Source organism: Halomicrobium sp. HArcht3-1, from assembly GCF_058933345.1.
Map to the genome: position 1 here is coordinate 1 of NZ_JBZYDM010000026.1, position 56,237 is coordinate 56,237.

Below are 56,237 nucleotides of genomic sequence, written 5' to 3' on the forward strand. Positions count from 1 at the left end.
ACGTGACGAAGGTCAAGTACCCCGGCAGTAAGGACGCCATGTCCCACGCCGTCGACATGGCCGGCAAATCGAAGGTCGTCATGAGCGGCGGTTCGAAACGCTCCGACGAGGCGTTCCTGGAGAACGTTCGCGCAGCCATGGACGCTGGCGGGTCCGGGCTTGCAGTCGGCCGGAACGTCTTCCAGCGAGACCACCCCGAGCGACTCCTCGACGCGCTCGAAAAAGTCATCTACGAGGGACAATCAGTGGATTCAGCACTCCAATGAGCAAATCGACCGACTTCACACCGGGCGCGACCGATTCGACGACCGAGGCCATCGTCGACACCATCGCCGACACCGCGACGGACGTTCGCGAGGCCATCGCGACCGAACGAGAGTTCGCCGAGGAGGAAAACCCAAGCGGCGAGAGCCAGCTCGCCGCCGACGTGGAAGCGGACATGCTGCTCGAAGAGCGCTTGCTCGCCATCGACGGCGTCGCCAGCTACGCCAGCGAGGAGCGCGAGTCGGTGTCAGTCGACGACGGCGAGGGACACCGTCACGTCGCCATCGACCCGCTCGACGGGTCGTCGAACCTCGAACCCAACAGCGGTATGGGAACGATCTTCGGTATCTACGACACCAAACCGCCGACGATCGGTCGTAACCTCGTCGCAGCGGGCTTCCTGATCTACGGGCCGACCACGTCGATGGTCGTCGCACGCAACGACCGCGTCCGCGAATACGTCATTCACGACGGAGACGCTCGCACGGTCGACGACGACGTGTCGATCCCACGTGACCCGACGGTCTATGGCTTCGGCGGTGGCCGAGAGAACTGGCAGGAGCCGTTCGTGGAGTACGCGGCCGAACTCCGCAAGAAGCTCAAACTTCGCTACGGCGGTGCGATGATCGCCGACGTGAGTCAGGTGCTCACCTACGGCGGTCTCTTCTCGTATCCGGCACTGGAGTACCGGCCGACCGGCAAACTCCGACTCCAGTTCGAGGGCCAGCCGATGGGCTACATCGTCGAAGCAGCGGGCGGGCGCTCGTCCGATGGGACACAGTCGCTGCTCGACCGCGACATCGAGGGCCTTCACGACCGGACGCCGCTACACCTCGGGAACACGTCGCTCGTCGAGCGACTCGAAGAACGGTACGAACGCGCGGAATAACGCAGTTCGATTTTTTCAGTAGCCCAGATAGATCGCGAGAGCCTTCAGGACGCCGTAGCCGACGACGACGAGACCGACCACGGCACCGATAGCCGTGCCGACGAGACCACCGGGCCACAGCGCGAGTGGATTCGGAAGCCCGCCACCGCCTTGCTGGGTGGTCGCCACGGGCGTCTGAGCAGTGGCTTCTGGCTCCGCCGTCGTCGACTGGGGTGTGGCTGTTGCGGTGCTCGACGGAGGGGACTGCGGGGTCGTGGCCGTCGCGGTGTTCACCGACGAGTCGACGACGGTGACTGTCCCGGCGCGTTCTCCGTCGACGGCGAGGCGCGTACTCTCGTTGACCGGCACGCCGAACTGGACGGTCCGGTTCTCGCCGGGCGCGACCGTCACCGAGCGAGTCGCGACGGTGGTGTTGTTGGCCGTGAGTTCGATCGACCGAGCGCCGACCTGCCCGCCCCGGTTCGTGACAGTCGCGGTGACGACGGCGTACCCGCCGGCCGGGACGCCGTCGGTTGTGAGCGTCGCGTCGGTGACGGCGAGTGACGCCGGTTCCGATGTCTCGGTACCCTCCGACTCCGCGTCCGTGCCCGCTGTGGTGGTGTCGTCGGTGGTCTCGTTCGTTCCGTTCGTCCCGTTTGTCGCGATGGTCTCGTCGCTCGACGTGTCGTGCTGGCCGCTAGCACCGATGGCGAACGACGAGAGGCCCGACGCGTTCGCAACGAAGTGGACGCGATCACGGTCGGCATCGTCGAACCGGACGCGGGTTGGTCGTTCCGTCCACGTCTCGTTGTGCCGATACAGTGCGATCTCGTCTGCCGAGAGACCGACCGACTGGAGGCGGTACCGCTCGATGGCGAACACGACGGTCACGTTCGTCGCTGACTCGTTGGGCGGATGATCGACCGAAAAGGAGGCGATGCTTGCGCGACCGGTCGCCGCGGAAAACGCTCTGGCCGTCCTGTCGAGCGCGACGCTCAGACGGAGTGGCTGGCCGGCCGGTGGGGTCGCCGTCAGCGATTCGATCGTCACGCCGTCGTTCGAGACGAGGTGCCCGCTGTCGTCGGCGATGCGGACGCGCTGGGTCGAACGGTTGGCGGCGACCGTCGCGTTCGTCCGGTTCGCCGCGACCGGCGTGATGTCGACGCCGTCCGTACTCGCCCCCGCGGCGACAGTGACGTTGTGAGTGACGGTGACGGTTCGGCCACGACCGTCCGTGACGGTCGCGGACAGCGTCGTATTGCCCACCTGAGTGAGCGAGTGCGTGATCGACCGGCCGGAACGCGTCGTGTTCGGACCGGTCGACCACTCGACCGACGCGACCCCGACGTTGTCGGCGGCACCCGAGTCGAACGTGTGGGTGTCGCCCGTCGTCACGAAGCGCGGGCCGTCGATGTCGGCCGTCGGTGGCGTCCGGTCGACGAGATAGTCGCGCCGAGCGTTGTAGCGAATCGTGTTGTCGCCGTGGTCGACCAACTGCATCAGGAGCACCAGCGTTTCGCCCTCGTTGTCGAACTCGTGGACGCGCGTGTATCGATAGCTGCCGTCGTTCTGTCGGGTCTCACTGAAATTGTCGATGTCGAGATTCGCCGAGTTGGCCTTGCCGATCGCGAGCGTGAGTTGCGAAAGCGGTTCGTCCGTCTCGGCGGCGATACGTGCGTGTGTGCCGTTGATCCGCTCGACATCGAAGGCGACCAGTCGTGGGTTCTGTCCGTCCATCCCCGTCGCCGTGACACTGCCCGACGAAACCGTGTTGCCGGCCGTGTCGCTGACCGAATCGACGAGCGAGACCGTGATGTTCTCCGTGTTGACTCGACTGGCAAGCGAGAGGCGCACGGTCGCGTCCGTCCCGCTCTCGTTGACCGTCGCGTTGCGGAGCAGACCCGTACTGAGTTCGAAATCGGAGAGCGAGAGCGTCGACTCGTCGACGTCCTCGTTGTCGGCCACCGTGACGATGATCGTCGTCGCGTTGCCGCGTTCGGCCCCTGCGAGCGTCGGTGGATCGGTGTCGCCCTCCGACTGGGCGAGCGCGGGCATCACCGGGACGGCGAGGACGAGGGCGGTAACGAGGACGAGCGTACAGACGAGTGTGGCGGCCGACCGCACCCGAAGGCGTCGCTGCTGGCCGGCGTTCGAACGCGACGGCGACGACGCTCGGGTCACTGACTCGACCGTAGCCCGTCGGGAGACATCAAGGCCGCCCCTCGATTACAATCCCTGATAACAACGTGGCGAGGGGATCGGCAGTCGCCACCGGTGCCGGCGGCAGTATTGTTATACTCCGGTGTGAGTGGTGTGGTATGAAGGTGCGCATCGCCGCCGGTGCAACACGCGAAGAGGCGTCGGCTATCGCCGCAGCGATCGCCGAACACGTCGGTGAGGGCGTGCGGATCTACGTGGGTGACGACGAGGACGCCCGCGTGGTCCATCGGGTCGACGACGAGACCGACACGCCGGACGAGAAACGAGCGCCGGACGAAGAGAGACATGGTCCGACTGACCGTGAACGGCGGCTTCGCGAGGAGATTGCAGACATCAAGGAGGGCGGCCCGAAAAAGTACCGCGACCGCCTCGCCGAGCAAGGAAAACTGTTCGTCCGTGACCGTCTCGACCTCTGGTTTGGCGACGTGACCTTCGAGGACGGGAAGTTCGCCAACTTCGATAGCTGGCGTCGTGAGGCGCGAAACACCTCGGAACAGTCGAACGGGTCCGGCCCGCAAGACGCGGACTCGCCCACGGACGACGGGGCTAACCCGGACCAGCGCTTGCCCGCCGACGGCCTGCTCACGGGCGGAGCCGAGTTCGAAGGCCGTTCGGTCCACTTCATGGCGAACGACTTCACGGTCAAGGCCGGGTCGATGGCCGAGAAGGGCGTCGAGAAGTTCCTGCGGATGCAACAGCGTGCGCTCAAGACCGGCAAGCCGGTGCTCTACCTGATGGACTCCTCGGGTGGCCGGATCGACCAGCAGCGCGGTTTCTTCGCCAACCGCGAGGGGATCGGGAAGTACTACTACAACCACTCGATGCTGTCGGGACGAGTACCACAGATCTGCGTGCTCTACGGTCCCTGTATCGCCGGCGCGGCGTACACGCCCGTCTTCGCCGACTTCACGGTGATGGTCGAGGGGATGAGCGCGATGGCGATTGCCAGTCCACGGATGGTCGAGATGGTCACCGGCGAAGAGATCGATCTGGCCGAACTGGGTGGCCCGGAGATCCACGCTCGCCACTCCGGCAGCGCGGACCTCGTGGCCGAAGACGAGGAGCACGCTCGCAAACTCGTCGCGAAACTGATCGGCTACCTGCCCGACAGCGCCGACGCGGAGCCACCTCGGACCGACGGCCGCGACCCGGCGAAGCCACCGGACGGCATCGACGGCGTCATCCCACAGGAACCGAACCGGGGCTACGACGTGCGTGCGATCATCGAGCGAATCGTCGACGCTGACTCGCTGCTCGAACTCCGGCCGAGATACGGCAGCGAGATGGTCACCGGCTTCGCCCGGATCGACGGCCGGCCGGTCGGCATCGTCGCCAACGACCCCAGCCAGCGGGCCGGTGCGATCTTCCCCGACGCCGCCCGGAAGGCCGCGGAGTTCGTCTGGACCTGCGACGCCTACGACATCCCGCTGCTGTATCTCTGTGACACGCCGGGCTTTATGGCCGGCTCACAGGTCGAGAAAGAAGGCATTCTCGAAGCGGGGAAGAAACTCATCTACGCCACCTCATCGGCGACCGTGCCAAAGCAGTGTGTGATCTTGCGAAAAGCCTACGGCGCGGGCATCTACGCGATGTCCGGGCCGGCCTACGACCCGGAGGCGACGCTGGCACTGCCGTCGGGCGAGATCGCGATCATGGGGCCGGAGGCGGCGATCAACGCCGTCTACGCTAACCGACTCGACGACATCGAGGACCCTGAGGAGCGGGCGGCGCGCGAGGCAGAACTGCGCGAACAGTTCCGCGAGGACATCGACGTGCATCGGATGGCGAGCGAGGTCGTCATCGACGAAATCGTACCGCCGAGCGACCTGCGGACGGAACTGGCTGCTCGCTTCGCGTTCTACGAGGACGTAGAGAAAGACCTGCCGTCGAAGAAACACGGAACCGTCCTGTAGTCGTCGACCGACCAGCGTGTCGCGATCCCCGGACAGGACAGACGCGACGGCCCGGGACACACCCATGGGCGCTGACAGGTGCCGGGATCGATAGATGGATTTTTCAAGCCACCCGCGCCAATAGAAAAACGAGCCACAGCGTACCGGGGTGGGGGCCTTGGTCTCTGCTGTGGTGACTTTCGAGCGTACGAAGTGATATCTCCACACGACTGCCGTCGTGTGGTTCACAGGGGATGTGGGGGGTGTTTCGACAGCCGCGTCCTCGGTGTGGAGCGACAGTCGACAGTCTCACACGCCCAGACAGACACGGGGACACTCCGCCAAACGTCGACCGAGAACACCGAAGCTTTTGAACCAGTAGCGAGAGTATCCATTTAGATACCACGTGGTCCCGTGGGTGGGTGCGTGGTCGGGAGGCTCGATGATCGACCGAGAGACACACGTCGCGCCACGGGCGCGATCATGGATGGAGCACCGCTACGCGGAGCTGGCGACAGTCGAACTGGAGCTGTGGCTCGTCGTCCTCGCGACACTGACCCTCGACGTGATCCTGACGTACATCGGATTGCGGTCGGGGCTCGCCGAGGGGAACCCCATCATGGGGTATGCCTTCGAGCACGTTGGGTTCGCCATGCTGGGACTGGTGAAAGTCGTCGTCCTCGGAACCGCTGGACTCGCGCGTGAATTCCGGCCGGAGTACGGACCGATCATTCCGCTGGGGCTGGCGATTCCGTGGCTCTTTGCGTCGGTCGTCAACTACACGCTGCTCTTCTAGTCCGAATCGGCCGGCCCGCCACCGTCGTCGGGGCGCTTCTCGGCCAGCACTGTCCGCTCGAACGAACAGACGAGTGTTTCATCATCACGAAACACCTCGACGGCCATGGTGACGACGCCGCGCTCGCCGTCGCTGGTCTCGCGTTTGTCCGTGACGGTCGTCTCCGCGCGGAGCGTGTCACCGTGGAACACCGGTGCTGGATGCTCGACATCGTCGTAGCCGAGGTTCGCGACGATGGTCCCATCAGTGGTCTCGGGGATCGTCAGGCCGACCGCCAGCGATAGCGTGTACAGCCCGTTGACGATACGCTCACCGAAATCTGTCTCGGCAGCGAACGCCCCGTCGAGGTGGAGTGGCTGCTGATTCATCGTCATATCACAGAAGCGCTGATTGTCACTCTCGGAGACGGTCCGTCGGCGAGGGTGTGCGATAGTCTCGCCGACAACGAAGTCCTCGTAATACTTCCCTGCCATACGTGGCTTCTTCACACACCACCTACTTGGGGACTGGTGGTCCTCGAAATTAATGCATATTTCCTATTGGTGAATGCAAGGAGTAGCTATTTGTCGTCGTGGGTACCACAATGTGTCAACCAAATGAATGCGGAGGGGGATCGTCTCCGGGCATCGGTCGTCGAGTCGCTGCTAGACTCGGGAACGGCTCAGTCCGTCTTCGAAACCGGACTCGACGCGGTCGACGAGCGATTCGACGCCGATCGTTGTGCCGTCGCGCTCGCCGACGCAGACGGATTCGAACAGGTGGCACAGGTGGGGTCGCGTCGGTTCGATCCCCAGCGCTTCCCCGCCCACCAGCCGACTGATATCTGTTCGCTCGCCTACGAGAACGGGGAGAGTGTCTGTATCGACGACCGCACGGACTCGCAGTCGACCACCACAGTAGCCGAAGACGTTTCGACCGACCAGGAGTCAATCCGATCGCTCATCTGTGCCCCGATCGACGACCGAGGGATTCTGTTGGTCGAATCGACGGCAGTGGATGCCTTCACCGAGGCAGACCGCGAGTGGATCGAGCGACTCGGCCAGTACATTGGGGCAGCGCTGGCCGGGCTAGAGACGGCGACTAATCGACGCTATCGGGCCGATACCGACGACGGATCGGCCGAGGAGCGCCCGAGTGAGGAGGGCGCAGTCGCCGACGAATCGGGTGACGACGGACGCCTGTCCGAGCGAACCGACGGACCGCTTGCGTTCGTCCTCGAAGCGACGGGCACGACGCTGCTGGAAGTAGACCGCTCGTCGAGAACGATCTGGCTGTACGGACCGATCGACCAACCACTCGAATACGAGGTCGGAAAGCCGTACGACCTGGACACGGTCGTCGAGAGCTACGTCCACCGGGATGACCGCGAGGCGGTCACGCAATCGCTCTGTGAAATCACGGAGGGAGAAGGTCGTGCGAGCGAAATCGAGTATCGCATCACACCGGAGTCCGTGCAGGAACATCGCTGGATCAAGTCACAGGTGGCACTCACACCCGACGGCGAGCGTGTCGTCGGTTTCTCGACCGACATCACGGCCCGAAAACAGCGGGAAGAGCGCATCAAGGCGCTTCATCGGTACATGACGCGACTGATGCGAAGCGACTCACAGAGTGAGGTCGCATCCGTCGCCGTCGAGGCAGCGAGCGATGCCGTCGGCACGCCACTCAGCGGCGTCCACTTACACGACGGCGACGAGACGCTCGAAGCGACAGCGCTGAACGACCGGGCTGCCGACATCTTCGGTTCCGATCTCACCTACCGACGCCACAGCGACGATCCGGTCGATTCGTTCGTCTGGGAGACGTTCGAGCAGGAACGCCCCCTCGTCATCGAGGATACCTCGACGTTCGACCGACTCGAAGGGGCGGCGACAGTCGAGAGTGCGATCGTCTACCCGCTTGCGGACTACGGCGTGTTCATCACGAGTGCGCTCGGCCCACATGCGTTCGACGAGACGGACGTGGCGCTCGGAGACGTGCTCGCATCGAGCGTCGTCGCAGCCCTCGACCGAGTCGAGAAAGAACGACAGCTCAGAGCGAAGCGCGACGAACTCGAACACACGAACGAACAGCTCGAACAGTTCGTAAATATCGTCAGCCACGACCTCCAGAACCCGATGAACGTCGCGCTCGGGCGTGTCGAGTACGTTCGGGAACGCCTCGACGGCGGGTCGACCCACCTCGAAACAGCCGAGACCGCACTCGAACGCATGGAGGCGATCATCGACGAGACGCTCGTACTGGCGCGACAGGGCAACAGCGTCGACGCGACCACGCCGGTCGACATCGGCGCGACGGCTCGCCGATCCTGGCAGACCGTCGTGACCGACGCGGCGACGCTCGTCCTCGACGTGGACGCTGGAACGACGATCGATGCCGACCGAGAGCGTCTCGCACACGTGTTCGAGAACCTTTTTCGAAACGCGGTCGAACACAACGAGACGGACGTGACGGTCCGGGTCGGATCGCTCGACGACGGTAACGGGATCTACGTCGAGGACGACGGCGTGGGAATCCCACCCAGTGAGCGCGAACACGTCGTGGAAACCGGATACACGACCGACGAGGGCGGAACCGGGTTCGGACTCTCTCTGGTGGCGGAGATCGTGCAGGCCCACGGCTGGTCGCTCACCGTCACGGGCGGGACGGACGGGGGAGCGCGATTCGAGATTTCCGGGATCGCGTGACGGCGAGCGCGCCGTCGTAAGGGCTTTGATACCGAGTGTGCAAGGTCACACCGATGGACGGGCAACGTCGTCGAGCGGTCACCGATTCGTTCCGGCTCGCTGCCAACGGCGAGCGGTGGTTTCTCCTCGATCTCGTACTCGCAGTCGTCGGCTTCGTTGGGTGGGTCGGTGCGACCGGTGCACTGGCCGCACTGGGGGCACAGGAAATCGGTCTGACCCTCGCGGTCGAACCGGGGTCCAGCAGAACGATGGCGCTGCTGGCCGCCGCAGTCGTCGGATGGATCGTCGTTCCGGCAGTCGTTGGGACGTGGCGACTGCGCGACCGCGTGACCAACGTTTCGGGGAACGTCGAGAGCGCCTACCGCTTCGACGCGCCCGCCACGCTACTCGTGCCGCCCGCGGTACTGGTACTGCTCGCAGTTGTGGCGACGCTCGTCGCACCGTTACAGTGGCCCGCGCTCGCAGTTGCGTTTATCGCCGGCGCGTACCTCCTCGTCCGCACGACGGCCTACAGCTACCGTGTCTTCTCGTTTTCCTATCCCGGCATCGTCCACTTCGGATCGTTCCTGACCTTCCTGCTGTACGCAACGGCTGGCGTCGTCCAGTTGGCGGCCGTCGTCGATCAGCGAACGATGGTCGTCGACGCCATCGATCTCCTCGGTGTCCCTGTCGACGTGTACGGAACGGTCGGGACGGGACCGCTCGAAGTCCCGATCCTGTTGACCGCCGCTGGGGCCACACCGGTGGTCGTCGCGGTCTCGTACCTGCTCGTACAGTCACTGGTCGCAGTCTACGTCCGCCGAGCAGAGCCGACTGTCGACCGTGGTTCGTTGCGTGCGGGACAGCGAAACCCGTTCCAGCCCGCCGTCGCGAACGGGACCGGCGGACACGCGTCACGGTCCCGTTCCGGTCCGACGACGACCGGTCCGTCGAGCGAAGCGGACCACAGCGTCCCGGCGCACATACAGACGACACGTGCGTACGACCCCGACGGGACTGTCGAGGACCCGACAGGCGACAGCACCGACGGGGTCGGCCACGGCGACGAGCGCTGTCGGACGTGTGGCGTGGCGTTCACGCCCGACACAGCGGTTCGGTTCTGTCCGAACTGCGGGCAGCGCCTCGACGACGGATAGCCCGCGTCGTCGACACGACGGGAGAGAGAGAACTACCGATCCCTCGTGAGCGCCATGTGTGGCACGGTTCCACAAGGCGGAAAAATAATTTCTGGAATGCCAAAGACAGTACAACAGATTGCGAAAGTATTATCAGCGCCACGACCCTGATTTCGGTTGACCTAAGGACATACTATGGCAGTACTCGAAATCAACAACCTCCACGCAAAAGTGGCGGAAGACGGCGGTGAACGGATCCTTCGCGGCGTCGACCTCGAAGTCGAGTCGGGCGAGATCCACGCGCTGATGGGACCGAACGGATCGGGCAAGTCGACGACAGCCAAGATCATCGCCGGCCACCCCGCGTACGAGGTGACCGACGGTGAAGTGCTGATCCACCTCGAAGACGACGAGTTCGGCGACGATGTCGAGATCCCCGAGGACAAGCGCACGTGGGACCTCCTCGATCTCGAACCCAACGAGCGCGCCGCACTCGGTATCTTCCTCGCGTTCCAGTACCCCGCCGAGATCGAGGGTGTCACGATGGTGAACTTCCTGCGGACAGCGCTCAACGCCAAACTCGAAGAGCGCGAAGAACTCTTCGAGGACGAAGACGAGGAAGAAGCCGACGCCGAAGGCGGCGACACCAACGAGGACGCCGCTGGCTACGACACGTCACCGATGGAAGGCCCCGCCGACGAAGGCGAGGTCGGCGTCGCCGAGTTCCAGCAGCTCCTCAAAGAGAAGATGGAACAGCTCGATATGGACGAGAAGTTCGCCAACCGCTATCTCAACGCCGGCTTCTCCGGCGGGGAGAAGAAGCAAAACGAGGTCCTCCAGGCCGCGATCCTCGAACCGTCGGTCGCCGTCCTCGACGAGATCGACTCAGGGCTGGACATCGACCGCCTGCAGGACGTTTCCGAGGGTATCAACGCGCTGCGCGACGAGCAGGGCACCGGCATCCTCCAGATCACCCACTACCAGCGCATCCTCGACTACGTCGAACCCGATCACGTCCACGTGATGATCGACGGCGAGATCGCCAAATCCGGCGGCGCAGAGCTGGCAGAAGAGCTCGAAGACAAGGGCTACGACTGGGTTCGCGAGGAAGTCTACGAGGCCGCATGATACGGAAGTTGTAGACGTGTTCCCGGTCGATCGCACGATGTCGTGCGATCGATCCGGTACGGAACTACAACTTTCCGTATACGCCACAACCCACATAACCAGCAATCCCCAAGCCAAACACAACAAATCATGAGTTCAGATCAAGACCACCTCAAAGAAACCGACACTGAAGCCCGGTTCGAGTTCAAGAAGGAGGAAAAGTCCGCCTTCGAGACCGAGAAAGGTCTCACCGAGGAGACAGTCCGTCTCATCTCGGAAGACAAAGACGAACCGGAGTGGATGCTCGAGCGACGCCTTCGCGCGCTCGAACAGTTCCAGCAGATGCCGATGCCGACCGACTGGCCCGGCCAGCCAGACCTCTCGGAGGTCGACATCGACGAGATCGTTCCCTACATCCGACCCGACATCGAGACTCGCGGCGGCGCGGAGAACTGGGAAGACCTCCCCGAAGAGATTCAGGACACCTTCGACAAGCTCGGCATCCCGGAGGCCGAGAAGAACGCGCTCTCGGGCGTCGGTGCCCAGTACGAGTCCGAGATCGTCTACCAGAACATGCAAGAGCAGTGGGAGGAGAAGGGCGTCATCTTCTGTGACATGGACAAGGCCGTCCAGGAACACGAAGAGATCGTCAAAGAGCACTTCATGACCAAGTGCGTCCCGCCGAGCGACAACAAGTTCGCCGCGCTCCACGGGGCCATCTGGTCGGGCGGTTCCTTCGTCTACATCCCGGAGGACACCAGCGTCAACATGCCCGTGCAGGCGTACTTCCGGATGAACTCCGAAGGGATGGGGCAGTTCGAGCACACGCTCATCATCGCCGAGGACAACGCAGAAGTCCACTACATCGAAGGCTGTTCCGCACCGAAGTACTCTGCCTTTAACCTCCACAGCGGGGGCGTCGAGGTCTTCGTCGGCGAGAACGCCCACGTCCAGTACTCGACAGTCCAGAACTGGTCGAAAAACACCTACAACCTCAACACCAAGCGCGCCATCGTCGAGGAGGAAGGCACGATGGAGTGGGTGTCCGGTTCCATGGGATCGAAGGCGACGATGCTGTACCCCGCCACGATCCTCAAGGGCCCCGGCGCGACGGACAACCACATCACCATCGCCATGGCTGGCGAAGGCCAGAACATCGACACCGGCGCGAAGGTCTACCACAACGCGCCCGACACGAAATCGACCATCGAGTCGAAGTCGATCTCCAAAGACGGCGGCCGCACGAACTACCGTGGCCTCGTCCACATCTCCGACGGCGCCGAGGACTCCAGTACGTCCGTCGAGTGTGACGCGCTGATGTTCGACAACGAGTCGACCTCGGACACGATGCCGTACATGGAGATTCAGGAGAACAAGGTCGACGTGGCCCACGAAGCCACCGTCGGCAAGATCGGCGACGAGGACGTGTTCTATCTCCAGAGCCGCGGCCTGGACGACGACGACGCAAAGCAGATGATCGTCGCTGGCTTCATCGAACCGCTCACGGAAGAACTACCCATCGAGTACGCGGTCGAAATGAACCGGCTCATCGAACTCGAAATGGAGGGGAGCCTCGGGTAACCCCCGGATCTATCATGAGTACGCAGGTACACGCCAACCTTACGGAGGAGCAGGTAACGCAGATATCCGAGGAACTCGGGGAGCCAGAGTGGCTGCTCGAAACCCGTCTCGACGCGCTCTCGGCGCTGGGCGACCTCGACATGCCCGATGTCATCCGGACACCGGGTCGCGACTGGACGAACCTCGACGCGCTCGACTACGAGACGCTGGTCGACCCCCTCGACTGGGAGCAAGAGAAAGACCGCGTCGACGCCGACGGTGTCGACGTGCTCGCCTGGAGCGACGCGCTCGACGAACACGGTGACCTGATCGAGGAGCAGTTCGGTTCCGTCGTCGACCCCCAGCGCAACTATCTCACGGCGCTGTCGACGGCACTGTTCTCGGCCGGAACGGTCATCTACGTCCCCGAGGGCGTCGACGCCGAGGACGTGAAGATCCGAACGACGATGAACAGCCGTTCGCTGTTCAACTACACGCTCGTCGTCGCCGAGGAGTCGTCGTCCGTGACGATCCTGGAACGCCAGACGACCGGTGACAACGTCGAGGGCGACCAGTACTACTCCGGCGTCGTCGAAGTCGTCGGCGGCGAGAACAGCCACGTGCAGTACGGCGCGCTCCAGAACCTCGCGGAAGACACCTACAACTTCCAGGTCAAGCGCGGCCACGCTGCCGAGTACGGCACGGTCAACTGGATCGAAGGGAACATTGGCTCGCGTCTGACGAAGACCGACGTCGAGACGCGCCTGATCGGAGATTCCTCCGAGTCGAAGATCGTCGGCGCGTTCTTCGGCCACGAGGACCAGCACTTCGACATCGCGTCTCGGGTCTGGCACGAAGCCGAACACACGACGGCCGACCTCGTCACCCGCGGCGTCCTCGACGACGCCGCCCGCTCGGTGTACGAGGGCGTCCAGGACGTGGGTCGCGAAGCGTGGGACACCAGTTCCTACCAGCGCGAGAACACGCTGATGCTTTCGGACGAGAGCGAGGCCGACGCGTCGCCGAAGCTGATCATCAACAACCACGACACCGAAGCCTCCCACTCCGCAACGGTCGGGCAGGTCGACGCAGAGGACCTGTTCTACATGACCTCTCGCGGCGTGGACCCCGAGCGCGCGAAGAACATGCTCGTCGAAGGCTTCTTCGTCCCGGTCTTCGAGGAGATCGAAGTCGACGAACTCCGCGAGGACCTCGACGACCTCGTCGTCGAGCGACTCCAAGGCTAAGCAACGCCGGGCGACCGCTTTCTGTGTGTCCGTGTTTCGCTTTCGCGTGCGCATCCAAACAGCCGTAACAGTCCGTGAGCGCCCCGTCGCCCGTTGTGGATCGAGTTCGTAGAACAATAGGCTCGCGGCGAGTGGACGATCACAATGGTTAGTCCCACAACTCTATTGCCCGTATCATGAAACTGAGCTGTGCTTGATTGAAGCAAAAGTAGCTGTTTCATCAACGAACACCAGATCTGCCGTAACGATTTTACATGTGAAATGTGTGTGCATGGTTGGCATCACCGTCCGCATGGGATGGTCGAGAACGGACGTTCTCGGCTCCGAGATCGGGGGATGTCTGAGTCAACGATGAAACGGCGCAACTACCTCAAGTCGATCACCGCTGCAGCCGGCATCGCCGGCGTGCCCGGACTCGCATCGGCAGCAGATTGTAGCAGTGTCTCGGCGTGGGACGAGACGACACTGTACGAAGCAGGCGATCGAGTCCACCACCCCGACACTGATGGTATCGAAGCGCTCTGGGAAGCCGAACTGGACTCCCGAAACGCCGAACCGTCCCGTTCGAGTTCCTACTGGAACTACATCGGGGATTGTGGCAGTGGCGACAACGCCGGGCCGACGGCGTCGGTGTCGGTCTCGTCGACGACAGTGACGACGGGCGAGACCGTCGACGTCGACGGCTCGGGATCGTCGGATTCGGACGGGTCGATCAGCAGCTACGACTGGGACTTCGGCGACGGAGCAACCGCCACAGGCTCGACCGCCAGTCACAGCTATAGCTCGACCGGCGACTACACCGTGTCGCTGACTGTCACCGACGACGACGGTGCAACAGACTCCGCTTCCGTGACGATCACCGTCGAGTCGGACACGACCAACAGCGCACCGACGGCCGAGTTTACCACCGACATCAGCACGCCCGATCCGGGCGAATCGGTCACCTTCGACGCGAGCGATTCGAGTGACCCGGACGGGTCGATCTCGTCGTATAGCTGGGACTTCGGCGACGACACGACCGGCAGCGGCCAAAGTGTGAGTCACAGCTACTCCTCGTCGGGCGACTACACGGTGTCGCTGACGGTCACCGACGACGACCGCGCGACTGACAGTGCGTCGACGACCGTCTCGGTCTCCAGCGGGAATGCGGCACCCGACGCATCCTTTACCGTCTCGCCGTCCTCGCCGACGACCGGTGACTCGGTGACGTTCGACGCCGCCGATTCCTCGGACTCGGACGGGTCGATCAGTTCCTACGAGTGGGACTTTGGCGACGGATCGACGGCGACCGGTCAGTCTGTTACCCACAGTTACGACAGCACCGGTGATTACACGATCACCCTCACAGTCACCGACGACGATGGTGCGACCGACTCGAACGGGACGACCGTTTCCGTCTCGTCTGACTCCGGCGGTTCGGGCGGCGAGACCGAGTTCGCACCGTACAACTACGTGTTCACGCGACCCGAGAAGACGATGGTCGAACACGCAGAGCAGGCCGGCAACGAAGCCTTCACCGCGGCGTTCGTCCTCTCCGATGGGGACGGGAACGCGGCGTGGGGTGGCGAACCAGATCAGCAGATCGGCGATGCCGGTCTCGCGTCCGAGTTCCAGGCCTATCAGGATCAAGGCGGGACGATCATCATCTCGTTTGGCGGTGCAGTCGGAACGATGATCGCACAGGACACGACCGACATCGAGAAGATCAAAGCCGAGTACCAGTCCGTCATCGACACCTACGGCGTCACGCATCTGGACTTCGACATCGAATCCGTCGACGAAGCCGCCGTCGACCGTCGCAATCAGGCGCTTGCAGAGCTTCAGTCCGAGAATCCCGACGTGAAAGTGTCGTACACACTGCGCTGTCGGACGACCGGTCTGACCAGTCACGGCAAGTACGTCGTCGAGAGTGCCCGCGACAACGGCGTCGACCTCCAGTACGTCAACGTCATGACGATGAACTACGGCTGGGTCCGCCCGAGCGCGAGCACGGTCAAGGACTCCGCCAACGGCACTCACGAGGATCTCATGTCGATCTTCTCGGATCTCTCCTCGGAGGAAGCGTGGAGCATGGTCGGGATCACGCCGATGCTCGGCGAGAACAACGTCGGCGGCGAACACCGCCCCGCCGACGCCAGCAAAGTCGTCGATTTCGTCCAGAACAAGGGCGTCGGACTCGTCTCGTTCTGGTCGATCGATCGAGACAACGGTGGCTGTGCGGATGGGACCGTCTCTGGCACCTGTAGTGGAATCGAACAGGACAGCTACGAGTTCTCGAATATCTACAACGAAGTGCAGTAGGGATCGATCGGTCGACGCGTCGGCTGGGACGCGGTCGGCCGTTTCGCACTGACTCTCATCCGTTTCCGACGACCCGGTCACGGCCGTGACGGCCCACCACACGATCGCGACTGTCGATCAACGCCTCCGTGGTTCGGGAGTCGCACGTAACGAAACGGGCGACGAACCGAGTCGTACACGGTTGTGGATGGCAAATCCAGTCGACGACTGTGGGTCCGGCCCCAGTCGACCACGGCCCGCGTTCCCGCTACGGAAACAATCCCGATCCGGTGACCGGGGTATCATCATTGCCACGATGCCAGAGAGTGCCGAAAACAGATGTTTGAGGGCGAGAGACCGAGTATCACGCCACCAAATGTCATGAGGTGTGATGATACACGACAGGGGGTGGATGTAAAACCATTTCAAATTATAAAATGCTACAATAGTTCAGGACCGATCCATCGATATGTTTCTTATTAGTGTTTCCTAATTTTCGTTAATTTTTAGTACCTATAGGATCGAAATGTTGGCAGCGGTTGGGTGGATGAGCGTTGGGACGACACGAACCCGCGAGCCGATATCCATGGGTTCGGGATGTGTGATCCGACAGGGGCAAGCCAGCGTTCGACACCACCGCGACAAGAACAATGCAACGTCGTAATTACCTCAAGTCGCTTTCGGCGCTGGCCGGTCTGGCCGGCGTCTCGATTGGCACAGCACAGGAAGACTATCCGGAATACGATTCAAGCGCGACCTACACCGGTGGCGACCGAGTCGTCTACGAAGGATCGATCTGGGAAGCCCAGTGGTGGACGAAAGGAAAGGCACCGAGCGAAGGCGCAGCAGTCTGGGAGAAAATCGGACCTGCCGACGGAGGCGATGGCGGCTCCGACGGCGGCGACGACGGCGGCAGCAGCGACATCCCCGCGTGGGACTCCAGTGTCGCCTACAGCGGCGGAGACAAGGTCACCTACGACGGCTACGTCTGGGAAGCCGAATGGTGGACCAAGGGCACCGAACCCGCACAGAGCGAGAACGTCTGGACGCAGGTCCGCGCCGTCGACGACGGCAGCGACGACGGCGGTGACGACGGTGGCGACGACGGCGGAACGACCGAACTGGCCGCGAACCTCAGCGTCAGTTCGCAGTTCCCCGACGCCGACGCCTCGGTCGAGTTCGACGCTTCGGATTCGACCTCCCCGAGTTCGATCGAGAGCTACGAGTGGGACTTCGGTGACGGCTCCAGTGCAACGGGCGAGACGGTCACGCACTCGTTCGCACGCGGTCAGTACGACGTAACGCTGACCATCACGGACGCCGACGGCAACACGGCGACCGACTCGATCCAGATCACGGCTGGTCGACCACAGCTCGACGAGCAGCGCGTCGTCGCCTACTGGCGCCAGTGGGCACAGTACGACCGTGGGTACACCCCGGACATGATTCCCTACGACAACGTGACCCACGTTCAGTACGCCTTCCTCCGCCCGGAGAAGGATGGGTCGCTCGAATTCCTGCACGCAAACGGCGGACAGGACCTCTACGGCTCGCGCTTCATGCACAACGGCGACGCCGGAACCTTCTACGACGGCGAAATCGAGGACTGGCGCTCGGTCGGTGACAAGGCATTCAGCGCACAGGCCAAGCAGCGCGACGACACGAAGTTCGTCGCCTCCGTCGGTGGCTGGGGCGACTCCGAGTACTTCTCGCCGGTCGCACAGGACCCCGACAAGCGTGAGAAGTTCGCGCAGGACTGTGTCGAACTCGTCGAGAGCTACAACCTCGACGGCATCGACATCGACTGGGAGTACCCCGGCGGCGGTGGCTGTACGTCGGAATCGCCCGTCTGTGACATCGACAACATCTCCCAGGAGGGCGACCAGCAGAAGTTCACCCTCCTGATGCAGGAGATCCGCGACGCACTCGACAAGGCTGCCGAGGAAGACCCCGACCGCGACGAGCCGTACGAGCTGACGGCAGCGGTCGTCGCCGACGCAGAGAAGGCGAAGGGTCTCGAACACGAGAAGCTCTCGGAGTTCGTCGACTTCGTCAGCGTGATGACGTTCGACTTCCGCGGCATCTGGAGCGGTCACACCGCTCACCACTCGCCGCTGAAGCAGAACCCCGACAACCCAGAACCCAAAGCCGACACCTGGAACGCCTCCAGCGCACTCGCCTGGTGGGAAGATCAGGGCTGGGACCCCGAACAGCTCAACATGGCCGTGCCGTTCTACGGCCGTAGCTGGAGCGACGTGCAGGCACCCGACGGATCGGGTAACGGCACCGACGACGGTCTCTTCCAGCCCTTCAAGGGCGAGGACGAGGACGCCAGCGGTGACGGTTCCTACCCGAGCTTCGGTGACGGTGGGACCAATCTCGGCGGCATCTGGGAGTACTTCGACCTCGGCGGCGACGGCCGCCAGGGGAGCAACTCCCTCAACCTCGACAGCAGCGACTGGGAGACCTACTTCGACGAGAAGGCAGTCGCCTCCTGGAGCTACAACAAGAGCAAAGGGCTGATGATCAGTCACCCGACCGAGCAGTCCATCGAAGCGAAGATGAACTGGCTCTCACAGAGCAACTACGGCGGGACGATGCTGTGGTCGATCGGTGGCGACACCAAAGACGGCAAGCTCATCTCGACGCTCTGGAACGCGCTCAACGGATAACGCCAGCGGGTTCCGTTGGGATTTGCGGCGGCGACACGAGACGACGGGGGTAACGGACGTGTCGCCGCGGCAAACCCGCGAACGACTGAGAGCGGACGACAATGAATCGACGACGCCTCTGCCGGGGGAGAGTGACAGTAACCGAACAGGACCGTATACAGCTGTGTACGGCGACGGTTGCGACCGGCGATGCGATCACGGACGACATATAACGTATGAGAGAAACACGGCGCGACATGTTGCGGAAGGCATCGGCACTCTCAGCACTAGCGGTTGCTGGGGCAGGAACAGCGGCAGCTGCGGACTGCAGTAGCGTCAACGAATGGAGTTCGGGCACGGCCTACACCGGCGGCGATCAGGTCACCTTCGACGGCTCACTGTGGACCGCCGAGTGGTGGACCAAGGGCACCGAACCGTCCGAAAGTGCGAGCGTCTGGACGAAGGAAGGGTCCTGTGGCGGCTCCGGTGGCGACTCCGGAAGCGGCGTCGACTGTAGTTCGGTCTCGGCGTGGGATTCGAGCGTCGCCTACACCGGCGGCGATCAGGTCACCTTCGACGGCTCTCTGTGGACCGCCGAGTGGTGGACCAAGGGCACCGAACCGGCCGAGAGTGAGAACGTCTGGACGCTCGAAGGAGCGTGTGGCGACGGTGGCGGCGGCGACGACGGCGGCGACGATGGCGGCGACGAGAATCAGTCGCCCGACGCTTCGTTCACTGTTTCGCCGTCCTCCCCGGAACCCGGCGAGGAAGTCACGCTCGATGCCAGCGGTTCGTCGGACCCCGACGGTGACTCGCTGTCCTACGAGTGGGACATCGAGACCGTCGGCACCGTCGAGGGTGCGGTAAACACGCTCACGCTCGACGGCGGCGACTACGAAGTCACGCTGACCGTCACTGACGCGGACGGCGCATCCAGTTCGGTCACCGAGACGCTGACCGTCGCCGAGGCCCCGGACGGTCCCAGCGACGAGTTCAAAGTCATCGGTTACTACCCCGGCTGGAAGGCCACGCCGGAGTACGACTACTATCCCGAGGACATTCCCTTCGACAAGGTCACCCACGTGCAGTACGCGTTCCTCGGTGTCGACGCCGAGAACAGCGTCCCGACGATCATGAGCGATCAGGACCGAAAGAACCTGGAACGCTTCAAGGAACTCAAGGACGGAGCCGCATCCGACACCAAGATCACCCTCTCGATCGGTGGCTGGGCGGACTCGACGGGCTTCTCCGAGATCGCCATGAACGAAGGCAGCAGGCAGTCCTTCGCCGACCGATGTGTCGAGATCCTCCGGAAGTACAACCTCGACGGCATCGACATCGACTGGGAACACCCCGGCAGTTCACAGGGCAAGTGCCAGTGCGGGAGCAACAAGGACTACGAGAACCACGTCACGCTGTTGCAGGCACTGCGTGACACGCTCGATGCGGCCGGTCAGGAAGACGGCAAGCACTACGAGCTGTCGGTCGCCAACGGTGGTTCCGACTGGAACGCCGGTGGCCTGCGTCACGGTGAGATCGGCGAAATCTGTGACTTCGCATCCATCATGGCCTACGACTTCACCGGCTCGTGGATGGACGTCGTCGGTCAGAACGCGCCGCTGTACGGTGACGCACACCCGACCGAGAACAGCCAGTACGGCGAGACCTACAACGCCCAGTACTTCGTCGAGTACTCCGTCGACAAGCTCTACGCCGGCGATCACGGCGAGACGGGCTACTGGCCCGGCCAGTGGGAGTACCCACCCGCAGAGCCTGCTGAGTACGACGAACTCGTCCTCGGGCTGCCGTTCTACGGCCGTGGCTTCAACGGCACTGAGATGTACGGCAGTTACAGCGGTCTCCCGAAGGGGACGTGGCACGACCAGCTCGAAGACGGTGCGGACCCGACGGGTGCGTTCGACTTCGGTGACCTCGAAGAGAACTTCGAGGGTGCCGACGGCTGGACGAAAAAGCGCCACGATCCCGGCGCTGTGCCGTACATCGTCAACGAAGACGAAGAGACGATCATCAGCTACGACGACGAACAGGCCATCGAAGAGAAGGTCAAGTTCGCCAAAGAGCGTGGCATGCAGGGTGTCATGTTCTGGGAACTCTCCCAGGACTGGAACCAGACGCTGCTCGACGCGATCAACCGCACGGCCTAAACCGGCTCGCTGACGCTCTCACTTTTTTCGGACCGGCGTCTTCCAAGCGCTCTACAGATAACACTGACAGAGACGCGGAACGGCTTAGGTAAGGCATCGACACTCGGGGCGAACAACAAGCCTCGGCCTGCGCTCGTCGTGGGCGCTGGACAGGTCCTGCGCTGCAGAACAGGCCAGTACCGTCTCCAGTTTCGAACCGAACGACACCATTCCCTGTCGCCCTCCCGATCGCACAGCGGGTGAACGGGGGATTCGATCAGCGACGTGTTTTTTCGGCCGTTCGTCCGGGAGCCAGCACTCGCTAGGGAACCGCTTAAGTCGCCACCTCCCCCAGAAACGACTATGATCGAACTGACGCACGACCGAGGGGGGCGGTGTCCGTGAGCCTCCAGCGACCGGTCGGCTCCGACCACCAGCTCGCACGGCTCCTCCAGATCGGGGTCGTTCTCGAAGAGGTCGTCGAGGCCCGAGCCGACAAACACGCCAGCGTGTCAGAAGACCTCGACACAGCGGTCGTCGAGCTACTCGAAGACGCCGCTGTCGAGTCAGCCCAGCACCGGAAAGAACTCGAAGCACTCATCGACAAACTCGACGCCGAGACGGTGCCGTTCGACGAGATCAAGGCGCTCGTCGAGGCACAGTACGAGGCCGACGAAGCGTTCGATGGCGTCCTCTACGACCAACTGTGCAACGAAGAGACCGCGTACAAGTTCTACGACGACTTGCTTGGCGCGATCGAGGCCTCAGACATCGAGTTCGGTATCGACCGAGAGGAACTGGTCTCGACGCTCGAACGGATTCGCGAGGAGGAGGCAGCAGGTGCCGAGGAAGTGACCGAACTGATGGAGGAACGAGAATGAACGGAGTCCGAACGGAGGGATGCACGTGAACACCGCGAACCAATATCTCAAAGCAATTTACCTCGTCCAGCAACAGGAAGACGGCCCCGCTTCGACCGGCGACGTCGCCGACATGCTCGAAGTCAGCCCCGCTAGCGCAAACGAGATGATCGGGAAGCTCGACGATCAGGGCCTGCTCGACCACGAGAAGTACAAGGGTGTCGACCTCACCGACGAGGGTATCCACCGCGCCCGGGAAGCACTGCAGAACTACTGTATCATCGAACGCTTCCTGCTGGAAGTGCTGGAAGTCGAGGAGTTTCGCGCCGAAGCCAAGCAGCTCGAAGGCGTCATCGACGAGACTGTCGCGGAACGACTCGACACCATCATCGACCGCGCACCCCAGTGCCCGGACTGTTTCGACGCCGAAGACGACGTCTGTGGGCTAGTCGAACTCGAAGTCGAAGCCTCGGACTGAGACGGTCGTTCCCGGCTGTTGGGCACCCCAGCACGTACGGATGGGAACGACTGACGACGACGGAGACAAAGGCAATTCTATTAAACACCCGCCAGCAATATCGAACTGCAGTCCCGTGGTGTAGTGGCCAATCATATGGGCCTTTGGAACGGCGCACTCCGCTGGGTTCGCCGTGAAGTCAGCCCATGACGGCGGTTCGAATCCGCCCGGGACTATTCTGCGCGAACGTCGTGAGCGCGAATAGTCACAACGAGGGTTCGAAACAGGGAACGGAGTATCGCGAAGTGACCGCGGTTCGAATCCGCCCGGGACTACTTTTGCCGCGAGCAATCCCGCGAGCGGCAAATACGTTCAGCGGATTCGAAGCAGAAGACGAGCGGATTCGAGTCTTCGCGGTTCGAATCCGCCCGGGACTATTCTGCTGTGAACAAACTCGTGACGAGCGAACTGGCGTCGTTCGGGCATCGAGCGAAGTGGTTCTCCCAGTGACTGAAAACGTTCGGCCCGGTTTTTATAAAGCGGGTTCGAATATTCAGGCATGATTACGCGAGCGTCCATCTTCGGTGGTTTCGTCGCATCGGTCGTCGTTGCCCACTCGTCTGTGGAGACGATCGTGACCGATACGATCCTCGGGGTCACGATCGCGATTGCGCTGTTCGTCCTCTATTATGCGCTGGTGTTACGCAGGGCAGGAGAACACCGATGAGAGGTCGGCGGTAGCGTCCGAGGGGTTAGAGGTACGCGCTGTCCCATCGAGTCGGTTTACGAGCGTTCCCGCAGTGGTCGCACTCGATGCGGCCCATCGCATCCATCGCGTTGGCGAGGGTCCCGCAGTTCGCACAGTAGTACCCGAAGCGGTCGTCGCTAGACTCGTCGGCATAGACGAGGTGGAATGCATCGGCCGACCCGCGTTCGGTCGCGTCGTGGTCGATAAAGACGCGCCTGCCGTCTGCCTCGACCGGTTCGCGACCGCTCGGATGAGCCTCGACGTAACGGTTTTCGACGTAGTTCCGGCCGGCGATCTCGACGGATTCTTCACCGGCTTTCTGGTAGCCAAGCGCCTGATAGAACGCGTTCCCGTCGGCGTTGTCCGCGAGGACGCGGCCGTGGACCCGGTCCGCACCGAGATCATCGAGGGCATCACGCGTCGCTTCGAACAACGACGAACCGATCTCGCGGCCGCGATAGGCTGGATCGACGTGTAACCACAGGAGCGTGCCGATTCCCTCGCCGGCGAGCGTGCTTTCGGAGAATCCGACGACCTGCCCGCCCTCGTCGGCGACCAACAGCACGTGGGCCTCGTCGTCGAGGGTCTCAGCAAGCCGGTCTTCGCCGTACCACTCTTCGATCGCACTCGTGATGGCCTGTGGTCCCAGCGAGTACGAGGCCTGTAGCGATCGTCTGGCAACGTCACGGATCGCGGGCTTGTCGGCTGATTCGGCCGATCGAAGATCCATACGGATTAGTTTGGGTCCATTTGACATAAATGTCCGCTCGTCGGCGTCACACGAGCGAACAGCGAGGAACGCCCAGAAACGGCCTTGAATCGTCAAAGGGCCATAATACAGACCCAAGTGTTATATTCAATGCGAAAAAACGCTTATTAGTGTCCATACATTCATCTTGAAATGGCGGAGGTGCCCAGATAACAAACATTCGCGACAATCGGAACACGATTCAACAGAGAAGCCGTTACTTCACCTCACAGAAGTTTCAAATCTGACATGAGATTCTGCGTCGGTACCCTTCCCACGGGACGACGGTCTCGACCGCACACAACCACCGCTCAACCATGACCGGTCGAAACCGTCGACCCCGAACCGACCTTTACTGGGGCGACGCACCCTGCACGTGACGAGAGTCTCGACTGTCGACCGTTGTGACCGGCAGAAGACGCTCGTCACGGTCGCTGTCGGGCCGTTTCGGCGCGGGGGACGAAGAATGATCATCGGTCGGGAAAGCGTTGGGGGTGTCGTAACGCTAAAGAACCGAACGGACCTTTTTGTACGTAAGATGAACAACGAATCGCGACGATGGAGGTGCTGCTGTGGGCGTCGAAATCCGTGAGTCGCCAGTCTCGGACGCGGAGTTCGATGCGATGCGGGAGTTCGTCCACGATTATCTCGCTGCGAGTGTCGAAAACGAGGACGAAGGCGGACGAATGCGGTGGTATCCCTGGCACTCGGCCGAGTATCGCTTCAATCACATCCTGAACGTCGTCGATCTGTCGACCGAGATCGCACGACAGGAGGGCGCGAACATCGACGTGACGCGCGTGGCAGCCCTGTTTCACGACATCGCGAAACTGGAGGCCGAACAGGACGTGCACGCGGAAGTCGGTGCTCAGATCGCACGTGAGTACCTCCTGAGTCACGGCGACTACCCCGAATCGTTCGTCGAACAGGTGTGTACTGCGGTCCGGGATCACTCCTATCAGGACGACCTGACGGATCTGCCACTGGAGACGCAGTGTCTCATCGAGGCCGACGTACTCGACAAGGTCGGTGCCAACGGGACCGCACTGATGCTGTTGCGCATGGGCTACGAATCGCGGTCACACATGGACGCCGCAGAGATGGTCGGGCGCGTTATCGAGCGCGGCGAGGACGCCCGCGACCGCATCGAGAGCGAGACGGCGGAGGCGCTGATCCATCGACGGCTCAAGCGTGCTCGCTGGTTCCAGGAGTGGCTCGAAATGGAGATCGCCGAGATGAACGGTGAGACTGCCATCGACGACGTCGCGACCGGTGTCGGTGGCGACGACTAGAGTCGCCCGACCGCGTCGATCACGAAGAGCACGCCGAAGCAGCCAAGCACGAGCGCAGAGAGCCACGCCACGATCGGTGCGAAGGCATCGATACGCCGTCGTGCAGTGACCAGTGTCGCCGGAAAGCCGGTGATCCAGAGTACAATCCCGCCGAACAGGCCACCGATCAACGTCGGATCCCCCGTTCTGACGACGACAGTCCCAGCCAGTCGCGGACCCACCAGTGGAAGCGGCCCCAGCACGTCCAGTCGTCCGGGTTCGAGTAGCCCGACCCCAACCGTGAGCCAGAAGACGATCTGGTAGGGGTTGGTCAGTGCCAGCAAGAACGCCTTCTGAAATCCGTTCCCGGTCTCGTCGGTCTGTGCAGACTCCGAGACGAACGACTGGGCATCGCGGACGGCACCGACTGCGAAGTACAGCATCAACACGCCGCCGACGACAAGTAACGCGGTCTTGACGGCGGGTTCTCGCTGGACGAGTGCGACGAGACCGACGAGTGCCAGCACGAAGAAACACGCGTCTGCGATCATCGCACCGAGACCGGCCCGAAAGCCCGCGAACCACCCGCGGGCGACACTCTCCTCGGCGATGATCGCGTTCATCGGTCCCGGTGGTGCTGCGAGCGCGAGTCCAAACAGCATGCCACCGACGAACGTCGTGACCACTCCCATAGTCGAGCGTCGTCACCGCGTGCCTTAATCGAACGGAACTCGCGGCGCTGGGCGACTGAGAAAACAGAGAGAAACGTGGCCGAATTAGAGCTTGCCGGCCTTCTGGAGCTTCATCAGGTCCTCGGTGTCGAGGGTCTCGCCTTCCTTGAACTTCTGGTAGATCTCCTCGGCCTCTTCCTTGGCGGCTTCCTGCTTTTCCTCGCGCTTGGAGCGTTCCTGGGCTTCCTCTTTCTTGTCCAGTTCGCGCAGGCGCTTCTGGACACGCACGAAGTCCTCGTGGTGCTGGTCGGCGGCTTCCTGGGCCTCGACGAACTTCTCGTGCATCTCGTCGGCCTCGTCACGGATGTCGTCGGCCTCGCGATAGGCCTCGATCATCTCGTTGTGGTGCTTCTGGGCCTCGTCGGCGAGTTCGGTCACCTTCTGGTGGTGCTGGCTAGCCTCCGATCGGACTTCCTCGGCCTCCTCTTTGAGACCGTCGAGGTCCTCAGTCTGGTCGAGCTTCTCTTTCTTACTGGAGAGCTTGTCGCGCTTCTCTTCGATTTTCTCGATGAGTTCGCGCTCGTCTTCGCTGGAGAGGACCTCGGTCTGCTGTTTGAATTCGAGATCTTCGATCTCGGATTCGAGTTCCTCGATCGACTTGCCCTCGTCGAGCTCCATCTCGTTTTTGAGGTTGTCGACCTTGTCGAACAGCTCGTTTGCCTCGGCGTTGAGCTCGTTGCGCTGCTCTTTGTGTTCCTGGACCTGCTCGTTGAGCTCGTCGCGCTTCTCGCGGTGCTCCTGTGCCTCGTCGACCTTCTCACGCGTCTTCGCGTTGAGGTCGTCGCGATCAGAGGCGCGCTCGGAGGCCATCTGGTTGAGCTCGTTTCGCCGATCTCGAAGCTGTCCAGCGAGCTTGATAAGCTCGCCTTTGGACTTGTTTTCGAGATCTTCGTCTGTGACTTCTACGTTCTTCGATTGTTCGATAGAATCTGCCATTGTTAGTAATCCTCGATGCCATGTCCGCCACGACGCTGGGCAGTCGACTCCCTCACGATGATGGGCTGCCACCGATAACAAAGGTTCCCTGTCATGCTGGGCGTAATGCGATACTGCCTGAACGTCGAAGACGTTCTGGTGACTACACATTTGGGGGGATGTGGTTTAAATATTGTGGTACACCAAGTACCGTGCTTGGCACTCACAAGGCCTCCTTCCCCCGTTGGGAGACAGTAACACGGATTCGAAGTAACTTAAATGGAGTAGTGGTTCTGGGCGACCGAGCCGTCGATAGCCACGGCGAGTGTCACGTCGGTGCCGCTGGTCAGCGACACCGTCGAGACGGTCTGTCGGTCGAACGGGTCGATCTCGATCTGGGTCTGTTCGCGTTCGCCCCCAATGTCCCATTCGACAGTCGCGGTCCCGCCAGTCGGTCGGTCGTGGATCAAGACGACTTCGCTGTCTCCGGGCGTCGGGTCGCCCAGTACGACCTGTGTCGGCTCGAAGGCACCACTGAGACGGTCGAAGGCGGCTTTCGGTGTCCCGTCGTTCGCGAGAATCCCCATGCCGGCATCGCCCACGTCACGGAGCGCGTATAGCGCGAGGACGTTCGACCCGCGTCGACGCAATCGCTCCGTGACGGACCCGACCACGTCCGCCTGTCGGGCCTGTGACTCGTCGACCCCGCCGTCGACACGTGCGGCGTGGCGAGTCTCGTCGAAGTCCGCCAGTTCGGTCGGCGAAGTCGTCGCGAGGGCACCCGCGCCAAACTCCGCGATCACCTCACCCAGACCGTATCTGTCACAGACCCAGTCCGTGTCGTCTGACTCACCAAAGCGCCAGCCGGGATACAGCGTTGCTGCGTCGGGATCGATACCGGCCGGTCCGACGACGGGGAACGTGGGGACCTCCGAGACGGTCTCGGCGACGGTCTCGGCTGGGCCGTGATCGTAGCTGGCGCGCCAGGCCCGCCAGCGGAAGCGAAGGCGGTCGAGAACGCCCGATCCCAGTCCGTCAGCGTAGTCCGGGATCGGGTCGTCGTGGACGGTGGCAGCGGCGAGGCTCGGATGGTTCCGCCGGGATCGAATCAGCCGGGCCAGCAGGTCGCCCCCTCGGTCGGGATCGAACTCGCCCGGACCGGTCAGCGGGAGGTCCTGCCAGACGAGTACCCCGAGTTCGTCGCAGGCGTCGTACACCGCGGGTGAGAGAGCGTGGGCGTGTGCCCGCACGAGGTTCGCGTTGGCGTCGATCGCTCGCTGGACATCTTCGGGTGACCCGTCGAGCAGATTGACGCCCCGTGCAGCGACCCGCTGGCCGTTGATCACGAGCCCGTCCTCGCCGTACTCGATCGACCGCAGGCCAGTTTCGGTCGTCCGTTCGGCATCGCCGATCTTCGCCCGAACGGCGTAACGTGGCTGGCCCCCAACGTCGTGGGGCCACCACAGCGACGGGTCCCGCACGTCGATCTCGTGGGTGATCGTCGCCGTGCCGGCGTCGGTGTCGACCCGCGCCCGGTTCATCATCCCGCCGCCGCGAACGTCGCCGGTCGGCCGCAGGGACAGTGTCAGGCGGTCGTCGAGTGGTTCGTCGGTGACGACGGTCGCCTCGATGGCGACGGCTGCCGACTCGCCGTCGACACGTGGGGCGACGTTCAGCTCCGCGACGTATGGATCGGGATGAGTTTCGAGACGAGCGTCCCACCAGATACCCGGCACGCTGGCCTCGGCTGGCACCCGGTCGGTATCGTGGAGACCGCCAAAGCGATCGGCTGGCTTGCGACACTCGACGACGAGGTCGTTGTCCTCGGCCACCGACAGCGGCACTCGAAGCGGTTCGAAGTAGGCGTCGTGGTCGGCGACCTGTTCACCGTTCAACCATACGCGCGCCCGTGAGTACACGCCATCGAGAACGAGGACCGCGTGGTCGTCGTCACCGTCACGCGGGTCGGTGAACGAGGTTCGGTACGCGACCGCGTCCGCACCGGCGAAGTCGGCGGGTCGGCCCGGAACGTCGATCGACTGCCACGACGCTGCTGTCGGCGGCTCCTCCCCCGGTTCGACCGCCGCAGCGCTCCACTCCAGCGACATGCTACATCCGGCGTCCCCCGTCGGCATATCCTTTACCCTCGTCTCCGGACCACTTTCACTTTCACTCCGGGGTTTGCGGGGCTTAAGGTGGGTGGCAGACGACCGATCGAGTATGATCGAAGAACTCACCACGGGCACCCGAACGTGCGAGGCAACGGGCTGTGACCGATCACTACCGAGCGAGCCAGCCATCGTCTTCGAGACTGCCGCCGGACGACAGTTGGCGTACGAGTGTGTCTGTGGAGCGGTAACAGTGACCGTCGCTCGCCCCGAGTCGACTCGCTGAAGTGGACTGCCGAGTAGTGGCCGCTATGGACGAAGTCGTACGCGCACGCGGACACGAGCACGTCAGCGCCGAGCACGCGAGTACGCTGGAAGTGACGAGCGACGATTTCCTCACGCCGGCGGGAGACTGCATTCTCGCCATCGAGGCCGACCGGGTGCCGTCGGACTTCGACGACGCGTTCGTCGAGGCGTGCCGGGACGGCGACGCGACGATCACGCTGACGATCGAAGCCGGCGGATACACCCAGACGGTCGCCGGCAGCGGCCATCCCGATCTGACCTTCGAGGGCGACCGGAGTCACGTCTGTCGGACCAGCGAGTACGTCGACGACCGGACCGTGATGGTCGAGGCAGACGGGGCGGCGACCGACGTGAACCGCGACCTCGTGGCGGCACTGGCCGAGGGAGCAGCTGCGACGTTCACGTTCACCGTCGACGCCTGACGAGTGACGCCGGGTGCTTTTGTCGATCGATAGCCAAGGAACGGTCATGAGCGACGACCCGGAGCCAGCCGAGAACATCAGCGGCGGGGCCAGCGGTGGAGGGACGCCGGCGACGTTCGACCCGGCGACGGCGTCGACGCGGGCCGAAGCCGTGATCGATCGTCTCGGCGACCTGTACTGGACCAAGACCTACGGCGGGCGCGACGCCTTCGAGTGTCTCGTTCGCACGATCCTCTCACAGAACACCTCGGACACGGCCAGCCAGCCGGCACACGACTCGCTGATGGCACGCTACGGGGAGCGAGAGACGGACCTCGTCGAAGCCCTCGCCACCGCCGACCAGCAACGCCTCGCCGAGACCATCGAATCAGCGGGCCTGTACAACCAGAAATCGGAGACGATCGTCCGACTCGCCGGCCAGATCCGCGCGGAGTACGGCTCTGCCCGGGGCTTCGACGACTTCGTGAAGAACGAGGCTCCCGGCGACGTTCGCGACCGGCTGCTGGAGATGAACGGCGTCGGCCCGAAGACCGCCGACTGCGTGCTCCTCTTTGCCGGTGGCCGCGCTGGCGTCTTCCCCGTCGATACACACGTCCATCGCATCGCCCGCCGGATGGGACTCGCTCCCGCCGACGCCGACCACGAGGGCGTGCGGGAAGCCCTCGAAGCGGCGATCCCGGCCGAGAAGTGTGGCTTCGGCCACACCGCGATGATTCAGTTCGGTCGTGAGTACTGCCGGGCACGCAAGCTGGCGTGTCTCGACGATCCCGAAGCCTGCCCGCTGGCCGATCAGTGCGAGCAGGTCGGCGTCGACGTGGTGACTGGCGAGGTCGTCGATCCGAAAGAAAGGCTCGGGTAGGACTGCCTTACGCCTCGACAGCGTCGTCGATGCGGTCGAACTGCTCGTCGGTCAGTGCCACGTCGACGGCGTCGAGGTTCTCGTCGAGCTGGTCGACGGTGCGCGCACCGACGATCGGCACGCAGGTGAAGCGTTCGTGGTCCATCAGCCAGCGCAGCGAGACCTGTGCCGGGGTGGCGTCGGCCTCGTCGGCGACGGCACGCACTTCGTCGAGCACGTCCCAGGCCTGGTCTGTGAGGTACCAGTCCTCGAAGTGGTCGTCGATGTCACCGCGAGAGCCGTCGGGTGACTCGACCTCGCCGTCGCCGACGCGCTCGTACTTGCCCGTGAGGAAACCGCCGTGCAGCGGTGAGTACGGGCATACCGCCAGATCCTGATCGGCGCACACGTCGAGATAGTCGGCGACGGGGTCGCGATAGGTCGCCGAATACTGTGGCTGGGTGACAGTGAAGGCCTCGTAGTTGTTCACGTCGGCCTCCCACAGCGCCTTCGTGAGCTTCCAGGCCTCACACGTCGAGATGCCTACGTAGTGAACTTTGCCCTGACTGACGAGGTCGTCGAGCGCCCGCAGCGTGTGTTCGGGTGGTGTCTCGTCGTCGAACCGGTGACAGTAGAGGATGTCGAGGTAGTCCGTGCCAAGCCGCTCCAGCGAGCCTTCGACCTCCGCTTTGACGTTCTTCTTCGAGAGGTTCTCCTGAAAGCGCGAGACCTGCGACCAGTAGCACTTCGAGGCGATCACGAAGTCCTCCCGGTCTCGGTCTTCGAGCCACTCGCCGATCCACGTCTCCGAACGCCCCTGCCCGTAGCCGTTGGCGGTGTCGATGAAGTTCCCACCGCGTTCGGCGAACGCGTCGAGAAGTTCGTGTGCGTCCGCACGGTCTGTCTCCATCACGCCGCTGTCTTCGTGTTCCAGGCCGAAACGCCACGTACCCAGACAGATCGGTGAGACTTGCAGTCCGGTGGAGCCGAGTGTCGTGTACTCCATGTGTTGTACACGAGTATGGAGCCAAATAAAACGTGGTGTATAGAAGATTACTCGTCAGATGGCTTCGGGACCAAAATGCGTCGGATGGAGTCCAGAGATGGAATTTTCTGTGTCTGATCGAACAGTAGATCAGAAAATAATTTCAATTTTCCTATACAGTGATTGCGACTACACCAACTGTTGTGCGACCCGGTCGGACAGTTACGACCCGAGGTGTCGGCGCTGTTCGACCGCCGCCTCGACGTGGATTCCCTCGTCGAAGTCCCGGCCTGCGACCGAGCGTGCAAACTCCTCGTAGCCGATGATCTCGATGGTGCGCGTGTAGACCGTGTACTCCCACGACTCGAAGCGGCCGCCGCTCGGTCCGAGCGTCTTCGACTGGGGCACCCGGATGTGGTCCGGTGGCTGTGGGTGTGGTCCCTTGAGTTCCGCGCCTTTGCGCTCTGCCTGTGCTTTGATCTCGTCGACGATGCTGTCGAGCCGTCGCCGGTCCCCGCTCTCCAGCGTGAGTTTCGTAACGAAGGGCATCCTTGCCAGTGGTGTCGGCAAGCGTCTTGAAAAGGACTCGCTTTCGTCCCCGCCGATCCGTCTGAGTGACCGATCAGACCTCGGACAGTGCGTCGTAGCTGTCCCAGCACGCACAGTCGAGGTCGTCGAGCGACGTGACCTCGTCGGGCAGGTCCGACAGCGGCATCCAGTCGCTCTCTTGCTTCTCACAGTCGTCGTCGTGGACTGAGAAGTCGTCGGCCGACATATACGGCATACACATCCGCTAGGACGAGAACAGCAAAACGTTACTGGATCACGGCAGATACTGCGCCGTGCTGGATCGGAGCAGACGGGCTGTCAGGAATCTGTTGTATCCGTCCAGTACCGGTGGCAAGATCGGATCACGGTGGCAGTGTCGGCGCAGTCGCTCCGATATGCTCTTAAGTAGTGATCGTGTATGCTCTGGCAATGATCGAGGCCACGAGCGCGGGAGCCATCCTCTTTCGCGATACGCGTGGCCGGCGGGAGTACCTGCTGCTCAAGAGCAGACCCGGCGACTGGGAATTTCCCAAGGGCGGGGTCGAAGGCGAAGAGGAGCTACAACAGACCGCCATCCGCGAAGTGAAAGAGGAGGCCGGAATCGGTGATTTCCGGCTCTTAGATGGCTTTCGCGAAGACTACGACTACGTCTTCGAGGCGAACGGGAACACCATCCACAAGACGGTGCACCTGTTTATAGCCAAATCGTTCGAAGCGTCGGCTGAACTGTCCAACGAACACCGCGACCTGCAGTGGCGCGACTACGACCAGGCGATCAACACCGTCACACAGGACGGCCCCCGCGAGATTCTCGAAGAGGCACACGAGTTCCTCGACGAAGAACTCGAAGAGTGACGACAACCATATCGTCGGCGATCGACCGAGGAGCGACAGCACTGTGGTGTGTGGTGATCGATCCTCGCCGAAAAAGAGCGTCACCAGTGATGAGAGTGGCGACCGTTGTCATACTACCGGCTGTAAATCTGTGAACGATTTCGCCACCCGGGGTGGCGAAGATCTTCACGAAGTGACAGCCGGCAGTATCAGGCCTGCTTGACCACGACAGTACTCGCTGCGAGGTCACCGAGTCGCTGTTTGTCATCGGACAGAAGCATGACGACTGCGCCGACCAGGTACAGCGTCGGCAGCGCGTCGACGACACGAAGGACGTTTCGGATGATCGAGTCGACCCAGCCGATGTCCGAGTTGTCGTCTTTTTTGACGACGAGCCCCAGAGCTTTCTTCCCGAGCGTGTAGCCAAACACGGCCTCCATCACGAAGAAATAGCCGATGACAAAGACGAAGCTGAGCAACTGTAAGACCGCGATAAGGCCGAACGCCGGATTCGTTCCTGGTCCCGAGGACGATCCGAGACCGAGGACGAACAGGGGAACGACGAGTAGTAATGCGACGACGAGACCCATGAGGAGTCCATCGATCAGGAGTGCACCGAAACGGGAACCGAGACCGGCTTTGTTGTCGAGGTTACCACTTGGATGGGATTGCATACAGTAGGGGTCAAATTGGGAGTAAAATAAAGATATAGGGTCGAGAGACAGTCCAACCGACAGAGTCGTTGCTTCGAGGTCGGCTTCGACGTTTCACCGTGGCGGAACCGACTTGTCGGAGGGTCTCGGAGAGTCGTTCGATGGGGACCACGACCGACTCCGAGTTCGCCTTCGAACTGCGGGTGTGCCAGTGGGCAGAGCGAGCGTGGCCGCCCGACGGCGAGCGAGATCGTCCGATCATCGTCGCCCGACAGCTGGGCGTCAAGCGACGGCGTTGGGACACCATCGTCGTCGAGTGCGATCCCGAGGGTCTCCAGCAGCGAGCGGCGTTCGGTCGGGCACACTTCGACGCCGACCTCCTGCACGTCGTCCGACACGCGCCGGCAGAGTGGACCTACTACCGCGATGCCCTGCCGGATCCGGGCTACTCGTGGCGCTACGTTCGCGAGGCGATCCACACCGCGGCCGACAGGGAGATTCTGGACAGTCGCAAGCGCGGCAATCGAATCGAGATACGTAGGCGGGACGCGTACCCGGAGTGGGTCGAGCGGATCGTCGCCATCGAGAACAAACCCGATCTGGACGCGAGCGCGGCCCGGACGCTCGCGCCACAGCTCGAACGCGACGTTGCACTTGGGCTGGCAGACGAGGTGTGGGTCGCGACCGAACGGACCGGCGAGCGCGTCGAGCCGATCCTTCTGGAGGACCTCCCCGCCGCTGCGGGCGTGCTGACGGTTGACCCGGCGATGGGCGACGGTGTGGTGACGTGGTACCCCCAGACGCTCGATGTCGACGACCCCGGCACGCGGATTCTCGACCGGCCAGCGGACGGTCTGAGCGCCGCACGGTTCGAGTACGCCGATCCGGCGTGGAAAGCCGACAAGCGTCGACAGATCGCCGAGCGGGCCTACGAACGGGGCTGGCGGGCCTACGTCGAGACGATGCGGCCCGACTGCCGACACTTCGAGGGGCGCGTCGCGGACGGCGATATCGTCCCCTATTGCACGGCCAAAGACCGAACACCGACGCCGTCGCTGTGTCGCCACGCCTGTCGTGAGTTCGAGCCGGAGCCACCGGTCTGGCGGACGAAAGGGTGGCCGATCGACGGCGGCCCCGGTGCGGGGTTCAAGCGCCTGTTGGCGCGCCAGCGACGGCGAGAGCGGCCCGGTCTCGACGAGTGAGCGCCGGATTCAGGGGCGGGCGAGACCGGTCAGTTCGAAGCGCACACCGCCGTCGGCACTCGCCGTGAGTGCCATCTGCCAGCCGTGGGCTTCGACGATGTCGATGACGATCGGCAGGCCAAAGCCCGTTCCGTCGTCCCGTGTCGAGAACCCGCGTTCGAGGACCCGATCGCGCTGGTCGGAAGGGATACCGGGACCGTCGTCGGCGACGAAGAGACCACGGTCGTCGATGTCGCTCTCGGGCAGTGCTCCGACGCGGACGGTCACGGTCTCGCCGCCGTGGTCGATCGCGTTCCGAAAGAGGTTGGCGAGCAGTTGCTGGAACCGCGACGGGTCACCCGCGAACGTCAGGTCGCTCTCGACGACCAGTGTCGCCGTCGGCGTGTCCATCGTTCGCCACGCGTCCTCGGCGGTCGCCGCGAGCGAGATGGGTTCCAGTTCCGTCACCGTCTCGCCTTCCTGCGCGAGCGACAGCAGATCGTCGATCAGCCCTTCCATACGTCCCAGTGCGCGCTCCATCGCGGGCAGGTGTTCGTCGACCGAGTCGCCGTCAGCGAGTCTGTCGAGGCGGGCAACGAGGACCTGAATGGGGTTGCGAAGGTCGTGGCTGACGATCCCGGCGAACTCCTCTAAGCGCTCGTTCTGGCGTTCGAGCAGTCGCTCGCGTTCTTTGTACTCTGTGAAGTCCTCGAAGACGCCGACGTACCGGTGGACCTCGCCGTCGTCGTCCCGAATCGGGTAGCCGTCACCTTCCAGCCAGCGGGACTCGTCGTCGATGTCGACGCGGAACTCGAAGTTGTAGGCGTCGTCGACCGATCCGTCGACCGCGTCGGTGAGCATTCGCGTCACAGTCTCCTCGACGGCGGCCCTGTCGTCGGGGTGGACGAGATCGACGAAGTCGGACGGCGAGTGATCGGGTCCGACCTCGAAACCCGGACCGAACAACGACTCGAATCCGGGGCTGACGTACTCGACCGCCCCGGTGTCGACATCGATCAGCCAGATGAGTTCCGTGACGTTGGCGGCGATCTGCTGGAAACGTCGTTCGGTCCGTTTGAGGTCGCGTTCGCGATTGCGCCGTTCTGTCACGTCTCGCAGGACGACGACGACACCGTGGCGATCCTCCATCTGCAGGGGATTGACGTTCGGCTCGAAGTACCGATGTTCGCCAGCGTCGTCCGAAAGTGTCACCGTCCGGCCTTGCCGTCCGTCGTCGGCGTTCCCCGACATCGCGGCGTCGGCCGTCGCCAGCAGGCGTCTGAGACTCCTGTCGTCGAACGCCGATAGCTCGGCCAGTGGCGTGTCGAGTACCTGCTCCCGGTCGAGACCTGTCTGCTGGCAGAACGCGTCGTTGGCGTAGCTGATGCGGCCAGCGGAGACGACGAAGGCCGGATCTGGTGTCGCGTGGAACAGCGACCGGAAGCGTTCCTCGCTGCGCTCGTACTTCGTCGTCAGTTCGTTCGACAGCGACCGCCGTTCGAGAAGATTCTCCAGTCGGCGGTACAGCACGGTCTTCTCGACGGGGACCGAAACGATCTCGTCGATGATGTACAGGCCGTCGATCGTCTCCCACTCCTCGGGATCGAGGTTCTCGTCCGGTACCGATTCGCTGACCAGCAGGACTGGCGAGAAGACCGGTCTGTTTGTCTGTTTCCACGTTTGCAGGCGGTCGCGATGCCGAGTGAATCCGCGCTCGTCGACGATACAGAGGTCGATGTCGTCGGGCAGCCGCTCCTGCTCGGTCGTGACCTCGTAGTTCGTCCCGAGCCAGTCGGCAAGCAGTTCTCGGTTGCGCTCGTGGTCGACGAACAGGTGGATTCGGGTCATCGCGGCACTCCGACGTGGCTGTCCGGTAAGACTGGGGGCAATCGTTCGCTCATCGCTCTCCTCACCGCTTGCCGGTCTCCTCGTTGAACGTCGGTGTCCCTTCGAGGACGCCACTCATGCCCGTCATCGGGTCGCCGACGACGAGTCCGTCCGTGGTGATCTCGAACGTGCGCAGCGTCTGCTCGAAGGCACTGACGCGCTTTTTCAGTACCCCCATCGCTTTCTGCAGTTCACCGTCGATCTCGACGTGTCGCATGAAAAGAACGTTGTCCGCGAGATAGCTGATGCCGGCGTTGGTCGCCTGAAACGTGCCGGTGACGGTGTCGAGTTCGTCGACGAAGATCACCGTCACGCCCATGTTCTTGAGATAGCGACCCAGCGCGTGTAGCTTGCGCACGAGGCGGTCGTCCGCACCCTGCATCGAGAGTTTGTAGCCCCGGACGCCATCGATCATCACGACGCTCGCGTCACGCTGTTCGACTTCCTGTCGGACCGACTGAGCGAACGCCTCGGGGGACATCGTCAGCGGTTCGACCGGTTCGACGACCAGACTGCCGTCGTCGGTCATCTCCGAGACGGGGATGCCGATGGCTTCGGACCGGTGGCGAAACGTCTGCTCTGACTCCTCGAACAGATAGGCGATCGAGCGGTCACCGCGACGCGCGGCCTCGGCGACGAACTGCGTCCCGGTCGTGGTCTTGCCGACCCCAGTCGGACCGCTGATGACCGAAATCGTCCCTCGTTCGATCCCGCCACCTAGCAGCGAGTCGAGACCGGGGATGCCAGAAGAGATCGGTTCGGTGACGAAGTCGGCGGTGTGTGCGTCCGGTACGAGTTCGGGGTAGACGTGGAGTCCGTCGCGCTTGATCGCCAGTCCGTGACTCCCGCTTTGCTTGTCCGAGCCACGGAACTTCGGCACCCGGACCTGCCGAACGTCGTTTCGGTTGGTGAGTTCGATGACTCCATCGCTGAGGAACTGGAGGTCGTCGTCCGACGACTCGGCCGTCCGCTGTGAGGTAAAGAGGACCGTCGCGTCCTCGTTTTCGAGGAAGCGCATCAACGAGACGATCTGCTTCCGAAACTGGTAGTCGTCGCTGGTAAGGTACCGGAACTGCGTGATCGGGTCCAGAAACACCCGGTCGGGGTTCGTCGCCCGGACCCGTTCGACGATCCGCTCTGCGAACGTGTCCTGTTCGACCTCGTCGGCCTCGAACACGCTGTAGGACCGGTCTTCGGTAAAAAAGTCCGCGCCCGGCGAGAGGTCGAGCATGTCGACACCGTCGAGGTCGAACCCCAGTGAGGCCGCGTTCGCACGAGTCTCTTCGCCGGCCTCTTCGAGATTGATGAACAGCGCCGTCTCGCCCGCGTCGACACCGGCCGTCAGGTAGTGAAATCCGAGGATCGTCTTGCCGGCACCGGGCGCGCCCCGAACGAGATAGCTTCGGCCCGGAAGCAGGCCGCCGTCGAGAATCTCGTCCAGGCCGGGGACGCCGGTCGAGATTCGGACAGAAGATGAACTCACGGTTGTAATCTCCTTCTGGACCTCGAAGTACTTAGCCTCTGGTACGCAGTATTATGGTTGGTAACTGAACGGTTGTGAATCAAACCATCTGGGTAATCTGCAAAAGTCTCTGAGCGTTGTCGAGAAGTCCAAAGAACCGATCACAGTCGTTTTCTAGTACGGCGATCCGAGGCCTCGCTCGGGCGATTCTATTCTTCGAGAACGTCGACGTCGATCAGGTCACGCTCGACCGCGAGTCTGAACGTCGGCACCGTCTTCTGGACGGTCTCGATGATGCCCTTGTCGGCGAGTGACCGAAGCGCCGAGCGGACGTCGTCGACGAACGGGTCGCGGCCCGCATCGCGTAGCGCGTGCAACACCGAGACGACGCTCTGGCTCTCCTCGTCAGGCCCGGCCAGCACCTCGACGACGGCGTGCTGGAGTTCGGTGACCGTGACGCGCTGGCCGTCTTCGGGGTCGCCGCCGACGACCTCGACGGCCTCGGGCGTCGCACAGATGAGGCTGTCCTCGTTGCGGTAGTAGAACTCCTTGAGTTCGTTTTCGAGGTACTGGTGGACCTCACTGCCGCCGTCCATCCCCCACCGATCCTGCAGTTCGGCGTTTTTGGTCGGCTGGAGTTCGACGATGTCGGCGAGTCGCTCGCGAGCCTCGTCGGAGAGTGCCATCGGTACCTGCTACGACCACGACCCTATTTGGCCGTTCTGGAGTTAAGTTGGTACGCTATTCGTAGCGCAACGCTTCGATCGGATCGACGCGAGCGGCCCGCCACGCAGGGTAGAGACCCGCAACGACGCCGACCAGCACCCCGACCAGCACGGCCAGCGCCGACCAGAACGGGGCCAGCGCCAGCCCGACATCGGCGTACTCGGCCGCGCCGAGGCTGACGAGCAGGCCAAGCGGCAGGCCAAGCAGCGCACCACCGGTCCCCAGCAGCGTCGCTTCGAGCAGGAATAGCTCCATCACGTCGCGATTTCGCGCGCCGACGGCTTTCATGATCCCGATCTCGCGGGTCCGCTCGGTGACGCTGACGAGCATGATGTTGGCGATGCCGATGGCCCCGACCACGAGCGCGATGACGGCGATGCCGGTGACGAAGCGGGTGATCTGCTGGATCACGTCGCTGATCTGCTCGGCGAAGTCACCGCTCGTCCGGGCGACCAGATCCACACCCGCGGGTGCGAGCTGTCGGGCGTCGGACTCGGACTGGAGGTACGCGTCGACGGCGTCGGTGACCGCCAGCGTCTCGGCTGGCTCGGCGACGACGGTCATCTGTGGATAGGCTCGCAGGCGCGCGTTCGCGCCGGGACTCTCGACGACGGTGTCGTAGAACGGATCGGCGGGGACGTAGACGCTTGGCTGGGGACCGAACCCGCCGACCGGCAGCTCGCCCGCGGTGCCGTTGACGATACCGACGACCGTCAGCGTCCACGTCGCGTCGTTGCGCTGGACCGTGATCTGGTCGCCGACGGTGACGGTGCGCTCGAACGCCGTCCGCGCGGCGACCTGATTCAGCACCGTCTCGTTCGCGCCGGTCTCGAAACTTCGGCCCTCGACCAGCGTCTCGCCTGTCACCGCCGCGGGTGTCGTCGCCGTCAACTGCTGGATCGCAACCGTATCGTTCTGATAGGTGACGGAGTTGACCCGGACGGTCCCGCGTGGGATCACCGCCTCGACGCCGTCGATCTCCCCGAGATTTTGCACGTCGTACTCGGTAAAGACCGGCTGGACCGCCTGTCCGAAGCCACCTTCGTCGGATGGCTGGCCCAGCACGTAGACGTTGTTTGCCCCCGACTCGCCGATGCTGCCGACGACCTCGGCTTCGACGCTCGCGCCGAACGTGGCGAAGGTGACGACCGAGGCGATGCCGATGACGACACCCAGCACGGTCAGCGTCGAGCGAAGCTTGTGCGACCGGATCGAGCGGGCCGCGATCCTGACCGACTCACGCGGGTCCATCGGCCACCTCCTCGATACGCTCTAACACGCCGTCGCGAACGTGGACGATGCGTTCGGCGTGCTCGGCGATCCGGCGCTCGTGAGTGACGAGCATGATCGTGTTGCCCGCAGCGTGAAGCTCACCGAGCAGCCCCATGATCCGCTCGCCGGTCTCCGTGTCGACGTTGCCCGTCGGCTCGTCGGCGAGGATGATCTCGGGTTCGGGGGCGAGCGCACGCGCGATGGCGACGCGCTGGCGCTGGCCGCCGCTGAGTTCGTTCGGCCGGTGGTCGAGTCGGTCGCCCAGTCCGACATCGTCGAGGAGATCGCGGGCGCGCTCGCGACGCTCTGCCCGGCCCCAGCCGTCGAACACGAGCGGCAAGGCGACGTTCTCGACGGCGGTCAGCCTTGGCATCAGATTGAACGTCTGAAAGACGAATCCGACCTCGCTGCCACGAACCGCCGCCAGTTCCGTCTCGGATGCCGTCGAGAGGTCGCGCCCGCCGACGGTGACGGTCCCCTCTGTCGGCGTGTCCAGTCCACCGATCAGATTCAGCAGTGTGCTCTTGCCCGACCCGCTCGGCCCCATCACGGCCGTGTAGGAACCGTCAGCCATCGTCAACGAGACGCCGGCAAGCGCCTCGACGATGCCGCCCATCTCGTAGGTCTTGCGCACCTCGACCAGATCGACCACGGTCTCGGCCTGTGCCTGAGCCATTCGCTCGCCCTAGGGCTGGCAGGCGTATCAGGGTTGCCCGAATCTGTCGGGGATGCGATAGCAGGAACGCACTTTATGTTCCAGTCCCTAGAGCGAGCGATGACTTTCCGATTCGGCGGTCGACGTGTCCTCGCGCTGCTGACAGTCGTCGCCCTCGTACTGGCGGGGTCGGCGGCCGTCACGGGCGCGTTCGGAACGCTCCAGCAGCCCTCGGGCGACGAGATACTGGATCGTGTCGAGGACCGCTACGAGAGCGCGGAGACGCTGACGAGCACGATGGTCGTGACCGTCGAAAACGACACCGAGTCGGTGACGGCGACCGTCGAGGTCGCGCTCGCCCCGGAGAACCGGAGTCGAACGGTCGTGACGCGTGAGGGGACGACCTATCGAACCGGGACCAACGGCGATGTCGTCTGGGTCGCCGGACCGAACCGCTCGGCCGCGTGGCCCGTCGATGCCGTCCGCGAGGGGGCAGTCGGCCCGATGCCCGAGGCGATGGAAGCGACCGACGGGCCACGCTCCGTCGTCAGCGGCGAGCGCGACAGGCTTTCGGCCCGTGGAACGCCGACGGTGAACGACTCGAACGTCTCGGCGACGCTCGTCGGGACGCCGACGGTCGACGGCACCAGCACCTATCAGGTCGCACTGGCACACGCCGACTCGAACGTGACCGCCACGGTGTGGGTCGCACAGGACGACTACCGAGTGGTCCGTGCCGAGGCGACCGACGGGACGAACCGCACGGTCGTCGACGTGCAGGACACGTCGTTCGACCTCTCGATCCACGAGAGCACCTTCGACCCGCCCGAAGACCGCATCGCGCTCGCTGGGGTAGAGCAGTACGACAGTTTCGCGGCCGCCCAGTCCGACACTGACATCTCGCTGCCCACCCTCGACGCCACGTTCGTCGACGCGACGGTCACCGTCCGAGACGATGCGACGATCGTCGGCCAGCGCTACGAGGTCGACGGCGAGAACGTCACCGTCGTCTCGACGACGGCCGGTGAACGCTTCGATGGGATGCTCGAAAACGCGACGGAGCGGACCGTCGACGGCCGCACAGTCACCGTGACCAGCGCCGAGAACCGCGCTATCGCAGTGTGGACCGACGACGGCGTGACCACCGCGGTCGTCGTCGAGGGATCGGCCGACCGTGCGGTGGAAGTGGCCGGCGATCTGTAACCCGACGGTCTCCGTTCGTCGACGCTCCCTGTTCAGGGAGCGCCTCGATGACTGTCTCCTGACGATTTCTGTCGTCGCCGGCAACGGTTAGTCGATCCCGTCGAGCGTGCTCGCCACGTCGTCCCAGTGGCTCCCCTTCCAGAAGTGCTGGCCGCAGTTCTCACACCGCCACACGTCGGTCCCGGCCGGATCGGGAGCGTACGCCGGGGTCGCCTCTTCGGGGGCAACGGCCGTCAGGCGACCGTTGCAAGCGCCGCAGTATGTCGGTTCGTCTTCGAGTACGAGATCGAAGCCGGCGGTGGCGACCTCCGAAAGCTGTGTCTCGATGTCGCGAGATTCGAGCAGGACGGCGTCGTCGCCCCGCGCCGCCAGCCGTCGGTCGCGAGTGACGATCCGCCGGTCCTGCTCGCGGGCCACGGCGAGCAGTTCGTCGTCGCTCACGGCACCGTCGGCGGCCGCGTCCAGATTCAGCGCGTAGGCCGCATCGTAGCCACACATGCGCAGGTAGGTCGCCAGTTTGCCACACATCGCGTCGACGAGAAGCCGTTCCATGGGTCAGTGCAGGAAGTCCCGAAGGCCGTCGGCGTCGCGCGTGTTCAGCACGTCGTCGGCCGTCGCCCAGCCGCGGCGGGCCGTGTGGACGCCGTAGCGGAGGTACTCGAAGTTGCCCGCCGAGTGGGCGTCCGTGTTGACTGCGATGGTCGCTCCCGATTCGAGGGCGCTCTGGACGTGCGCGCCGCCCAGATCCAGCCGTGCCGGGTTCGCGTTGATCTCCAGGGCCGTGCCGTGGTCGGCGGCGACCTCGGCGAGTCGGGTCACGTCCACGTCCAGCCCGGATCGTCGATTGAGGTATCGACCCGTCGGATGGCCGATGATGTCGACGGCCGGATGTTCGGCGGCCGCGATCAGGCGGTCGGTGCCATCGCCGTCCAGCCCCGCGTGGGGCGAGGCGACGACGAGGTCGAGATCGGCCAGCAGGTCGTCCGCGACGGAGAGTTCGCCGTCGGCCGCGATGTTGGCCTCGACGCCCGCGAACACGTCGATAGGCGCGCCGGCAGCGATCTCTCTGATCTCGGTCAGTTGCTCCCGGAGCACGTCGTCTTCGACGCCGACGCCGCCGACCATGCCCGGTCCGGTCGCGTGGTCGGTGACGGCGACGTAGTCGTGGCCGAATGCCGCGGCGGCGTCGATCAGTTCCGTGATGGTAAAGCCCCCGTCGGACCACTCCGTGTGGGTGTGCAGGTCGCCACGGATCGCGTCGGTCTCGACGAGGTCGGGAACGTCGCCGGCGGCCGCCGCTTGGACTTCGCCGCGATTCTCCCGCAGTTCTGGGGGGACCCACGCCATGTCGAGGGGTTCGTACATCGACGCCTCGGTCTCGCCGCCGACGCGCTCGCCCGCCCGCTGGCCGCTGTCGTCGGCCACGTCGGCGACGTCGAAGATGCCGTACTCGTTCATCTTCAGGCCGCGCTCGATCGCACGATTTCGAACGGCGACGTTGTGGGCCTTGCTGCCGGTGAAGTACTGCAGGGCCGCGCCCCACTCGTCGGGGACGACCACGCGCAGGTCGACGCGGACCCCGTCGACGCGGACGCTCGCTTTCGTCTCACCGGCTTCGATCACGGAATCCGCGTCGGGCCACCCGGTGAAGGCATCGAGGACCGCCGCCTCGTCGTCGCTGGCGACGAGCACGTCCACGTCGCCGATCGTCGCTTTCCAGCGCCGCAACGATCCGGCGAGTTCGACCGACTCGACCGCGTCGACCTCGGCGAGGTAGGCGACGATGCGCTCACCGCGGGGCCGAGCACGACCGAGTAGCTGTCGCTCGGTGGCCTCGCGGGCGAACTCGATGTTGTCGAGGATGTTCTGCTCGGTCTTCTCGCCAAAGCCCTTCACGTCGCGGACCTCGCCGGCCTCGGCAGCGTCTTCGAGGTCGTCGAGGGTCTGGACGCCCAGTTCCTCGTAGAGCGTGCCGGCGGTTTTCGGACCGACCCCCTCGATGCTCGTGATCGCCGCCATGTCGAGGGGGTACTCCTCGCGGAGCGCGGCAAGTTCCTCGATCCGGCCGGTCTCGACGTACTCGACGATCTTCTCGGCGATGGCGTCGCCGACGCCGTCGATGTCGTCGAGGGCGTCCTCGCCTTCGGCCGCGAGGTCCTCGATCGCACCGGGGTACTCGCGGATGTTCTCCGCGGCGCGCCGATACGCGCGGGGCTTGTACTCGACACCTTTCGCGTCCAGCAGGTCCGCGAACGCTTCGAACTGCCGGGCGACTTCGACGTTTCGGCTCATCGGCCTCGACTCGCCCGTCCCGTGCCCGAATCGGCCGCCTCGTGACCAAGCGCCTTCTTCAGGAACTTCATCCAGCGCTTCTTGTCGGCGGTCTCCTTGACCTGTTGCTCCTGTTCGATGCTGGCCGGCCCGAGCTGTTCGAGTGCTTCAAGCGCCCGGTCGATGCCGATGATCGAGTCGGCGAGCCGATCGCCGTCCTCGTAGGTAATGTCGCCCTCCTCGATTCGCTCTTTCCGGTCCATCCGTTCACGCCGGAGGTTCCGCTTTGCCTGATCGACCCGCTCGCGCTCGCCCGACGGAATCGTCTCCCGGCGCTTGATCTCGAAGACGAACGACTGGAGATCGATCGTCTCGCCCTGCACCTCGATGTCCTCGGGAATGTCCGTCCCGAGGGTCGCGCTCTCGCGCCCGATGCGTTCGAGCAACTGCTTGCGCTCGAAGTCTTTCACAGCGCCGTGTTAGGTCGGGAGGGTCTTACCGCCTTCGCCCGCTAGGAATCGTGTTCGAATACTGTGGATGGAACAGCCAGAAAGCCCCGGCCGTCTCGACTCGGGGGGCTCGGTGCGCTCCTCGTCGCTCGCTTCACTCGCTCCTGTGGTGCTTCCGTCGCCCGCCTTCGTCGAGACTGCCGCCCCTTTCAATCCCACCCATGTCGGCAATTTTACCGGTCTGGGGATGGGACTTTCCGATTCTCGGTTCTTCCGATACCCTCATCAATCGCGACTGGGACGGAGTCAGACAGTCGAGGCCTCGATCCGTCGGTAGTCCCAGTAGGAGTACACCGTCGCGAACACCGCGACGATGGCGACGGGTCCGATCAGGAAGGCCATCGCGTACTCGGGTAGGGCGAGTGCGCCAAGCGTCAGGACGCCGGCGGCTCGCATCAGTGTCCCGGCGATGGCGTGGGTGTCGGCCCAGACCTGTTCGTTCGAGAGCGTCCACGGCGTCCTGAACCCGACGAACCAGTTTCGCTCTGCGTCCTCGACGAGGACGCCGACGGCGTAGTACAGCACCGCGATGGCAGGGGCGAGCGCCTGTACCACGGCGAACTGATAGCCGACGTTCCAGAGGACGACGAGCGCGTGGACGTAGCCAAGAAAGCCCAACAGGACGAGGACGAACCCGTCGTAGGCCCGGCCAAAGGCCCGAATGTTCTCCCCCAGTGGGTCGATTCGTGGCAGCACGGCAAACAGCGCGATCAATCCGATCTGGAGTGCCGGAAGCACTGCGACTGCGATGGACTTGCTCGCGTAGTCGTCGGGCTGTCCTTCCGCTCCGAAGTGGATCGCGACCTCGGCAGGTAACTGATCGAGGACGGCGAGACCGACGAGTGCGGTCAGTGCGACGACGACGCCTTCGGCGAGCAGTTGGCGACGTGATTGCATACGCGAAGGGAGGACACCCGCAGAAATAAGGGCACATCACGGTCGCAGGTGCTGCGAGCGTGCCACTCTTTTATCAGGGACACGGCGATGCCAGCCGCCACAAGCACAATCCCTTTGCACCGGCCAACCTAACGATTCGTCAATGTCGAAGTGCGACGCGTGTGGCAAGACCGAAAACATGCCGTACCGGTGTCACCACTGTGGGGGGACCTACTGTTCGGAACACCGGCTGCCGGAGGCACACGACTGTCCGGGGCTGGAAAACTGGGGTGATCCGGACGGCGTGTTCGACAGCGGATTCGACGACAGCGTCGACGACACCGGCGGGCAGGGACTCCGTGACCGCCTCTCGGTCAACACCGGTCCGGGGAGCTTCTTCGGTTACTTCCGGGGCAACGCCACCTACACCATGCTGGGCCTGATGTGGGTGACGTTCCTGTTTCAGTTCTTCATCTTCCCGTTCGTGCTCGGGATCAGCCCACCGAGCCAGTTCAATCCGAACCCGACGCTGTGGAGCGCCGTCTTCACGCTCCAGCCCCAGCACCCCGAATACGTCTGGACGTGGGTCACGTCGGTGTTCTCTCACGGCGGCTTCAGCCACATCGCGCTGAACAGCATCATCATCTTCTTTTTCGGCCGGATCGTCGAGGACTACATCGGTTCGAAGAAGTTCGCCATCCTCTTTGTCGTCTCGGGGGCGCTGGCTGGGCTGGGTCAGATCGGTCTCTCGCACCTGCTGGTCCTGCTCGACTTCCAGCAGGCACTCGGTCCGGGCGTCCTCGGTGCCAGCGGCGCAGGCCTCGCGATCATGGGCGTGCTGACCGTGCTCAATCCCAGCCTGCGGGTCTATCTGTACTTCCTGCTCCCGGTCCCCATCTGGGTGATCACCGGCTTCTACCTGATCGTCAGTGTCGGCGGCATCCTCGGCGTCGGCGGTCCCTTCACGGGGGGCAACGTCGCCGACATGGCCCACCTCGTCGGTCTCGTCATCGGCCTGTGGTACGGTCGTCAGGTCAAAGGACAGCGCCGAATGCCGAACCAACTGGAGTTCGGCGGCGGTCGCGGCCCCGGCGGTCCCGGCGGTCCGGGTGGCCCCGGTCGCGGTCGATTCTGATGGACCCAGTCCGTCCCGAGTTCGCGCCCGACCCCACACTGTCGCGGACCGAGATGGAGGCACTGCAGCGTGAGATCGCAGCGGCGGCGACCTTCGAGGACGACGTGCCGTTCGACCCAGCACGCGTCCGCCTCGGCGACACCGGCCAGCAGACGCTCGCCAACAGCGGCGACGATACGACCGAGCCACCGCTGGTCGCCGGCGTCGATCAGGCGTTCGTCGACGACGTGGCCGTCTCCGCTATCGTCGTCAGCCGCGGCGACGAGGTGATCGAGCGTGCCCACGCTGCCGTCGAGACGGCGATTCCCTACATCCCGGGCCTGCTCTCGTTCCGCGAAGGCGGGGCGATCCTCGCCGCGTTCGCGGCACTCGACTGTGAGCCGGATCTGCTCGTCGTCGACGGGAGCGGCCGCATCCACTTTCGCGAGGCCGGGCTGGCGACCCATATCGGCGTCATGCTCGACGTGCCGGCGGTCGGCGTCGCCAAGAATCTTCTGTGTGGCGAACCGCGAGAGTCGCTCGATCGAAAGCTCCCGGCGGGGACCCGAATCGGGATCGAGGCCGACGACAGCGTCGAGACGGCGACGCCGGGCACGCTGGTCGGTTACGCCCTCCAGACCCGACAGTACGATTCGCCCAAGCGCCACGTCAACCCCCTCTACGTCAGTCCCGGCCATCGGATGAGCGCCGACACCGCGGCCGACCTCGTCGAGGCGACGACCGACGGCTACAAGCTTCCGGAGCCGACGCGATTGGCCGACAGCTACGCCGACGAGGTCAAAGCGACGGTCCGCAACGAGCGGGCGTGAGCAGACATCGAAGCGACGCTGTCGAACTCGACGAGTCGGGCGTTTGTTTCCCCACAGCATCAAAAACCGACGGATAAATGCGTTCGGAGTCCTACTTCCGACCGATGAGCGAATCGATCGTCGGCGGCCTCCACGATCAGGCAACGCTGGTGGCGAGCGTCGAGGACGGGACCGCACCCGACTGGGTTCGAGACCACTGGGAGACGTTCAGCGCCGGACTCACCGGCGAACGAAACGAGACGCCGTTTCCCTGTTTCTTCGGTGCCGAGTCGGTCCGAAACGGCGATCCGCTGTACACCGCCGTCCCGTCGATGACCGACCGAGACGCGCTCTTCGAACTCGGGGAGACGTTGCTGGAGTACCTCGATTCCTACACGGACCACAGCGAGCGCGAGGTCGGTGGTGCCGACCTCGGTAAACGTGGCGGTACTACCGCCACGCGAGCGTCGCTGGTCGTCTTCTTCAGACCGCCCGAAGGGAATCTGAGCGAAGCCCAGTATCACGAACATCTCTGGAACATCCTGCAAGTCCTCCACGTCCACGACCCCGAACCGTGGCCCGACGATATTCCGACCGACCCCGACGACCCCTACTGGGAGTTCTGTTTCGGCGGCGAGCCGATGTTCCCGACCTGCCGTGCGCCGTTCTACGACGAGCGTATGAGTCGCTACTGCCCGATCGGTCTGGAGATCACCTTCCAGCCACGCGCGCTGTTCGAAGACTTAGACGTGACCGCCGACACCGCCAAGGGTGAGCAGGCCCGCGACATCATTCAGGACCGCCTCGAATCCTACGACGGCGTCTGTCCCCACGCCGACCTGGGCGACTGGGGTGTCGACGGCGACCGTGAGTGGCCCCAGTACATGCTGTCGTCGGACGAGTCACAGGCCCCCGACGAGTGCCCGATCAGCGTCACGCGCGAGCATCCACGGTCGAGCTATCGCATCGGTGAGACGGCGGGAGCCGACTGAGTTATGGCCGACGATGCGACGCCCGCGCCGGTCCTCCTGCTCGTGGACTTCCAGCAGGGCTTTGACGCCGACGGCTGGGGTGCTCGAAACAATCCCGACGCCGAGGGACAGGCCAAGCGCCTCCTCGCGGCGTGGCGCGACCGTGGCCTCCCTATCGCTCACGTCCGCCACGACTCGACCGAATCCGGGTCGCCGCTCCGCGGTGATCGACCCGGCTTCGCGTTCAAAGACGGCTTCGACCCGCACGAGGGAGAAGCCGAGTTCGTCAAACGAGTCAACGGCGCGTTTCTCGGGACTGATCTCGAAGCGTGGCTCGACGAGCACGGCCACGAGTCGCTCGTCGTCTGTGGCCTGACGACGGATCACTGCGTCTCGACGACGGCTCGCATGGCCGAGAACCGCGGCTTCGACGTGACCGTCGTCAGCGATGCGACGGCGACGTTCGAGCGCGACCTCGACGGCGACCACTTCGACGCCGACCTCGTCCACCGGACGGCGCTCGCACAGCTAGCCGGTGAGTTCGCGACCATCGAGTCGACCGACGACGTGCTCGACACGATCTCCCCGGGCGGGACGGATCGCCCGTAATTCCGTGGGACTAATACCGATGACCCGAGAGTCCTCCAGACGTGCCCCTCCAACCACTGTTCGTCGATGACACCGGCGGACTCGATCTCGAACAGGTCGTCACTGAAGCCGTCCCAATCGCATATCTGATCGGGGCGTTCGCGACTGCAGCGCTCGTCCCGTTCCTGCTGAGTCTCCTGCTGGGCCGCGGTGGGATTGCCATCGTGTTCATGATCCTCGCCCAGTTCGTGCTGGCGGTCGGTGCTGCGGTCGTGCTGCTGTACGTCGTCACGCGGGCGCTGCAGCTACACGAGCAGCGTCAGCCGACGACCACAGAATAAAAAAAGAACTGCTTATTCGGCGTCAGGACGCTCCTCAACGCCGTTCTCACACAGCGGACCGGTTCGTCAGTACGCGCTCGACTGCGGTTTGTCCTCGCGGATGAGGAAATAGATGACCAGTCCGATCAGCCCGGTGAGGAACGTAATGACGCCCCAGAGGGTCGCACTGTCCATCCCGCGGTCGTTTGCGTCGTTGTACACCCAGTAGGCGACGTAGATCCACAGCGCCGTCAGGGCCAGCGAGATCAGTACGAATATCAGTACGATGCCACCGGCTGCTCCTTGGAGAGGGACCAATTCGTACATCGTTCGCAACTATTCGGCATCCAATAAAAGATATTCGGAACGAATTGTCCGCGACGGTCTCGCTCGCTACGGATCAAGTCGCTACCGGTCCTGCGAGACTCACTTCGTTCGTCTCGCTGGCTCCCAGGTTTGTCGCCTATGGCGACAAACGCTGGCGATCTCTCGGGAACGCTGGAAGACGTTCCTGCTCGCCTCGCGGTGCTCGGCTGCGCGGGTCTGCGACTTCCAAGCTCCCGATCGACTGCCAGCGACCAGTCCTACGGACTGAGTCGCTGGCGATCTCTCGGGAACAGCACCGCTTCCCGGATGTTGCCGAGGCCGAGCATCGTCATGATGAGGCGTTCGCCACCGAGACCCCAGCCGGCGTGTGGGGGCATGCCGTACTTGAACATCTTGGTGTAGTACTCGAAGGCTTCGGGGTCGAGACCCTGCTGCTCGAAGCCGGCGACGAGGTGGTCGTAGCGGTGCTCACGAGCGCCCCCGGAGACAAGCTCCATCTCGGGGTGCATCATGTCGAAGCCCGTCGAGACCTCGTCGTCCTTGTCCATGATGTAGAACGGCTTGATCTCGCTGGGCCAGTCGGTGATGAAGTAGTGCTCGCCCACGTCCTGCCCGAGCGCGTGCTCGCCCTCGGTCGGCAGGTCGTCGCCCCAGACGAGGGGTTCGTCGAGTTCGCCAGTGGCGTTGATGCGCTCGATGGCCTCCTCGTAGGTGAGGCGCGGGAACTCGCCCGATGGCGCTTCGAACTCGTCGGCCAGGTCCAGCGCTTCGAGCTGGTCCTGACAGTTCTGCTCGACAGCCTCGTAGGCGGCCTTGACGACGGCCTCGCAGGCGTCCATCGCCTCCGTGTGATCGAAGAAGGCCGACTCGAAGTCGATCGAGGTGGCCTCGTTGAGGTGCCGCGGCGTGTTGTGCTCCTCCGCCCGGAAGATCGGGCCGATCTCGAAGACCCGTTCGAGCCCGGAGCCGACCATCAGCTGCTTGAACAGCTGGGGGCTCTGGTTCATGAACGCTTCCTGCCCGAAGTACGTGATCGGGAACAGTTCGGTCCCGCCCTCGGTGCCGGTGGCGACGATCTTGGGCGTGTTGATCTCCGTACAGCCCAGTTCGCGGAACTGCTCGCGCACGGCGCGCAGGACCTCGGCACGGATCTCGAAGATCGCTTTGGTCTCGTCCTTGCGGAGGTCGAGCGTGCGGTTGTCCAGTCGCGTCGAGAGTTCGGCGTCGACCTTGCCGGAGGGGTCGAGCGGCAGTTCGGGATCGGCCTCGCTGATCACGTCGACCGATTCGGGCGTGATCTCGACGCCGGTCGGGGCGCGTGGCTCCTCTTCCACGTCGCCCGAGACCGAAATGACGGACTCGCGGTGGACGTCGAGTCCCGTCTCGACGAGGTCCTCGTCCATCTCGTCTTTCTCGAACTTGACCTGAATCTTTCCGGTCGTGTCTCGGAGGATCAGGAAGGCGATGCCACCGAGGTCGCGTACCTCGTGGACCCAGCCGGCGACGGTGACCGTGTCGCCTGGCTCGGCGTCTGCGGTGTAGGTTCGCTCGTCCATGGGCGACCGTTTGACGGCACGGACTTAAACTCCGTTTATTTGGTCTCGGAGTTGACCGACGACCGGCAGACGGTGAAACACTTATCTGAGCCACCGACATACTCGACGTATGACCTACGATACCGTCGTGTTCGACAACGACGGTGTTCTTGTCGGCCGCACCGCGTTCGACGTCCTCCAGGATGCGACCCAGGAGACGTTCGAGGACTTCGGTGTGACCGACCCGGACCCCGACCACGTCGAGAACATGACCGTCGGGGCGACGCCCGCGCAAGTCGCCTCGATCTGTAACGAGTACGAACTGCCCCGCGACCGCTTCTGGCGCGCCCGCGAAGAGAAGATGGTCGAAGTCCAGAGCGCCGAGGCCCGAGCCGGGCGCAAACGACCGTACGACGACATCGAGACGCTGGCCCATCTGGACGCCGCGAAGGGCATCGTCAGTTCGAATCAGCAGGGCACCGTCGACTTCCTGCTCGATCACTTCTCGGTTCGGGAACACTTCGGGACCGCCTACGGTCGCGAGCCGACCGTCGAGAGCCTGAACCGACGCAAGCCAAACTCCCACTACATCGACCTGGCCCTGTCCGATCTGAACGCCGAATCGGCGCTGTTCGTCGGCGACAACGAATCTGACATCCGCGCCGCCGAGAACGCCGGCATCGACTCGGCGTTCATCCGTCGGCCCCACCGGACGAACTGGGAGCTGAACGTCTGGCCGACGTGGGACATCGACTCGCTGGAAGACCTCCACGACATCGTCAGCGCCTAGTCGCGCCTCGGGTGTCCCCGGCAAGCGATCACTCGAAAGCCCGCGGCGTCAGTAATCCCCGAGCACGCCCAGCCGTCGTGCTCTCCGGGTCGCCAACTCGAAGGCAGCGTACCCGAGGACGAGGTAGCCCGCGGCGACGGCGACGAGCGTACCCAGATCGACGAGTGGGAACTGCCACAGCCGCGTGCCCTCGATCATCGCGCGCTGGAGCATCGAACTTCCCAGTGCCAGCGGGAGCACGCGCGTCCAGCCCAGTTCGAACGCCGGCGCAGAGACCAGGAGAATAAAGCCGAACTGGAGGAGATTGAGCCAGTTCCCGATGCGCTTGTACAGCACGGCGATCCCGCCGGCCGCGAAGCCAAGCCCCAGCACCGAACAGATCGCCAGCGCGGCGACGACGGTGATCGTCACGAGGGGCAACTGGAGTGTGGTGCCGGTGACGGCGAGCATCACGGCGAGGATCAGTGTCGACGTGAGGAAGGTGTTGACGACCTTCGCGACCCCTTTCAGCAGGGCCACCGGCGCGAACCCGAAGGGAGTCATGATGTGGCGTTCCAGGGTCCCCCACTGGACTTCACTGCCGATGTCGTTCGAGATCGAAGAGTACGCCCCGACCGACAGCGTCCAGAGGAAGTAGCCGACGATGATCCCCTCGATGGAGTCGGTCAGGGCCTGTCCGGCGACCATCCGGCCGCCATAGAACAGGAGACCGAAGAAGAAAAGCGAGATGACGATGCCGCCGATGGCGTTGGCAGGATAGCGCACGAAGATGAGATACTCCCGATACAGCACCGCCTTCGCGAGGTGGTAGTACGTCGCCGCTCGGGGGTCGTCACCCGGCGAGCGGTCACCAGCCGTTTCCATACTCATCGGTCATCACCGTCGCCAGAGCTGTTTCCGCCTCCGTTGGTCAGCCCGAGGAACACATCTTCGAGATCGGGGTCCGGCGTCGTCACCGACTCCAGCGTCACGCCCTCGGCCCGGAGCAGGTCCACGAGGCGATAGAACCCCTCGGAGTCGGTGTCGACTTCGATCCGCGTCGTGTCGTCGGTCACGGACGCCGAGACCACGTCGAACCGCTCTGTGATCCGGTGGCGCAATTGTTCGTCGATATCGGGACTCGTGACCCTGTAGCGGCTCGCTTCGGGCTGGCGGAGCAACCGCTCGACGCTGTCGTCTGCGATCACGCGTCCGTCGTTCATGATGATCACGCGGTCACACACGTCCTCGATCACGTCCATGTCGTGACTGGAGAGCACCACCGTCAGGTCTCGCTCTTCGACGATCCGCCTGAGTTCCCGACGCAGTGTGAGCGAACTCTCCACGTCCAGCCCCAGTGTCGGCTCGTCGAGGAAGACGACGCCCGCGTCGGTCGCCAGCACGCTCGCCAGCGATACTTTCTGTTTCATCCCGCGTGAGAGGCTGCGCACCGGCTCGTCGGCCTTGTCGGCCAGATCTAACTGATCGAGCAGGCGCTCGTGTCGGTCCGCGACAGAGTCGGGATCGGTTCCTTTGATGGTCGCGAAGTAGCGGAGGTTCTCTCGAACGGTCAGCCGCCAGTAGTCGTTCCGTGCGCCCTCTAACATCGCGTCGACGTGGCGGTAGGCCCGCCGTGGGTGCTCGTGGATGTCGACGCCCCGAACGCGGACGGTTCCGGCGTCGGGTAGGACCATCCCGAGGATCGACTTGATCGTCGTGGTCTTGCCAGCACCGTTGGGACCGAGCAGCCCGACGACCGACCCGCGGTCGACCGAGAGCGACACGCCGTCGACCGCCGTGACGGTCCCTTCGCCGTTGCCAAAGCGCTTTGCGAGACCGTCGACGACGAGGGCTGGCTCCGCCTCGGCGCCGGACTCGCCCGCCGGCTGCTGTGCTGTGCGGGGCTGGGGCGGCTCCTGCATCGTCATCGTTCGGTTATCGGGTGCCAGCGGGTAAAAGGGTCGGAAGACTGTGGGCCGGGTCGTCCTCCTAGACGTAGATGTGCCCTTCGGCACGCGAGCCGTGCAAGGGCTGCTCGCCGGCCTCGGCCACTCGCCCCGCCGAGACCACGGCGGCAAGACTGTCCAGCGCGTCGTGGTGTTGCTCGTAGACCTCGCGGAACGCCCCGAGGTCGACGCTACAGGTCTCGATGCCGTCGACGTTGGTCACGCGTCGCTCCTGTCGGTCGCCCTTGTATCCCTCGCGATAGAGACCGAGCCAGCCGAAGGTGGCGGCGGGATACACTTCGACGACGCGTGTCGCCGCGTCGGGATCGTCCTGCATCGGCGTAACGGCGATGTCGGGGTGGTCGGCGACGGGTGCGAGCACGTTCGCGATGCCGTAGTAGGTCTGGTACTGGACCATCCGGTCGTACGGACACAGCGCCGCTCGCCGGAGGTCGGTCTCGCGCCGGATCGACGCGGTGCCGTCGCCGGTGTGCTCGCGAGCGGTCGAGCGACACGTCGAGGCGAAGGCGTCGGGGTCGGCCGGCCCGTCGAGGGTGAGCCACTCGACCAGCCCCGCCCACTCGCCATCGCAGTGTTCGTCGAGCAGTACATCGGGGAGACTAAAGGGAAAGTCGAGACCGACCACATCGAACCCGTCCGTGAGACGCTCACAGAGGCCGGCGTGGGCGTCCTCGCGGTGTGGACCCCACTCGTCGGCGGCGCGATAGCAGTCGTCGACGACCAGCCCCGCACCCGTCCGTCGGGCTTCCGTCAGCCAGAGCGAGCGCCCCGCGTCGCTCGCCCCACTGAAATCGACGCCGAGGACACGCGAACCCATGCCACACCCCACACTCCGGTTCGATATGAAAGTTCTCCTTGTGAGTACATGATACGTCCCAGTTGGTCAGCAGTCGACGACGGTCGTCCCACATGCCGCCGTGTCCGAAAGCGGTTTGTCCCGCGCGGTCCAACAGATTCCCATGCCAGCGACCCTCGAAGTCGTCTGTACGGACGACGGTTGTGAACTCGACATGTTCGAGCTACACTACACCTACGACATGCCCGACGACGTGGGCGTCACGGACTTCCAGTGTCCCTACTGTGGTGGTGTCGACTGTCTGGAGGAGGTCGAGCTATAATGCTGGATTTCGCCCGCTCGCTCGGCGACGCCGTCGTCGAGAACATCGGCCGCGCCGCAGGTCGCGTACAGGAACGCACACCGTTGCCCGCGGACTTGCTGGAGAGCGAGGACGCCTATCTCGTCGTCTTCGACGCGCCGGGCGTCACCGCCGGTGACGTGCAGGTCCGCTACGTCGACGACCGCGTCGAGGTCCGTATCGACCGCTTTCGGGACTTCTACGAGGACTTCGAGATGCGCTATCCCGGCCGCGGGCTCTCACTCGACGGGAGCGTCACGCTCCCCGACGACGCCCTCGTCGACGCCGAGGCCGCAGAAGCGACGCTGAAAGACAGCGGGACGCTCCACGTCAGAGTTCCCAAGTCAGAGACCGAAGACGCCGTCGCAGTCGACGTGACCGACGACGAGGCGTAGTTACTCCGTTCTTTGCTCGTCGAGAGTCATCCCCTCGACCACGTCGAACGTTTCGTCGCCGTCGAAGCGGTCGGGATCGTAGGCGTCGATGCCGTCGTCGCCGAGTATCTGCTCGCCGATCCGTTCACCGAGTGCCGGCGAGCGCATCAGGCCGTGGCCGTGCCAGCCACTGGCGACGAAGAGACCGTCGGCGACGCTACCCAGCAGTGGATCCCGATCCGGCGTCGCAGTACAGAGTCCGGCCCACGAGCGGTCGATGGTCCCGTCGACGGTGGTCGCGCGCGCGAGTCGTTCCAACGCGCTTCGCTCGAACGTCTCGTCGGCCTCGGGGTTCCAGTCGCCGGGGTCGGCCTCGCTGACGCCATCGCCGACCAGTAGCCCGCCGTCGCGCGGTCGCCAGTAGACGTGCTGGGTCGCGTCGTAGGCCATCGGCAGCGTCGCCCGCAGTGGCTCGGTGACGAGCGCCTGCGCCCGGTATGCCTGCAGCGGGATCTCGATACCGGCGTCGGCGACGATGGCACGCGTCGCCGGCCCGGCGGCCACGAGGACGGCGTCGTACTCGACAGTTCGGTCGGGTTCGGCGACCGACCTCGGCCCGGCAAGCGAGACGGGAGTCTCGGTTCTGACACCGACGCCCTCCGCGAGGATTTGCTCGGTCAGCACGCGGGCGTAGGCCGTCGGATCGAGGTAGCCCGCCTGAGGGGCGATCGCGGCAGTCCCGATCTCGCCGGTCCGTAGCTGTGGGTAGCGGTCGCCGAGGTCGGCCGGGTCGATCAGCGCGACGTCACGGCCGTGGGCCTGCATCCGCGGGACCTGTGCTTCGATGGCGTCGGCGTTGGCGTCGTCGCCCGCGCGAGCGAACCAAACGTAGGGACACTCGGTGAGGACGCCCAGTTCACGAAATCGTCGGAGCGATTCGGCGGCGACCGCGGCGTCCAGATCCTCGGCAAAGGCGTCGTAGCAGATGCCCGCGGCGCGGCCGGTCGCGCCGCTCGCGATGTCCTCGCG

54 protein-coding genes, 1 tRNA gene and 1 pseudogene (1 of these 56 running past the window's edge) are annotated in these 56,237 nt (G+C 64.0%); 31 read left to right on the plus strand and 25 right to left on the minus strand.

The genetic code is table 11. The annotated features are described in order from the left end of the window. A pseudogene (locus tag AC5FRW_RS19190) lies at positions 1 to 266 on the plus strand (aldolase); the annotation flags it as partial. Then, a complete protein-coding gene (locus AC5FRW_RS19195) occupies positions 263 to 1,153 on the plus strand; it encodes a class 1 fructose-bisphosphatase (RefSeq protein WP_493570071.1) in 891 nt (296 codons plus the stop codon). The pseudogene AC5FRW_RS19190 and the gene AC5FRW_RS19195, both read left to right, overlap by 4 nt. A 15-nt stretch (positions 1,154 to 1,168) precedes the next feature. Here the strand turns inward: AC5FRW_RS19195 and AC5FRW_RS19200 are convergent, their stop codons facing one another. Next, the gene (locus AC5FRW_RS19200; protein ID WP_493570072.1) at positions 1,169 to 3,313 is read right to left on the minus strand and encodes a PGF-pre-PGF domain-containing protein; all 2,145 of its coding nucleotides are present in this window, start codon (positions 3,311 to 3,313) and stop codon (positions 1,169 to 1,171) included. A gap of 137 nt (positions 3,314 to 3,450) precedes the next feature. Between AC5FRW_RS19200 and AC5FRW_RS19205 the strand changes: the two genes are divergently transcribed. Together AC5FRW_RS19205 and AC5FRW_RS19210 are read left to right on the plus strand one after the other, a co-directional pair. After that, a complete protein-coding gene (locus tag AC5FRW_RS19205) occupies positions 3,451 to 5,265 on the plus strand; it encodes an acyl-CoA carboxylase subunit beta (protein ID WP_493570073.1) in 1,815 nt (604 codons plus the stop codon). A gap of 421 nt (positions 5,266 to 5,686) precedes the next feature. Continuing rightward, complete coding sequence (locus AC5FRW_RS19210) at positions 5,687 to 6,040, plus strand: DUF5658 family protein (protein ID WP_493570074.1); 354 nt, start codon at positions 5,687 to 5,689, stop codon at positions 6,038 to 6,040. Here AC5FRW_RS19210 and AC5FRW_RS19215 read toward each other — a convergent pair. Next, positions 6,037 to 6,513 (minus strand): MaoC family dehydratase, encoded by a 477-nt coding sequence (locus tag AC5FRW_RS19215; RefSeq protein WP_493570075.1) that lies wholly within the window; start codon positions 6,511 to 6,513, stop codon positions 6,037 to 6,039. The two genes, AC5FRW_RS19210 and AC5FRW_RS19215, sit on opposite strands and share 4 nt — an antisense overlap. 123 nt (positions 6,514 to 6,636) lie before the next feature. On the opposite strand from AC5FRW_RS19215, the gene AC5FRW_RS19220 reads away from it, so the two are divergent. The 12 genes from AC5FRW_RS19220 to AC5FRW_RS19275 all read left to right on the plus strand — a co-directional run bounded on the left by AC5FRW_RS19220 (position 6,637) and on the right by AC5FRW_RS19275 (position 22,875). After that, positions 6,637 to 8,727 (plus strand): cofactor assembly of complex C subunit B, encoded by a 2,091-nt coding sequence (locus AC5FRW_RS19220; RefSeq protein WP_493570076.1) that lies wholly within the window; start codon positions 6,637 to 6,639, stop codon positions 8,725 to 8,727. Positions 8,728 to 8,780: 53 nt separating this feature from the next. Beyond that, positions 8,781 to 9,863, plus strand: coding sequence for a hypothetical protein (locus tag AC5FRW_RS19225; protein ID WP_493570077.1), 1,083 nt, complete (start codon positions 8,781 to 8,783; stop codon positions 9,861 to 9,863). A gap of 174 nt (positions 9,864 to 10,037) precedes the next feature. Then, positions 10,038 to 10,970, plus strand: a complete 933-nt coding sequence (locus tag AC5FRW_RS19230; RefSeq protein WP_493570078.1) for an ABC transporter ATP-binding protein — start codon at positions 10,038 to 10,040, stop codon at positions 10,968 to 10,970. 129 nt (positions 10,971 to 11,099) lie between these two features. After that, on the plus strand, positions 11,100 to 12,530 hold the full coding sequence (gene sufB / locus AC5FRW_RS19235) for a Fe-S cluster assembly protein SufB (RefSeq protein ID WP_493570079.1): 1,431 nt from the start codon (positions 11,100 to 11,102) through the stop codon (positions 12,528 to 12,530). A 14-nt stretch (positions 12,531 to 12,544) separates the two neighbouring features. Continuing rightward, positions 12,545 to 13,756: a Fe-S cluster assembly protein SufD gene (gene sufD, locus AC5FRW_RS19240; RefSeq protein WP_493570080.1), complete on the plus strand. Its 1,212-nt coding sequence runs from the start codon at positions 12,545 to 12,547 to the stop codon at positions 13,754 to 13,756. Positions 13,757 to 14,092: 336 nt separating this feature from the next. Beyond that, positions 14,093 to 16,057, plus strand: a complete 1,965-nt coding sequence (locus tag AC5FRW_RS19245; RefSeq protein ID WP_493570081.1) for a PKD domain-containing protein — start codon at positions 14,093 to 14,095, stop codon at positions 16,055 to 16,057. 629 nt (positions 16,058 to 16,686) lie between these two features. Then, a complete protein-coding gene (locus AC5FRW_RS19250; RefSeq protein ID WP_493570082.1) occupies positions 16,687 to 18,708 on the plus strand; it encodes a glycosyl hydrolase family 18 protein in 2,022 nt (673 codons plus the stop codon). Between the two features lie 215 nt (positions 18,709 to 18,923). Further along, a complete protein-coding gene (locus AC5FRW_RS19255) occupies positions 18,924 to 20,852 on the plus strand; it encodes a glycosyl hydrolase family 18 protein (protein ID WP_493570083.1) in 1,929 nt (642 codons plus the stop codon). Positions 20,853 to 21,232: 380 nt separating this feature from the next. Continuing rightward, positions 21,233 to 21,712, plus strand: coding sequence for a ferritin-like domain-containing protein (locus tag AC5FRW_RS19260; protein ID WP_493570084.1), 480 nt, complete (start codon positions 21,233 to 21,235; stop codon positions 21,710 to 21,712). A 25-nt stretch (positions 21,713 to 21,737) separates the two neighbouring features. Next, positions 21,738 to 22,169 (plus strand): metal-dependent transcriptional regulator, encoded by a 432-nt coding sequence (locus AC5FRW_RS19265; protein ID WP_493570085.1) that lies wholly within the window; start codon positions 21,738 to 21,740, stop codon positions 22,167 to 22,169. Positions 22,170 to 22,278: 109 nt separating this feature from the next. Next, positions 22,279 to 22,384 (plus strand) — tRNA-Gln (locus AC5FRW_RS19270). Between the two features lie 323 nt (positions 22,385 to 22,707). Beyond that, a complete protein-coding gene (locus AC5FRW_RS19275; protein WP_493570086.1) occupies positions 22,708 to 22,875 on the plus strand; it encodes a hypothetical protein in 168 nt (55 codons plus the stop codon). 25 nt (positions 22,876 to 22,900) lie between these two features. Here the strand turns inward: AC5FRW_RS19275 and AC5FRW_RS19280 are convergent, their stop codons facing one another. After that, complete coding sequence (locus tag AC5FRW_RS19280) at positions 22,901 to 23,626, minus strand: GNAT family N-acetyltransferase (RefSeq protein ID WP_493570087.1); 726 nt, start codon at positions 23,624 to 23,626, stop codon at positions 22,901 to 22,903. Positions 23,627 to 24,216: 590 nt separating this feature from the next. On the opposite strand from AC5FRW_RS19280, the gene AC5FRW_RS19285 reads away from it, so the two are divergent. Beyond that, positions 24,217 to 24,936, plus strand: coding sequence for an HD domain-containing protein (locus AC5FRW_RS19285; RefSeq protein ID WP_493570088.1), 720 nt, complete (start codon positions 24,217 to 24,219; stop codon positions 24,934 to 24,936). On the opposite strand, the gene AC5FRW_RS19290 is transcribed toward AC5FRW_RS19285, so the two are convergent. The 3 genes from AC5FRW_RS19290 to AC5FRW_RS19300 all read right to left on the minus strand — a co-directional run bounded on the left by AC5FRW_RS19290 (position 24,933) and on the right by AC5FRW_RS19300 (position 28,669). Then, on the minus strand, positions 24,933 to 25,607 hold the full coding sequence (locus AC5FRW_RS19290) for a LysE family translocator (RefSeq protein ID WP_493570089.1): 675 nt from the start codon (positions 25,605 to 25,607) through the stop codon (positions 24,933 to 24,935). The genes AC5FRW_RS19285 and AC5FRW_RS19290 overlap by 4 nt on opposite strands. Positions 25,608 to 25,691: 84 nt before the next feature. After that, on the minus strand, positions 25,692 to 26,582 hold the full coding sequence (locus AC5FRW_RS19295; RefSeq protein ID WP_493570090.1) for a coiled-coil protein: 891 nt from the start codon (positions 26,580 to 26,582) through the stop codon (positions 25,692 to 25,694). A gap of 254 nt (positions 26,583 to 26,836) precedes the next feature. Further along, positions 26,837 to 28,669 (minus strand): glycosyl hydrolase 2 galactose-binding domain-containing protein, encoded by a 1,833-nt coding sequence (locus AC5FRW_RS19300; protein ID WP_493570091.1) that lies wholly within the window; start codon positions 28,667 to 28,669, stop codon positions 26,837 to 26,839. A 112-nt stretch (positions 28,670 to 28,781) separates the two neighbouring features. Here AC5FRW_RS19300 and AC5FRW_RS19305 point away from each other — a divergent pair, with 112 nt between their 5' ends. From AC5FRW_RS19305 to AC5FRW_RS19315, 3 genes are read left to right on the plus strand one after another with little or no spacing between them, the layout of a single operon-like run. Then, complete coding sequence (locus AC5FRW_RS19305; protein ID WP_493570092.1) at positions 28,782 to 28,955, plus strand: hypothetical protein; 174 nt, start codon at positions 28,782 to 28,784, stop codon at positions 28,953 to 28,955. Between the two features lie 25 nt (positions 28,956 to 28,980). After that, the gene (locus AC5FRW_RS19310; protein WP_493570093.1) at positions 28,981 to 29,397 is read left to right on the plus strand and encodes a DUF371 domain-containing protein; all 417 of its coding nucleotides are present in this window, start codon (positions 28,981 to 28,983) and stop codon (positions 29,395 to 29,397) included. 46 nt (positions 29,398 to 29,443) lie between these two features. Then, the gene (locus tag AC5FRW_RS19315; RefSeq protein ID WP_493570094.1) at positions 29,444 to 30,256 is read left to right on the plus strand and encodes an endonuclease III domain-containing protein; all 813 of its coding nucleotides are present in this window, start codon (positions 29,444 to 29,446) and stop codon (positions 30,254 to 30,256) included. A gap of 7 nt (positions 30,257 to 30,263) precedes the next feature. On the opposite strand, the gene AC5FRW_RS19320 is transcribed toward AC5FRW_RS19315, so the two are convergent. The 3 genes from AC5FRW_RS19320 to AC5FRW_RS19330 form a co-directional block, all read right to left on the minus strand. Further along, on the minus strand, positions 30,264 to 31,241 hold the full coding sequence (locus AC5FRW_RS19320) for an aldo/keto reductase (RefSeq protein ID WP_493570095.1): 978 nt from the start codon (positions 31,239 to 31,241) through the stop codon (positions 30,264 to 30,266). A gap of 201 nt (positions 31,242 to 31,442) precedes the next feature. Continuing rightward, positions 31,443 to 31,769, minus strand: a complete 327-nt coding sequence (locus tag AC5FRW_RS19325; protein WP_493570096.1) for a 30S ribosomal protein S10 — start codon at positions 31,767 to 31,769, stop codon at positions 31,443 to 31,445. A 73-nt stretch (positions 31,770 to 31,842) separates the two neighbouring features. Then, positions 31,843 to 32,004, minus strand: a complete 162-nt coding sequence (locus tag AC5FRW_RS19330; protein ID WP_493570097.1) for a hypothetical protein — start codon at positions 32,002 to 32,004, stop codon at positions 31,843 to 31,845. 194 nt (positions 32,005 to 32,198) lie between these two features. Here AC5FRW_RS19330 and AC5FRW_RS19335 point away from each other — a divergent pair, with 194 nt between their 5' ends. Then, positions 32,199 to 32,624 (plus strand): bis(5'-nucleosyl)-tetraphosphatase, encoded by a 426-nt coding sequence (locus tag AC5FRW_RS19335; protein WP_493570098.1) that lies wholly within the window; start codon positions 32,199 to 32,201, stop codon positions 32,622 to 32,624. Between the two features lie 188 nt (positions 32,625 to 32,812). Here the strand turns inward: AC5FRW_RS19335 and AC5FRW_RS19340 are convergent, their stop codons facing one another. Further along, positions 32,813 to 33,277, minus strand: coding sequence for an RDD family protein (locus tag AC5FRW_RS19340; protein ID WP_493570099.1), 465 nt, complete (start codon positions 33,275 to 33,277; stop codon positions 32,813 to 32,815). A 140-nt stretch (positions 33,278 to 33,417) separates the two neighbouring features. On the opposite strand from AC5FRW_RS19340, the gene AC5FRW_RS19345 reads away from it, so the two are divergent. Further along, a complete protein-coding gene (locus AC5FRW_RS19345) occupies positions 33,418 to 34,458 on the plus strand; it encodes a DUF5787 family protein (RefSeq protein WP_493570100.1) in 1,041 nt (346 codons plus the stop codon). A gap of 9 nt (positions 34,459 to 34,467) precedes the next feature. On the opposite strand, the gene AC5FRW_RS19350 is transcribed toward AC5FRW_RS19345, so the two are convergent. From AC5FRW_RS19350 to AC5FRW_RS19370, 5 genes are all read right to left on the minus strand, one after another. After that, positions 34,468 to 36,285, minus strand: a complete 1,818-nt coding sequence (locus AC5FRW_RS19350; RefSeq protein WP_493570101.1) for a PAS domain S-box protein — start codon at positions 36,283 to 36,285, stop codon at positions 34,468 to 34,470. A gap of 61 nt (positions 36,286 to 36,346) precedes the next feature. Next, positions 36,347 to 37,807, minus strand: coding sequence for an ATPase domain-containing protein (locus AC5FRW_RS19355; RefSeq protein WP_493570102.1), 1,461 nt, complete (start codon positions 37,805 to 37,807; stop codon positions 36,347 to 36,349). 188 nt (positions 37,808 to 37,995) lie between these two features. Further along, positions 37,996 to 38,472 carry a DUF5797 family protein gene (locus AC5FRW_RS19360; RefSeq protein WP_493570103.1) on the minus strand — a complete coding sequence of 159 codons (477 nt, stop codon included), beginning with the start codon at positions 38,470 to 38,472 and terminating at the stop codon, positions 37,996 to 37,998. 55 nt (positions 38,473 to 38,527) lie between these two features. Next, positions 38,528 to 39,763: an ABC transporter permease gene (locus AC5FRW_RS19365; protein ID WP_493570104.1), complete on the minus strand. Its 1,236-nt coding sequence runs from the start codon at positions 39,761 to 39,763 to the stop codon at positions 38,528 to 38,530. Beyond that, positions 39,750 to 40,460, minus strand: coding sequence for an ABC transporter ATP-binding protein (locus tag AC5FRW_RS19370; RefSeq protein ID WP_493570105.1), 711 nt, complete (start codon positions 40,458 to 40,460; stop codon positions 39,750 to 39,752). The genes AC5FRW_RS19365 and AC5FRW_RS19370 overlap by 14 nt, the downstream gene beginning before the upstream one ends. Before the next feature lie 99 nt (positions 40,461 to 40,559). Between AC5FRW_RS19370 and AC5FRW_RS19375 the strand changes: the two genes are divergently transcribed. Continuing rightward, positions 40,560 to 41,642 (plus strand): LolA family protein, encoded by a 1,083-nt coding sequence (locus tag AC5FRW_RS19375; protein WP_493570106.1) that lies wholly within the window; start codon positions 40,560 to 40,562, stop codon positions 41,640 to 41,642. Positions 41,643 to 41,729: 87 nt separating this feature from the next. On the opposite strand, the gene AC5FRW_RS19380 is transcribed toward AC5FRW_RS19375, so the two are convergent. From AC5FRW_RS19380 to AC5FRW_RS19395, 4 genes are all read right to left on the minus strand, one after another. Further along, positions 41,730 to 42,194, minus strand: coding sequence for a Mut7-C RNAse domain-containing protein (locus AC5FRW_RS19380; protein ID WP_493570107.1), 465 nt, complete (start codon positions 42,192 to 42,194; stop codon positions 41,730 to 41,732). A 3-nt stretch (positions 42,195 to 42,197) separates the two neighbouring features. Next, on the minus strand, positions 42,198 to 43,934 hold the full coding sequence (polX, locus tag AC5FRW_RS19385) for a DNA polymerase/3'-5' exonuclease PolX (RefSeq protein WP_493570108.1): 1,737 nt from the start codon (positions 43,932 to 43,934) through the stop codon (positions 42,198 to 42,200). Next, positions 43,931 to 44,383 carry a DUF5788 family protein gene (locus AC5FRW_RS19390; protein ID WP_493570109.1) on the minus strand — a complete coding sequence of 151 codons (453 nt, stop codon included), beginning with the start codon at positions 44,381 to 44,383 and terminating at the stop codon, positions 43,931 to 43,933. Before AC5FRW_RS19390 ends, polX begins: the two co-directional genes overlap by 4 nt. Positions 44,384 to 44,668: 285 nt before the next feature. Further along, positions 44,669 to 45,319, minus strand: a complete 651-nt coding sequence (locus tag AC5FRW_RS19395; RefSeq protein WP_493570110.1) for an SdpI family protein — start codon at positions 45,317 to 45,319, stop codon at positions 44,669 to 44,671. 142 nt (positions 45,320 to 45,461) lie between these two features. On the opposite strand from AC5FRW_RS19395, the gene AC5FRW_RS19400 reads away from it, so the two are divergent. The 5 genes from AC5FRW_RS19400 (at position 45,462) to AC5FRW_RS19420 (ending at position 49,121) form a co-directional block, all read left to right on the plus strand. Then, entirely contained in the window at positions 45,462 to 46,433 is a 972-nt protein-coding gene (locus AC5FRW_RS19400) for a rhomboid family intramembrane serine protease (protein ID WP_493570111.1), read from the plus strand. Then, positions 46,433 to 47,242 (plus strand): endonuclease V, encoded by an 810-nt coding sequence (locus tag AC5FRW_RS19405; RefSeq protein ID WP_493570112.1) that lies wholly within the window; start codon positions 46,433 to 46,435, stop codon positions 47,240 to 47,242. The genes AC5FRW_RS19400 and AC5FRW_RS19405 overlap by 1 nt, the downstream gene beginning before the upstream one ends. 104 nt (positions 47,243 to 47,346) lie before the next feature. Continuing rightward, complete coding sequence (locus AC5FRW_RS19410; RefSeq protein WP_493570113.1) at positions 47,347 to 48,213, plus strand: YqcI/YcgG family protein; 867 nt, start codon at positions 47,347 to 47,349, stop codon at positions 48,211 to 48,213. A 3-nt stretch (positions 48,214 to 48,216) separates the two neighbouring features. After that, on the plus strand, positions 48,217 to 48,801 hold the full coding sequence (locus tag AC5FRW_RS19415) for a cysteine hydrolase family protein (protein WP_493570114.1): 585 nt from the start codon (positions 48,217 to 48,219) through the stop codon (positions 48,799 to 48,801). A 41-nt stretch (positions 48,802 to 48,842) separates the two neighbouring features. Continuing rightward, positions 48,843 to 49,121, plus strand: coding sequence for a hypothetical protein (locus AC5FRW_RS19420; RefSeq protein WP_493570115.1), 279 nt, complete (start codon positions 48,843 to 48,845; stop codon positions 49,119 to 49,121). A 66-nt stretch (positions 49,122 to 49,187) separates the two neighbouring features. Here AC5FRW_RS19420 and AC5FRW_RS19425 read toward each other — a convergent pair whose 3' ends face one another. Both AC5FRW_RS19425 and aspS read right to left on the minus strand, forming a co-directional pair. Then, entirely contained in the window at positions 49,188 to 49,427 is a 240-nt protein-coding gene (locus tag AC5FRW_RS19425; protein ID WP_493570116.1) for a PLDc N-terminal domain-containing protein, read from the minus strand. Positions 49,428 to 49,684: 257 nt separating this feature from the next. Continuing rightward, positions 49,685 to 50,983, minus strand: a complete 1,299-nt coding sequence (gene aspS, locus AC5FRW_RS19430; RefSeq protein ID WP_493570117.1) for an aspartate--tRNA(Asn) ligase — start codon at positions 50,981 to 50,983, stop codon at positions 49,685 to 49,687. Positions 50,984 to 51,092: 109 nt separating this feature from the next. Here aspS and AC5FRW_RS19435 point away from each other — a divergent pair, with 109 nt between their 5' ends. Beyond that, positions 51,093 to 51,752, plus strand: coding sequence for an HAD family hydrolase (locus AC5FRW_RS19435; protein ID WP_493570118.1), 660 nt, complete (start codon positions 51,093 to 51,095; stop codon positions 51,750 to 51,752). 48 nt (positions 51,753 to 51,800) lie between these two features. On the opposite strand, the gene AC5FRW_RS19440 is transcribed toward AC5FRW_RS19435, so the two are convergent. From AC5FRW_RS19440 to AC5FRW_RS19450, 3 genes are all read right to left on the minus strand, one after another. Next, positions 51,801 to 52,622: an ABC transporter permease gene (locus AC5FRW_RS19440; protein ID WP_493570119.1), complete on the minus strand. Its 822-nt coding sequence runs from the start codon at positions 52,620 to 52,622 to the stop codon at positions 51,801 to 51,803. Then, the gene (locus AC5FRW_RS19445) at positions 52,619 to 53,659 is read right to left on the minus strand and encodes an ABC transporter ATP-binding protein (protein ID WP_493570120.1); all 1,041 of its coding nucleotides are present in this window, start codon (positions 53,657 to 53,659) and stop codon (positions 52,619 to 52,621) included. The genes AC5FRW_RS19440 and AC5FRW_RS19445 overlap by 4 nt, the downstream gene beginning before the upstream one ends. A 61-nt stretch (positions 53,660 to 53,720) precedes the next feature. Then, on the minus strand, positions 53,721 to 54,515 hold the full coding sequence (locus tag AC5FRW_RS19450) for a DUF429 domain-containing protein (RefSeq protein ID WP_493570121.1): 795 nt from the start codon (positions 54,513 to 54,515) through the stop codon (positions 53,721 to 53,723). A 142-nt stretch (positions 54,516 to 54,657) separates the two neighbouring features. Between AC5FRW_RS19450 and AC5FRW_RS19455 the strand changes: the two genes are divergently transcribed. Continuing rightward, positions 54,658 to 54,816 (plus strand): DUF7559 family protein, encoded by a 159-nt coding sequence (locus AC5FRW_RS19455; RefSeq protein ID WP_493570122.1) that lies wholly within the window; start codon positions 54,658 to 54,660, stop codon positions 54,814 to 54,816. Continuing rightward, positions 54,813 to 55,229 (plus strand): Hsp20/alpha crystallin family protein, encoded by a 417-nt coding sequence (locus AC5FRW_RS19460; RefSeq protein ID WP_493570140.1) that lies wholly within the window; start codon positions 54,813 to 54,815, stop codon positions 55,227 to 55,229. The genes AC5FRW_RS19455 and AC5FRW_RS19460 overlap by 4 nt, the downstream gene beginning before the upstream one ends. On the opposite strand, the gene AC5FRW_RS19465 is transcribed toward AC5FRW_RS19460, so the two are convergent. Then, positions 55,230 to 56,237: the 3' portion of an NAD(P)/FAD-dependent oxidoreductase gene (locus tag AC5FRW_RS19465; RefSeq protein ID WP_493570123.1), read on the minus strand. The gene runs 90 nt beyond the window's last position; the window shows 1,008 of its 1,098 coding nt (coding positions 91-1,098); the start codon falls outside the window, past its right edge; it ends in the stop codon at positions 55,230 to 55,232.

Excerpts from the sequence above, each read along its gene's own strand:
- AC5FRW_RS19195 (WP_493570071.1), top strand. The coding sequence starts at position 263 with ATGAGCAAATCGACCGACTTCACACCGGGCGCGACCGATTCGACGACC.
- AC5FRW_RS19205 (WP_493570073.1), top strand. The coding sequence starts at position 3,451 with ATGAAGGTGCGCATCGCCGCCGGTGCAACACGCGAAGAGGCGTCGGCT.
- AC5FRW_RS19210 (WP_493570074.1), top strand. The coding sequence starts at position 5,687 with ATGATCGACCGAGAGACACACGTCGCGCCACGGGCGCGATCATGGATG.
- AC5FRW_RS19215 (WP_493570075.1), bottom strand. The coding sequence starts at position 6,513 with ATGGCAGGGAAGTATTACGAGGACTTCGTTGTCGGCGAGACTATCGCA.
- AC5FRW_RS19220 (WP_493570076.1), top strand. The coding sequence starts at position 6,637 with ATGAATGCGGAGGGGGATCGTCTCCGGGCATCGGTCGTCGAGTCGCTG.
- AC5FRW_RS19225 (WP_493570077.1), top strand. The coding sequence starts at position 8,781 with ATGGACGGGCAACGTCGTCGAGCGGTCACCGATTCGTTCCGGCTCGCT.
- AC5FRW_RS19230 (WP_493570078.1), top strand. The coding sequence starts at position 10,038 with ATGGCAGTACTCGAAATCAACAACCTCCACGCAAAAGTGGCGGAAGAC.
- sufB (WP_493570079.1), top strand. The coding sequence starts at position 11,100 with ATGAGTTCAGATCAAGACCACCTCAAAGAAACCGACACTGAAGCCCGG.
- sufD (WP_493570080.1), top strand. The coding sequence starts at position 12,545 with ATGAGTACGCAGGTACACGCCAACCTTACGGAGGAGCAGGTAACGCAG.
- AC5FRW_RS19245 (WP_493570081.1), top strand. The coding sequence starts at position 14,093 with ATGTCTGAGTCAACGATGAAACGGCGCAACTACCTCAAGTCGATCACC.
- AC5FRW_RS19250 (WP_493570082.1), top strand. The coding sequence starts at position 16,687 with ATGCAACGTCGTAATTACCTCAAGTCGCTTTCGGCGCTGGCCGGTCTG.
- AC5FRW_RS19255 (WP_493570083.1), top strand. The coding sequence starts at position 18,924 with ATGAGAGAAACACGGCGCGACATGTTGCGGAAGGCATCGGCACTCTCA.
- AC5FRW_RS19275 (WP_493570086.1), top strand. The coding sequence starts at position 22,708 with ATGATTACGCGAGCGTCCATCTTCGGTGGTTTCGTCGCATCGGTCGTC.
- AC5FRW_RS19280 (WP_493570087.1), bottom strand. The coding sequence starts at position 23,626 with ATGGATCTTCGATCGGCCGAATCAGCCGACAAGCCCGCGATCCGTGAC.
- AC5FRW_RS19290 (WP_493570089.1), bottom strand. The coding sequence starts at position 25,607 with ATGGGAGTGGTCACGACGTTCGTCGGTGGCATGCTGTTTGGACTCGCG.
- AC5FRW_RS19295 (WP_493570090.1), bottom strand. The coding sequence starts at position 26,582 with ATGGCAGATTCTATCGAACAATCGAAGAACGTAGAAGTCACAGACGAA.
- AC5FRW_RS19300 (WP_493570091.1), bottom strand. The coding sequence starts at position 28,669 with ATGTCGCTGGAGTGGAGCGCTGCGGCGGTCGAACCGGGGGAGGAGCCG.
- AC5FRW_RS19305 (WP_493570092.1), top strand. The coding sequence starts at position 28,782 with ATGATCGAAGAACTCACCACGGGCACCCGAACGTGCGAGGCAACGGGC.
- AC5FRW_RS19310 (WP_493570093.1), top strand. The coding sequence starts at position 28,981 with ATGGACGAAGTCGTACGCGCACGCGGACACGAGCACGTCAGCGCCGAG.
- AC5FRW_RS19315 (WP_493570094.1), top strand. The coding sequence starts at position 29,444 with ATGAGCGACGACCCGGAGCCAGCCGAGAACATCAGCGGCGGGGCCAGC.
- AC5FRW_RS19320 (WP_493570095.1), bottom strand. The coding sequence starts at position 31,241 with ATGGAGTACACGACACTCGGCTCCACCGGACTGCAAGTCTCACCGATC.
- AC5FRW_RS19325 (WP_493570096.1), bottom strand. The coding sequence starts at position 31,769 with ATGCCCTTCGTTACGAAACTCACGCTGGAGAGCGGGGACCGGCGACGG.
- AC5FRW_RS19330 (WP_493570097.1), bottom strand. The coding sequence starts at position 32,004 with ATGCCGTATATGTCGGCCGACGACTTCTCAGTCCACGACGACGACTGT.
- AC5FRW_RS19335 (WP_493570098.1), top strand. The coding sequence starts at position 32,199 with ATGATCGAGGCCACGAGCGCGGGAGCCATCCTCTTTCGCGATACGCGT.
- AC5FRW_RS19340 (WP_493570099.1), bottom strand. The coding sequence starts at position 33,277 with ATGCAATCCCATCCAAGTGGTAACCTCGACAACAAAGCCGGTCTCGGT.
- AC5FRW_RS19345 (WP_493570100.1), top strand. The coding sequence starts at position 33,418 with ATGGGGACCACGACCGACTCCGAGTTCGCCTTCGAACTGCGGGTGTGC.
- AC5FRW_RS19350 (WP_493570101.1), bottom strand. The coding sequence starts at position 36,285 with ATGACCCGAATCCACCTGTTCGTCGACCACGAGCGCAACCGAGAACTG.
- AC5FRW_RS19360 (WP_493570103.1), bottom strand. The coding sequence starts at position 38,472 with ATGGCACTCTCCGACGAGGCTCGCGAGCGACTCGCCGACATCGTCGAA.
- AC5FRW_RS19365 (WP_493570104.1), bottom strand. The coding sequence starts at position 39,763 with ATGGACCCGCGTGAGTCGGTCAGGATCGCGGCCCGCTCGATCCGGTCG.
- AC5FRW_RS19370 (WP_493570105.1), bottom strand. The coding sequence starts at position 40,460 with ATGGCTCAGGCACAGGCCGAGACCGTGGTCGATCTGGTCGAGGTGCGC.
- AC5FRW_RS19375 (WP_493570106.1), top strand. The coding sequence starts at position 40,560 with ATGACTTTCCGATTCGGCGGTCGACGTGTCCTCGCGCTGCTGACAGTC.
- AC5FRW_RS19380 (WP_493570107.1), bottom strand. The coding sequence starts at position 42,194 with ATGGAACGGCTTCTCGTCGACGCGATGTGTGGCAAACTGGCGACCTAC.
- polX (WP_493570108.1), bottom strand. The coding sequence starts at position 43,934 with ATGAGCCGAAACGTCGAAGTCGCCCGGCAGTTCGAAGCGTTCGCGGAC.
- AC5FRW_RS19395 (WP_493570110.1), bottom strand. The coding sequence starts at position 45,319 with ATGCAATCACGTCGCCAACTGCTCGCCGAAGGCGTCGTCGTCGCACTG.
- AC5FRW_RS19400 (WP_493570111.1), top strand. The coding sequence starts at position 45,462 with ATGTCGAAGTGCGACGCGTGTGGCAAGACCGAAAACATGCCGTACCGG.
- AC5FRW_RS19405 (WP_493570112.1), top strand. The coding sequence starts at position 46,433 with ATGGACCCAGTCCGTCCCGAGTTCGCGCCCGACCCCACACTGTCGCGG.
- AC5FRW_RS19410 (WP_493570113.1), top strand. The coding sequence starts at position 47,347 with ATGAGCGAATCGATCGTCGGCGGCCTCCACGATCAGGCAACGCTGGTG.
- AC5FRW_RS19415 (WP_493570114.1), top strand. The coding sequence starts at position 48,217 with ATGGCCGACGATGCGACGCCCGCGCCGGTCCTCCTGCTCGTGGACTTC.
- AC5FRW_RS19425 (WP_493570116.1), bottom strand. The coding sequence starts at position 49,427 with ATGTACGAATTGGTCCCTCTCCAAGGAGCAGCCGGTGGCATCGTACTG.
- aspS (WP_493570117.1), bottom strand. The coding sequence starts at position 50,983 with ATGGACGAGCGAACCTACACCGCAGACGCCGAGCCAGGCGACACGGTC.
- AC5FRW_RS19435 (WP_493570118.1), top strand. The coding sequence starts at position 51,093 with ATGACCTACGATACCGTCGTGTTCGACAACGACGGTGTTCTTGTCGGC.
- AC5FRW_RS19440 (WP_493570119.1), bottom strand. The coding sequence starts at position 52,622 with ATGAGTATGGAAACGGCTGGTGACCGCTCGCCGGGTGACGACCCCCGA.
- AC5FRW_RS19445 (WP_493570120.1), bottom strand. The coding sequence starts at position 53,659 with ATGACGATGCAGGAGCCGCCCCAGCCCCGCACAGCACAGCAGCCGGCG.
- AC5FRW_RS19450 (WP_493570121.1), bottom strand. The coding sequence starts at position 54,515 with ATGGGTTCGCGTGTCCTCGGCGTCGATTTCAGTGGGGCGAGCGACGCG.
- AC5FRW_RS19455 (WP_493570122.1), top strand. The coding sequence starts at position 54,658 with ATGCCAGCGACCCTCGAAGTCGTCTGTACGGACGACGGTTGTGAACTC.